The organism is Pseudomonas sp. PL-6, from assembly GCF_054110165.1.
In genome coordinates, this window is the sequence record NZ_CM134189.1 from 2,338,236 (window position 1) to 2,388,525 (window position 50,290).

The window sequence follows — 50,290 nt, forward strand, 5'->3', positions numbered from 1 at the left end:
TGGGTCTGCGAGCAGGGCATCACCGGCACGTCATAGTGCTTGAGCCGCTCGCGCAGCTTGGCGGTCTGGGTATGCAGGTGATCGCGCTCGATACTGCTGGCCTTGAGATGCTCGACACTGGCCAGGCAGCCGGCGGTGATCGCCGGCGGCAGCGAAGTGGTGAAGATGAAACCCACGGCGAAGGAACGCACGGCATCGACGATCACCTGGTCCGAGGCGATGTAGCCGCCGATCACGCCGATGGCCTTGGCCATGGTGCCCTGGATGATGTCGACCTGATCGGCCACGCCCAGCTCGGCGGCGATACCGGCGCCGCGCGGGCCGTACATGCCGACGGCGTGCACTTCGTCGAGGTAGGTCAGGGCGTTGTAGCGCTTGGCGACCGCGACGATCTCGGCGATGGGGGCGATGTCGCCGTCCATCGAGTAGACCGACTCGAACACCACGATCTTCGGCTGGCCCTGCGGGTAGCTGGCGAGGATCTGCTCGAGGTGCGCGACATCGTTGTGGCGGAAGATCTTGCGCTCGTTGGGCGTCGAGCGGATGCCGTTGACGATGGAGGCATGGTTCAGCTCATCGCTGATCACCACGCAGTCGGGGATGCGCCGCAGCAGGCACTGGAGGGTGGCATCGTTGGAGCCGAAGCCGGTGGGAAAGACCAGCGCCGCTTCCTTGTCGTGCCAGTCGGCCAGGCTCGCCTCCAGGCTGGCGTACAGCTCGTGCGAGCCGCCGATATTGCGCGAGCCGCCGGAGCCGGCGCCGTAGGTCTCCAGCGCGTCGTGCATCTGCTCGCGCACGGCGGGGTGTTGCGACATGCCGAGGTAGTCGTTGCTGCACCAGACCACCACCGGTTCCTGCTCGCGACCGTCCAGCTTGGCCAGGGGATACTGGCCGCAGATGCGGCTGAGGGTGGTGAAGGTGCGGTACTGGTTGGAGGACTTCAATGTCTCCAGTTGTTCCCGAAGAAGTGCTTGGTACATCCGTTTATCTCCTTAGCGAGTTGATGACACGTCTCTGTGTGGTTCCTCATCAAGCAAGAGCCCTGGCTCGGGCATTCGCGGCCAGGTCGGGGTATTCTTCTCGGGATTTATAGGGGTTACAATTTGACTGTTTATCCTAGTACTGGAGGTAACCGGATGAGCGCGCCCCGCACAGCTGAACGCACCCGGGTAGAGCTGGCCGAATTCCTGCGTAGTCGCCGCGAACGCATTTCGCCGGAGGAGGTGGGCCTGCCCGCCGGTAGTCGGCGGCGCACGCCCGGGCTGCGCCGCGAGGAGGTCGCAGCCCTGGCCGGGGTGGGGTTGTCCTGGTACACCTGGCTGGAACAAGGACGGGACATCAGCGTGTCCGCGACCTTCCTCGACAACCTCTCGCGCACGCTCAAGCTGGATGCCACCGAGCGCCGCCACCTGTTCCTGCTCGCTCACCAGCGTCTGCCGCCAGAGCCGGGCAAGACCTGGTGCACGGTGCCTGCGCTGATTCACCGGCTGATGGCCGACCTGCCGTCACGTCCGGCCTACGTACTCAACCTGCGCTGGGACGTATTGGCCTGGAACGCCGCAGCGGATCGGGTGTTCGGCTTCTCCGCGCTGCCGGCGGACCGCCGAAACCTGCTGTGGATGCTGTTCACCAGCCCGGCCATGTGCGAGCTATTCGACCCTTGGGATGAGCAGGCGCTGCAGATCCTCTCCAGCTTCCGCCGCGACTTCGTGCGGGCGACCCAGGATCCGGATATCGCTGCGCTGGTGAGGACCTGGAGAAGGCCTCGCCGGACTTCAGGGACTGGTGGCGGCAGCAGGATATCCACGGCCCGTGCCAGGGGATACGCCACCTGCACATCGAAGCGGTTGGCCAGGTGGTGTTCGAACACACCACGCTGACCATCGACGAGGATCGCCACCTGCGGCTGGTCTACTACGCGGCCAAGGAGGGCAAGCCGCAGAGCCGATCCTTCGAGCAGTGGCTGCAGCAGGAGCCGGCGCTGGTCTAGGCCCCGGCGCTTGTTGCTCAACCAATCGACGGCCCGCGCTGGCGACCCAGTTGCCAGGAGACGCTGTTGCCCTGGATCACCGCCGACACGCTTTGCCCGAGCCGCTGCTCGATCACCGGCTTCCAGGGCACCAGGCTGAAGCCGATGCCATCGTCGAGCAGGGCATAACGGCCGCTGGCCAGCTGCACGCTGCGCCGGTAGATCCCGCTGACGCGCTGGCCCTCGACCGCCAGGCGGTACTGCAGGCCCGTCTGCGCCGAGATCTCGCGCGCCGCCGCAGTCAGCTCCCGGCTGCGCAGGGTGGCCAGCAGGTTGCGTGCGAGCACCACGCGTTGGCCCTGGCGTTCGGCCAGGCCCTGTTCCACCAGAAAGTCCGCGCGCTGCCGCAGCGCTTCGCGCACCTCCTTGCCGAAGCCCGTGTCGACCAGCTCGCGGTTGCCGCCGATCAGCTGTTGGTCCAGCCAGGTCGCGCCGACGGCGCGCACCTGCTGCTCAAGGGGCAGCGGCGTGCGCAGTTCGACGGCGACGTCGCCCAGGCGGCGGGCGTCATGCTGCCGGCCTTGCTCGGGCAGATCGGCCGGCACCCGCCAGACGCTCTCGTCCAGCCGCTCGACGATTCCGGCCCGGCGCAGGGCTTCGAGGCGGCGCACATGGCGTTCAACCAATGCCTCGGGATCCTGTCCTTCGACTGCCTGTGATCGTGCCAGGGCCGCGTGATAATCGGTGCGATAAAGGCCGTCCGCAGCCAACGCCGCAATCGAGCGATCCACCGTGCGCGGCTCGCCCAAACTGCGTGTTTCCACCACGCCGCCGATGGGGTAGTCGGCCAGCTCCGCACGGGCAGGCAGGGCCAGGTAGTGGGCCTTGCCGTCGAGCCCGTCGACAACCAAATAGCCACGGTCGTTTAGCTCGTCGGCCAGCCCCTTGGCCATGATCCGACCGACCACTTCGGGACCATCCTTGCCCGGCTCGAAGACCGCCAGCTCGCGCTGCACGCTACCCATGGCCCGCTGCATCGTGCGCACGATGTCGCCACGCTCGCCCATGGCGCGCAAGGTCGCCTCGGCGTCCTCCCGCAGGATCCATTGTCCTGGCCGAACCTCACGAGCCAGCTCAAGCCTCTGCAGCTGCTGCAGGCGGCCGATCAGCAGCTGCCGACGTGGATGGTTGGCGAGCGATTTCAGGCTGAGCACGCCGGCTTGGCGTTCGCGCAATAGGGTGCGGTCCAGGCTGGTAAAGCGCTCCTGCTGCACCTCGCGCTGCAGACTCCGCTGGATCTCCAGTTCGGTACGCGGGCCGAGCCATTCGGTGGCCAGCTCCGAGGCGCGGTTGCGCATGCCCTCGGCGATGTAGTCGCGGGCGATCACCAGGTCCTTGCCGGTGTCGTCCTTGCCGCGCAGGACGATGTGGGTGTGCGGGTTGTCGGTGTTCCAGTGGTCGACCGCCACCCAGTCGAGGCGCGTACCGAGGTCGGCCTCCATCCGGCTCATCAGGTGGCGGGTATAGGTGCGTAGGTCGTCGAGCTGCTCGGCATCCTCGGGCGAGACGATGAAGCGAAACTGGTGGCGGTCGTCCCGGCCGTGTTCCTCGAACGCGTTGAGGTCGGCCTGGTCGGTCAATGGCCCGTAGGCCTTGCCTGGATCACCCTCGCGACTGACGCCGTCGCGTTCGATGTAGCGCAGGTGGCTGAGCGTCGAGCGCTTGCCGGCCCGGCGCAGGTTCACCAGGCGCGTCTTGATGGTGACGCGGCGGGCGTTGGACGGCAGTTGCTGCGCGCTGAAACGAGCGGCGACATGCCCGCGGCCGAGGCGGGCGCCAGGCTGGTGGCCCGCCTTGCGCGGCTTGCCTGTGCCGGCTTTGTTGGCCTGGCGCAGCGCCTGGTTGATGAAGGGTTGGCCGCGTTGCTGCGGCTTGCCCGGCTGCGGGCGAAAGCACAATTCGTCGTCCGGACGGCTTCCTTTGCTCATGTTTTGACTCCTCCAAGTTGGTCGCAGTACGGCGTATCAGGCACGCTCCCAGACAGTTGCTGCTGTGGGGCGAACACGATTTCGGCACCTGGCGACACCAGCGCGGTGTCGCCGCTAACCCCCGTGCAGACTGCTTTCCAGGCCAACGAAGTGCCGCCCCCTTTTATCTTGCCCTCCGCTTTTTCCGTGCCTTTGCGCTGCTGAGTTGGGTAATCAGGAGAGGCGGGACGCCGACGTCCAAAGCCCCTGGCCGGCAGGCGAGGGCAGAAGTACCTGCAGCCTGGCGGCGCGCGAGTGCGCACACCGAGCGCACGCAGTCGGATGGCGGATCGACACGGAGAAGGCCTGTTCATCGACGCGACTCCAGCCACAAGGGCTGCGCCCGACCGATCACCGCGTCGGCGGATACCGGGCCGAAGTAGCGGCTGTCGAACGACGCCGGGTTGCTGTTGCTGAGCAGGAGCAGCTCATCTCTAACCAGGCGCCGACAGGCCTGCCAGGTTGGCAGCGCGCGGCCCTGTCGATCCCACCTCAAGCGCCTGGCCACAAGGACGCCATCAATGCGCACCTGATTGCCCACCACGCATACCTGCTGCGGCGCCATCGCCGCCACGGTCTTTAGCAACGGCACGTTCGCCGGCAGGTAGCCGCGCTGCGACGCCAGCGACATTGCCTCTGGCGGCAGGCGAACCAACACCAGGTCGCCAGACGCCAACGAGTTGGCTGGCGAAATGCGGTACCAACCGACGGACACGCTGTCGGAGGCGTTGTAGACCAGCCATGGTGGCGACGTTGTGAGTGCTGCCCAACCCAGGGCAAACAAGCTGCCGGCTAGCAGCGCCAGTGGCCACCTCGCGCCGCGAGCACCCAAGGTCATGAAGTAGCCTCCGGAAACTGTCGCTCCAGCACTTCGCGCAGCATCTCCGCCATCGTCACGCCGCGGTCGAAGGCCGCCAGCTTGATGCGCGTGCGCAGCGCTGGCGTCACGTCCAGCGTCAGCCGGGCGCTATAGCGCTCGACCTTGCCGTTGTCGATTCCAGCGCCCTGGCGTATCCAGGCTTCGGCCTGCGGGTCGGCCGAGGGGCGTGCGCCGATACCGATGCGCTTGCCGCTCATGGCGACCACCTCAGCAGCTCGTCGACCAGGCTGCTGACCTCGCGCGCGGCGGCGCTGTCCGGCGCCAGTTCACGCGCGAGACGACCGGCTGCCACGCTCTCGGCGAAGACGATGCGCTGGCGTACTTCCGCCTGCAGCGCCGGTAGCGGTTGGTCGGCCAAGGCGCCGCGCGCTTCGCGGCCGATCACCGTGGTGCTGACGCGGCGGTTGATGGCAAATGCCGCGCGCAGCGTTGGCCTGAACACCTGCGCCTCGCGGATCAGGTTGACCATCTCCGCGCTGGCCCACAGGTCGTAGGGGCTGGGCTGCACCGGGATCAATACGCGATCCGCCGCCAGCAACGCCGAGCGGGCGAGGGCGGCGATGCGCGGTGGCCCGTCGATGATCACATGATCGGCACGACGAGCCAGCTCCGGGGCTTCCTGGTGCAGCGTCTCGCGCGCCAGGCCGACGGCGCTGAACAGCCTGGGCAAGCCCTGCTGGCTGCGCCGCTGCGTCCAGTCCAGTGCTGAGCCCTGCGGGTCGGCATCGAGCAGGATGACGTTCTGCCCGCGCAGGGCCAGTTCACCGGCGATATGGGTGGCCAGGGTGGTCTTGCCCACCCCGCCTTTCTGGTTGAGCAGGGCGACGATCATGGCTGTTGCTCCCCGGCCAAATCACCCCGTTCGGCACCTGTCCACAATCGGGCGCTGCCCCAATAACAAGTTAGAGCTTTTAAGTTAGTAATGTTAGAGAGGGCTGGAAGCAGCGCCAGCCGTGGCCTGCAGCGGAGTTCGTGCGCCTGAAGGCACGTGCGCCGCGCTCCTGATAGCACGGGCCGGCGTGCGCCTGAAAGCACGTCGGGATTCACAGCTTTTCCCGAAGATATCCCCGTGCCGTCTACGGCACGCGCCGGAAGGCCAGCAGTTCGGTCGAGCGGGACAGACGCACGACTTCCAGGCGATACCCGGGCAGCGATTGGCGAGCCGCCAGCGCACGCAGGTCGAGGGCGAAGTCCGAGTAGCGCGCCGAGCTGCCCGACTTGCGGTACAGGTGGCGAAAGTCGAACTGCCAGCCGTCCTTCTGCTTGCCGCCATGCTTGCGCACCAGGCGATACAGCCAGCGCTCTATGCCGCCGGTGAGACGGAAATAGGCCGGGTCGATGGTCAGTACCAGGGCCTGGTCCAGCACCCCGCTGTAGAACCAGTCCGGCAGGATCAGCTCGATGCCCAGTGGCCGGCCATCCGCCGCGGCCAGCTCCTTCCACTCGTTGATCCAGGAGAAACGGTGCAGGCGCCGGCCAGTGGTCTCGCGGATCGAGGTGGCCACGCTGGTCGACTGCAGCCGATCCAGCGCCGCCTTCAGGCGCTGGTAGTCGCGCAGCGAGGTGCCACGGCCGATGAAGCGCAGGATCTGGTAGGGCGTCGCACGCATCAGGCGCGAAGTGGGGATGCCCGCATCGCGTGCTTCGACCAGCTGGCTGGCCGCCCAGATCAGGATGTCGGCATCCCAGATCGTGGCGATGCCATGCTCCAGCGTGCCCTCCACGCGTACCGTCACTTCGCCCGAGCGAAAGTCGATCGGCACAGTACGCCGCGACTTGGCCAGCGAGAAGAACGGATGCGCCATCAGGTCCTGGGCGTCGCGCGGCGCCATGTCGCCCGGCAGCGCGCGGAACAGATCCAGCTGGCCGCTCTGGGCAGGCAAGTCGTGAGGGTTGCGGCTCATGGACAAGGGCTTCACTGCTCATCACGCTGCGCTCCCGGGTGGCGGTCGAGGTACTCGGGATCGAAGGTGGTCTCGAAGCTGCGCTCACCGGCCCAGGCTTCAAGATCGGTGAGCGCATACATCACCCGCCGGCCGAACTTGTGGAAGCGCGGCCCGCCGCCGATCACCCGCTGCTTCTCCAGCGTGCGTGGCGAAAGCCGCAGGAAGGCAGCGGCTTCGCTGTTGGTGAGGTAGCGAGGGGCAGGGCAGGCCTGTGGCGCTTGCGCCTCAATAGCGCCCTCCACGGGCCGCATGGCATGCGCCGTCGGCCCGGCCTTGCGGTGCAGCGACGAATCGAGATCGATGCGGCGCGGCTGACGGGAAAGATCGATTGAGTGCGACATGGTGTGTCCTCCGTTGACGTGGGAGGTGCACCGTGCGGCAGCCGTCGCGCTCGATCATGCCGGGTTGGGTCTGGGCGAATGCGCAGGCAGGAGGGGCGAGGATTGATACCGGGAAGGTCTGGACGCTGACCGGGTACGCCCATCTACGCGAGTGACCGGCCACGGTGCCCAAGCACGCCAAGCTCCGCGCGCGCAGCCATACGGATTTACCGGGCACGGCTTTCCACAAAACCGGAAAACCGCATCGGCGGATTTCCGTAGATCCGTAAAAGCGCAGATCCGCTTCCCCACCAATCCGTAAATCCGTGGATACGGATCGACGGATTTGGGCAAAACCGTAAGACCGTAACGGTCTCAATCAACTGGCAGCATAACGTGGTTGCTCCAGGCTGATCGCCGGGTGCGCGTCCCCGTGCATCAGCCTTCCGGGTGGGGCGCGCGGGTGGCCGGCAGGGCAGGGGCGCAAAAAACAAGGCACCGGGTCGCCCCGGTGCCTTCCGCTGGTCTAGCGATTCCAGAACACGTGTACCTGCTCGAAGCCTGTCTCCAGGGTGAACAGGTCGCCGCTGTACTCCATGTCGCGGGCCATGGCGCGGTAGTCGATATACATGGCCAAGTGCGGCGGAATGCTGCTGGTCTCCTCGGTCAGCTCCTGAGCGTAGTCGGCCAACGAGCTGTAGCAGCCGCAGTAATCTTCCTCGGCCGCCTTGCGCGCTTGCTCCAGGCCGTTGAAATGGTTGAGCAGGGCGCCGCCGAGCGCGGGGTACTCCTCGATAAAGCAGGCGATCTCGTGGGCGTTTTCGAGGCCATCGTACTCACCGAGACGGTAGCCGTCGAAGCCCTCGAAGTCGTGGATGGCGTACTCCCCCGCACCCTCGACCGGCGAGGCCGCCAGCATGGCGTCGACCTGTTCCCGGATATCGTCCATCTCCAAGGTGGCGTCGATCCAGACGCCATGCAGATGACCGGCGTTGTAGGCGGCCAGGTCGGCAACATAGATCCTGATTTCTTCGCTCATGGCTTTCGCTCCTTCGTCTTCAGGGTTCTGCGCTTGCGCTGCGCATGAACCCCTGCCGACTAGGGCGACTAAGGCGGTCGTGAAAAAATCAGGAAAAATCGCGGAGGCTCCACCCAGCGCAGCGGCCGGGTGGAAACCGTCTATTTTTCTTGATTTTGAGGGGGCAAGAACCCCTGCCTTGGAAAGGGGAGAACGTCACCACGGGTGGTGACAGCAACGTGCTTCGTCAGTTAGCAACTGGCCGGAACCAGCAGAAGCAGCCACACGCAGGCTCCAAGCTGCCTCAAAATCGTGGTCGGTCCGTGATTATTATCGCCGCTTCTAAAATCGGGAAGGACTGAAGTCAGCCGAAAATGCCGAGCTACTTCAGAGCATCCATAGGTGCAACACCGTACCGGAATGGTCAGGTGTTGCACTCAGTTTTCGCGATCGCCAAGTCCGCAGAATTAAAATCTCAAAATCATCTGCATCTTCCTACGTATTCGTAGCGTTTCAAAATCGGCAATCGAGTCGACCAGCCAAGACTGGCAGTTTAATATTAAACTTTCTATCCGTTAGCATGACGCCATTGATGACCATTTTTATCTCTGTAGCAGCATCCTAATGTAATTAGGAAGCGTCCTGTTTCATCGAAAATCCACATTGTCCTTAGCGAGCTATTGTCATTTAGCCACGACTCCTCAACCTGCTCTTGATTAAGTTTTCTCTCAGGTATGTTCTCGCTTTCTAACCAAACCATTCCTTCGGGGGCATGCGGGCCAGGATGCGCAAGCCCAAAGCGATCCTCAACTTTGTATTTGCCATAAAGAGCAACTATTTCACCGACCAGTTCGGCGTCCATGTCGGATACAGGCTGTTGCGGTAGTTGAGATTCCCTCGCATAAGTCAGTGGCGTAAGTTTGCCATTATTTATTTTCCAAGACCTCGCTGTAGCATCCTTGAATTCGCGATCTACATTTTTTTGGTTGTATATCTTGGTTTCTATTTTTCCGACTTCCGGACGAAAAGTCTCACCAAGAAACTCGTCGTTTGCCACGGCAAAATGTGAATGGAGAAGCGTTACAGCAAAGCGACTAGTTTGATGTTTTTCTGAGAGGAGTTTGCCTAGTGCATTAAGGAAACTCTCATCATTCCCTGCTAGCTTGCTATTAACATGTTTCACGTTCGGCATTTCAGCCCATGCGGCAGAGCTGAGCGCGATGCGTTTGTTGGCCATTTTTGTCTTCCCCGGATGAATTTTGAGATAAAAATTCTAGTTAGTATTTTTTTCTAAGCAAAATTATTAGAGTCAACTTGTTATATTATTTTAGAATTGCTTATATTGCATTTCCTAATTAGCAATGAGCCTCAGTCGAGCGAGTCACGCGCAGGGGGCGGTGCGCAGATGGCGGCCGCCACGAGCAGTCGAGCATGGAGCACGCGCAGATCAAAAAAAGCACGCCCTCTGCTCGCAAAAGTCTCCCAAAGCCCCCCGCCTGTGGTATATAAAGTGGCGCACAAAAAAGCCCAGCTAATGCCGGGCTTTTTGCTCCGTCGAATGGAGTCGCACAACGGAATCTATACGAGAGGCAATTGAACAGCAGCCTCAGGGTCATCGACTGAGTTATTGCTCTCAATCTGACGTTCTTCCTCCAATTTCGCAGCTAGAGTACTGGCAAACTCTTCCACTTGTGCTGAAAGATCATTTGCCGGATTGAAAACCATACCTCCTACCTTGTGGGTAGCGTCAAAGAAACCAGGCATGGAGTCCACATACCAAATTGGCACCACTGAGTTTTCGCCGAAACGCTGCCGGAACTGATCCGACTCAAATTTCGTCCAAATCTTTCTTGGGTAGTCCTTGCTATGCAAGACAACTACAAATTTAGACTCACTCCTATAGATAGGTGCCAAGTACTCCTCTACATCATTAGCAAGAATTCTATGCTGCTCATGCTTGTCATAGAAGACGTTTATTTCTCGCGACATGAGCTCATTGAAAAGCGCTTCAGCCAATGTGCGATCCTCTCCCGCAAACGACAAGGCAAAGTCGTACTGGCTATCGAAGTCTATGCTGAAGTAACCGACTTGCCTTGCAAATTTCGACCAAATCAAGTGCCGAATAAAGTATAAAAATTTTGGATCCTCGCTCGTAAGTAGCGCAGTTTTTGGCTCAAAATGGATAAGCTCACCAATACTTGTATTAGAGCTGATTAGGGTGTTGAGGTGCCCCTTATCAATAACCTGATTAACGCTGCCCTTTAATTCCGGATTCGCTGCTACAGCTTCTACTGTGTCAAGTGCACCCTCGTTCGATTGGGACAACCATCTAAGTAGGTGGAGGTACGGTGCTCTTCCCTCGCGACGCAGCTTGTTGCCTGTGGCAAAGTCTCGAGCGAGAGGGAAGAACCTAGGGGAAAGTTCGGCGATTACTGCCTCACGAATGCAGGGCAAGCTAACTTTGATTTCCTTCGTGGTGCTACCAGCGTGAGTTGCTATCAGGCCTTCCTGAATACATGCTTCGTGGCATAGGACTTGAGCCATAGCGAAGCTCCCTTCCGCCTCAGCAGCAATCTCTTCAGCGATAGCCAGCGAGCAGTTCAAGGCCCGCTCACCCAATTCAATCATCTGCCGGATTCGTTCTACGTTGGTCCGTGCCACCCTTACAACTTCAATCCGATGAAGAACGTCCGGAGCGTATTCAACAAGCGTTTGGCCTGCTCGATTGATCCCGATCAGAATGACTTTGCTACTTTCCTCTTCCTCATCAGCAAGCGTTTTGACGAAATCGGTGAGCTTCTGTTTGGCTTCATTTGGCAGCCTATGGAAGTCGTCCACGACCACCACACCTATACTCTTAATGCTCGGGAGCTCTTGAATGAGCTCAGCATCTGCCGGCTTTCGTGCAGATAGAAATAAGCACGAACTTGCCATCCCCGCGTCTTCGACTGCCTTTTTGACACATGATGTTTTCCCGATCCCAGACGGCCCCTCAATAATCATGCATCGGCCAGGCGTGTTCAGCGCAACCAGCACCCGGCCATATTCCGCTGGAGCAACAAATGTATGGGTGGGGACGCCTGACTTCTTGTAAATCTCATCGATGCGGGGCATTTGTGTCCTTATCCTTAGGCATGTTCTGGGTCCAAGTCTCGTGGAAATGGCTAGCAGCAGTGGAAACTACGGATTTGCCCTCTGCCTGTCCACTGCCTCTGCGCTAGTCTGGGCGTAATGGTGGAGACCAGTATGTGTGGGCGATGCGTAAGCCCAACAGGCAGGGCAATTGGGGAGTAGCGCCCGCGAGCTGGGCCGCTAGGTACGTAGATTTAACGTGTCCCTCTCCAGCATGGTGCCCATGGTCAGGATCGGCGCCGAATGCAAAGCGGAATTACTCTGTACACGCTGGGGGATGATCTCCTTCTGGCCGTTCTCGGCCTGTTCTGGGGTACCCGCGTCATAGGGCGTTCCAAGAAATTGAAGACATGTGACGGTTAGCGCGAGCCGGCAGGCCGGCTCGCGAACATCCGCTTTACAGCTCCAAGGAAAGGGGTTTAGCCGGCTGGCCGCAGCACTTGGGTGAGCATATGCGCTGGTGGACGCGGCTGAGGAAGCCCACTTCGAAGGCTCTCCGTTCTATCGCACATGACAGTAAATCGCGCTCGGCGATCATGACTGCCCAGAGCCAACCGCTGCGGGCGTTGTCGAGCCAGGTCTGGGCCAGCTTTACGCCCTGGTTGAATGCCTCCCTGCAGTCAGCGGCCCAGATGATTTCTACACCTGGGTGGCCATCATGAGAAGGAAGACAGGTCATTACACCCTTGCTCATCTGGCACCTCCTCGTACTTCGGAGAGGGCTCGTCGATAGAGCACCACCATCTCGTCGAGTAGATCCAAGGCTGAATATGCAGCGATCCGTACGCGCAGATCTGCTGGCTGCAGCCCATCAGGTTCAGCCAGTTGATCCAGCAGATTGCCGAGCATGACGCCGCGCAGTTCAGCCGCAGCTTCAGAGGGGTGGGGAGAGCGTTCGGATTCATGCAGCGGGCTTCGCTGCAGCGGAAAAGGTACAACGCAGGATTCGAACTCAGCCATGGCGCACCTCCAGATCAGAGGTGGACAGCAAGACCAGAAGCCCAAGGCGGAGCTCTCGGGTAAAAAGGGGGTAGCGCATTTTCCTTATGCTCCTCAGACGATTAAGGAGCCGCCTACCGCCGTTGCTACACGGTAATGGAGGCGGACCGTGCGGGGGTAGCAAACCGGCGTCCGAGGGAACCGGCCAGGCAAAAGCCTGCCCCACACGGCCCACCATAGAAGTTAAGCAACCAAGCACATGAAATGCTGGCCGCCTAAGCTATGGCGCTACCGCGCCTCGAACGATTCAGGTTGCTACACCCGGTCGTGGGATTTACCACGACGGGCGCACTCTAGCCCGAGGGTTTTCGGATGGCAACCTACTGTGGCGTAGTCGGGTTTCTAGTTTCGTGCGGCCGCCCCACAGGTCACCTGGTTGGGTAGGTGAGGGAGTACCCCGCTTGTGGTTTTCGGCTTACGCGTCGGCCAACTCGCAGCGGAGGCCGAACTTTTACTGCAGCTAAGTACGCAGCGTCACTGGGTGTTGTCGCACGCACTCTGCTGACCTTGGCATTGGAAAGGCAGCTATTAGTAGGGGCTCTTCTTAGGATTGTTGCGCAGACGCTGAGCTGTGATTTTTCAACTGCGCTGTAACGCCAGCTCGTCTCGTCGATCTAGTTGAATGCCGGCACGCAAAAGACCTTTGCCCGGCTAACCCAGATCACCCGAGGATACGCACATGACGATGAAATCCACCGCAGCTACTGGTGCTGCTATCGCTTTCGCTGCTGCGGCCATGTTTGCAGGCATGTCCGGCACTGTTGTGGCGGCTGAAGAGGCCAAGGTGCATTGCTACGGCGTCACATCCTGCAAAGGCCAGAACGACTGCAAGACCGCCGAAAATAGCTGTAAAGGCCAGGGCGCTTGCAAGGGCCACGGCTTCAAGGTCATGACCAAGGCCGAGTGCGATGCGGCAGGCGGTACTGTCGGCGAGTAAGTGAGCTGGGGCGACCGCTGTGCGGTGGCCCCGCATCACCAGGCAAGGAGTCAGCGATGAATGCTCAACGCGGCAATCTGGGTTTTGGCTTGGGCCTGCGCAGTACCTATTACCAAGCCATTCTTGAGCAACAGCCGGCCATCGACTGGTTCGAGATCGTCTCGGAAAACTACCTGGTAGCGGGTGGCAAGGCTCTCTACTTTCTCGATGCCATCGGCGAGCAGTACCCGCTGGTGATGCACGGCGTGTCGCTGTCGATTGGCGGCCCGCATGAACTCGACCGCGACTACCTGCGCCAGCTCAAGCACCTTGCCGCGCGGGTGCGGCCGGCGTGGATCTCCGATCACCTGTGTTGGAGCCGGGGCAATGCCCACCAGCTGCATGACCTGCTGCCGCTGCCCTACACCGAGGAGAGCCTGCAGCATGTAGCGGCACGGGTGCGCCAGGTGCAGGACGTGATCGAGCGGCCGCTGGTGCTGGAAAACGTCTCTAGTTACCTGCGCTGCGCCGATGACCAGTTCAGCGAGTGGCAGTTTCTCAGCGCCCTGTGCGAGCTCAGCGGCTGTGAGCTGCTGCTGGACGTCAACAATGTCTATGTCAGCGCACGCAACCACGGGTTCGACGCCTGGACCTTTATCAGCAGCCTGCCCAAGCAGCGCATCCGTCAGCTGCACCTGGCGGGCCACAGCGATTACGGCAGCTACCTGATCGACACCCACGATAAGCCGGTCAGCGACCCGGTGTGGCAGCTCTATAAACGCACCCTGCAGCAACTGGGGCCGGTGTCCACGCTGTTGGAGCGGGATGATCATTATCCCGACCTGGATGTGCTGCTCGACGAGCTGAACACCGCGCGTCGGCTTGCCGCTCAAGGGCTGCAAGGAACGCCGCGATGCGCCTGAGTGACTGGCAGGCGCAGGTACAGGCCTACCTGCTGAACCCCGACTCCCAGCCCAACCCGGAGTTGCGGACTAGCCTGCTGGGAAGCGCCGCGCTGAGTGCCGAACAGGGGCTGGCGATATACCACAACGCCTACCGAGCGCGCCTGCTGGAGGCCTTGCGCGGTGATTATCCGGCGGTGCATGGCTGGCTTGGCGACGAGGAGTTCGATGCCCTGGCCCTGGCCTATCTCAATGCGCACCCCTCGCAGCATTTCAGTCTGCGTTGGCTCGGTGCGAAGCTGGCGGCGTTTATCGATGGATACCTGATCCCCGCGCAGGCCACTCCGCTCAGCGAGTTGGCGCGTCTGGAATGGGCCTTTACCCTGGCGTTCGATGCGCCGGAAGGCCAGCCCCTTAGCCTGGCGCAGATNCTTCTGATCAGCCGGTTTTGCTCTGGAGGGAGCTCGTTTAACAGCCTTGGACGCCGGGCGTGGGGACGTGGCTTCTGCCGGCTTCATCGAGGTTGGTGCAGGAGGGTTCTGAGTCCGTCGTTGAGGGGCGGGGCGGCTTGTAGTGGCTGACGGGCTCTTGGCAACCCGGGGCCTTGCAGGCGACAGTGCCGTGTCCTGCAAGTGACGTCCCAGCTCGTCGTTCAGCGCGACCTGGGCGAGGTCTTTTTCCAGCCCCAGCACTTGCAGTACTGCCATGTAGGCACCGAGGGTCACGCCTGCACTGCCTTGCTCAAGAGACCTGAGTGTCGGCAAAGACATGCCGGCCCGCTCAGCCATTTGCTTGGCAGTGATCTTGCGCCGCTTGCGCGCGAGCATCAGGCGCTCGCCCAATTCCTCAAGTAGCCGGCTAGATGCCGGCAGTAGTGGGGCGGTTCGTTTTGCCATGGAAAAATATTCTTTCATAAAGGAAGAGAAGGTGAAAGGATAATAGCATCTATGCTCTCTTGATTCGTGAGTGCTAGCGTAAAAATAGATCTATTCCTTCACTTTTATATTAAAAGTGAAGGAATATTTTTATATATTAGCCTTCGGTTGAGTCAGGGAGGCTTCCGGCCGGCTATCAGGACTGCCGCGAACAGATTCGCTGGTGAATGCGGCTTAGGAACCCCACCTCGAAGGCGTGCCTCTCTAAAGCGCAAGGCAGCAGATCACGCTCGGCGATCATGATCGCCCATAGCCAGCCGCTGCGGGCGTTGTCGAGCCAACTCTGAGCTAGCTTCACGCCCCGGGCGGCGCGCACCGGCATGACCGAGCAGGTGTTCGCCGACACCATGAAGGAGCCGGAGGCTGGCTTCGACTACTTCGCCCTCGAGAACGTCGCGCTCCTGCTGGTCTGGCTCGGCTCCGAGGCCTCCGCCGGCGTCACCGGACGCATGTTCGAGGTCGAGGGCGGCAAGCTGTCCATCGCCGATGGCTGGCGCCGCGGCCCGCAGGTGGACAAGGGCGGGCGCTGGCTATCCGAGGAGGTCGGCCTGGCTGTGGCGCAACTGGTCCAGCAGGCCGTGCCGGCGCAGAAGGTCTACGGCAGCTAGTCCTCGCCCGGGCCCGGCCGGTCAGCCGGCCAGGGCCGGCACCGGTTGCTGCTGGTACCAGGGGCGCTGCACCCGTTGCACCAGGCTGTTGATCTGCGGCACCAGCAGGTTGGCGGCCAGTACCGCGAAGCACAGGCCGTCGGCGTACAGGCCGAACTCACGAATCAACTCGGTCAGCACGCCGATGGTGGCACCGAACAGGATGCGCCCGGTGCGGCTGTCGGGACTGGTCACCGGGTCGGTAGCAATGAAGAAGGCGGTGAACAGGCAGCCGCCGAGGCTCAGGCTGTACAGGCTTTCCTGCAGGCTGTGGCCGGCGGCCATGCACAGCAAGGCCTGGCTGCCGAGCATCGCCAGTGGAATCTCGATGCGGATCACTCGCAGCGCCGCCAGGATCAGGCCGCCTACCACATAGCCGTAGCCGGACAGATTGGGGGTGATCGGGTTGAACTCGTCGAGGGCCAGTTGGGTGGCGCCGGCGAAGGAGTCGAGGTTGAGTCGCGGCGCCAGGTGCAGTTGCTGCATCAGTACTTCACGGGCGTCCAGGCCGAGGGTCCAGGCGCCCTGGTTGGCGGGCGCCGGGTGGAGTTGCTGATAGAAGCAGATGGCGATGATCCCCAGGCCCACCATGGCCGGGTTGAGGCGGTTGCGGCCGAGGCCGCCACTGGCGTGCTTGCACAGGGCGAGGCCGGCGAAGCAGGCCAGCGCCATCATCCACAGCGGCACCAGCAGCGGCAGGGCGCGCGCCAGGATCAGGCCGAACACCAGCCAGCTCAGGTCGCTCAGGCCCTGAGCCACATCCTGTCCGCGCAGGCGCAGCAGGCCGGCTTCGAAGGCAAAGGCGAGGATCACGCACCAGAAGGTCTGGATCCAGACCACGGTGCCGAATTGCCAGGCATACAGGATGGTGCCAGGCAGCAGGCACAGGCTGACCAGCAGCATCAGGGTGCTGAGTCGCTGCGGGGTTGGGGACTTGACCAGGCTCATCGGCGCATCTCCATCTTGCTCTGGCGAAAGCTGTCGCGTAGCGGCAGGTTGCTCGGGCAGGTGCTACTGCAGCTGCCGCATTCGATGCAGGCATCGAGGCGCAGCGCCTGCAGGCTGGCGTGATCCTGGTTTTGCGCGGCGTTGTAGAGGTCCAGTGGCCTGAGCGACATCGGGCAGACGTCCACGCAGCGCGTGCAGCGGATGCAGCTGGCTGCGGGCTTCGCCGCCGGCAGGTAGCGCTCGGCTGCGAAGATCAGGCAGCTACTGGTCTTGCTGATGACCGCGCTGGGGTCCGGCAGCGGCTGGCCCATCATCGGACCGCCGACCTGGGTCAGCTGGCCGTCGGCACAGGCGCCGGCCACTGCGCGCAGGGCGGTGACCGGATAGCCGATCGGCACCTCGACGTTGCCGGGGCGCTTGCAGTCGCCGGTCAGGGTCAGTACGCGCGAGACCAGCGGCTCGCCGTGCAGCGCGGCGCGGCCGAGGGCATAGAGAGTGGCTACATTCAGCGCCAGCACGCCGATCTCGGCGGGCCGCGCGCCGGGGGCCAGGTTGCGGCCGCTGAGGCTCTTGATCATCAGCGGCTGGCCGCCGGCCGGGTAACGCGTCGGCAGCGGACGGATCTGCACCGAGGTGCGCGCCTGAATGGCGGCCTCGCGCAGCGCTGCCATCGCCTCGGGTTTGTTGGTCTCGACGCCAAAGCGGGTCTGGCTGATGCCGAGCAGGTGAGCCAGGTAGTCGGCGCTCTCGATCAGCGCCTGGGCGCGTTCGCGCATGAGGCGGTCGTCGCAGGTCAGGAAGGGTTCGCACTCGGCGCCGTTGATCAGCAGCAGGTCGGGCTGCTCGGCGCCGGCCAGCTTCAGCGCGGTGGGGAAACCCGCGCCGCCCAGGCCGACGATGCCCATCTGCAGCGCCCGCTCGACCAGGGCCTCGACGCTTTGCGGCGGCGCCAGCGGGGGCCGCTCGGCCCATGCATCCAGGCCATCGGCGCGCAGCGTCACCGCCAGCACCGGTTCGGCTGAGTCGGCGGCGAAGGCCGGACCGATTCGCTGCACGGTGCCGGAGGTGCTGGCATGAACCCAGGGGGTGTTGGCATCGCCGCGGCCGATCACCTCGCCCTTGCGCACGTACTGGCCTGGCTCGACGCAGGGCTGGGCGCAGCGGCGACCGCGCTCGAGCGGGATGGTCAGCAGCAGGTGGTCGGCCGGCAGCCGGACGATCGGCGTGGCGTTGGACAACTGTTTGTAGCCCTTGAGTTTGATGCCGCCGCGCCAGCTGTGCGAGGGCGGCGCGGCGATACCGATCAGGCGGCGCCAGAAGGACAGCTGTTGCGCCTGACGCGGGGTACGGACGCTGACTGGCATGCGCTCGATGCTCTGAAACGAATGACTGGACATTTCCGTCCTCCAATTCTTGGGCATGAAACATCCCCTGCGCAGTTCGGCACATGAGAGGGGCTTGCTCCAGGGGGGTGGGGAAAACGAGGCGGGACGCTCGAACACTCACTAGTTGAGTCAGAGCGCGAAATGGGCCTGTTGTTCGTTTTTTGAGCAGTTTTGCCGACCGGCGGTAGCCCGATCTCGGTCGCCGTGGACCACCCAGCCAGCACCAGTCCTGGCGGTGAATCGTTTCGGGTCGGGGGCTGGTTCAGCGCTTGCGCAACGGCCTGGCCAAGGTCAACGCGATCCACACCGAATACTTTCAGGCGCCCTACCCGAATCGGGCCGCCATGGTCATAGCGGGATTGGCCCGTGAGGAAATGCTGGTGGAGTTGGTGGTATACGCCAGTGCCTGACGCGGTAAACCCGCTTCACATTGACCGATGGCTGGCCCTGCTGCTCATGCTGCCGACGCAACAGGCCCCAGACCCGGCGATAGCCATAGCTGGGCAACGCGCCCACGGCCAGCTTGATCTGCTCGACCAGGGCCGCATCGTTGAGCGTCCGGCGACGACGCGGCTGCGGCTCCGGAACAGAGTTCGGAAGGTGACTTTCTTATGGGAAACAACTTGGTCAGCAGCATCGACCGGTTCGTCAGTTGCTAAGGGAGTGTTCTGCCTGGCTTCTTCCATTGCTGATTCGACGGAAGAGCCACGGCGTTTTGAAGCTATCACCGATGTGCACGATGCATTTATGACCATGCCAGAGTCTGCATGGGAGCAGGCTCTAACGAAAGGCCAGATCGCGCAGGAACAAGGTGATTGGAGGGAACATGATGAGTAGTACCGACATCAGCAGCAAGATGAGGAAGAACGGCAAGCTGCCACGGATTACGTCGAAGTAGGGCCGTCGAAATATCGCTATAGCGGTGAAGATGTCGCAGCCGAAAGGCGGTGTGGCCGAGCCGATGGCCGCCTGCAAGGTGATGATGGTGCCAACCAGCACCGGATCAAGGCCGGACATGCGCACCGCCGGGGCGAAGATCGGCACGAGGATCAGCATTACCACAATCGGGTCGACGAACATGCAACCGATAAAGAAGGCGATCGAAATGATGATCAGCAGTTCGGTCGGCGAAGCCTGCATCAAACCAATACCGCTGAGGATCTGCTGGGGGATCTGAGCGAAGGATATCACCCAGGAGAAGGCCGAGCCGGCGGCCACCAGGATAAACACCACGGCGGTGATCAGCCCGGTGGACATTGCAATGCTCGACAGATCACTGAGCTTGACCCGGCGAAAAATCAACACCTCCAGAATCAGCGCATAGAGCACTGACACCGCAGCTGCCTCGGTAGGGCTGAAGACCCCGGTGTAGATGCCACCGATGGTCATCACTGGCAGCAGCAGTGGCAGGAAGGCACGACGGCATGTGCGCAGCCGCTCATGCCAGCTAAATTTCTCGCTGCGGGGAATGCCTGCCAGCCGCGCGTAGAAGTAGCAGTAACCAGCCAGCAGCACCATCAGCAGTAAGCCAGGGCCAATGCCGGCGATGAACAGTTCGGCCACCGATGTACCCGAGACCACGCCGTAGATGATCATGCCGATGCTCGGCGGAATCAGCAGGGCGATATCCGAGGCGTTGATGATCAGTGCCATGGCGAAGCTGTCCTTGTACCCCTGTTGCAGCATCTTCGGCCGCATGATGCTGCCCACCCCGACCACCGTCGCCTGGGTCGAGCCGGACAAGGCACCGAACATCGCGCAGCTCAGAGCAGTGGTGACTGCCATGCCGCCCCGCACGTGGCCGACGAAAGCCATGGCGACATCCAGCAGTCTATTGGCCGTGGCCCCGCGAGTAATGATGTCGGCGGCAAGGATGAACATCGGTACTGCCACCAGGGCTGACGGACGGATGCCGGCGATCATCTGCTGGATTAGGAACTCCGGCCCCATGTTGAAGAAAAACAGGAAGCCGGCCGCTGCGGCCGCCAACAGGGTTGTCATCATGGGGAAGCCCGCCAGCAGCAGGACCAGCATGATCAGCAGAAGAGCAGTAGTCATATCCATGCTGTGCGTACTCAGGCTTGCGGGGGGAGGGGGACGTCGACATGCCGCGGCGGTGCTTCGCGGCAGCCGAGCAGTACCAGCAACTGAATGAAGGCGTGGCGCAGGAACTGCAGGCCACTCATACCCAAGCCCAGTGGAATGACCAGGTAGATGTAATGCAGCGGCAACTGTAACGCCGATGAGGCGCGGCCAACGCGCGCGGCTGATTGCACGTAGCCAATGGATGCCCAGGTCAGCCACATCAGCAGGGCGGCGGTAAGCAGATTGATCAGCAGGAGGCTGGCGGCGGCAGGCTTGCCAGTCAACTGCTCGACGAAGGCGCTCATGCTGATGTGGCGGTTGTGCCGCGCGGCATAGCTGCAACCGATGAAGGTGACGAAGATGATCAGGAACTGATTGAGTTCCTCGGAGAAGTACAGGCTCTGGTTGAACAAGTAACGGCCAAATACATTGCCGACCGAGTTCAGCGCCATCAGCAGGATCGCGCTGGCGAGGATAAACGCCTCAAGCTTTTCCAGCAGCCAGTCCAGTTTATGTAGCCAAGCCATTGCCACCTCCAGCCTGCTGCCATGGCGACAGGCATTTTTTTTGTTGTGGAGGCCAGACAGTACATCTGTGAAAAAACCATGTCAATTCAATATTTGAATCAGTACATGTGTGCTATTTCATGGTGCATGAACTGCTTTGTGCGTCATTTCAGAACACGAAATGCATGGGGGGAGGGATCTCCTCCATCAGCCCATTCAGCGTGGCCAGTCCTGCCTGAACGCGCGAGCGGCTCTGTTCGGCGCCCAGGCTGATGCGCACGAACGGGTTGTTGCGATCGGCGGTGGCCAGGAACGGCTCCGCCGGAAAGATCATCACGCCTTCTTGGCGTGCCCGGCGGACGAATTTTTCCGGTTGCCAGTGCGCCGGCAGTTCGGCCCATATATGCATGCCGTTGGGATGGGCCTTGTAGCGGCAGGCGGTGAGCAGTTCGCAGGCCATCTGCTGGCGTGCCGCAAACTCCTGCTGCTGAAAGGTGATCATGCGGTCGAGGGTGCCGTCCTGCATCCACCAGCTGGCGATCTCGAAGGGCATCAGGGTGGCCATCCAAGTAGTACTGCGAAGTCGGCCTATGGCTTGCTGCACTAGGTGTGGCGGGGTGATCAGGTAGCCGGCGCGCATGCCAGGCAAGGTCACCTTGGTCAGGCTGGTGGCGTAGAAGCTGCGCTCCGGAATAAGCGCCGACAGTGGCGGGCTGCGGTCCGGTTGCAGCGCGCCGTAAACGTCGTCCTCCACCACTGTCAAGTCGTAGCGCCGGGCCAGCTCGGCGATCGCCTGACGTCGTTCCAGGCTCATGGTGTTGTTGTTGGGGTTGTTCATGGTCGGGGTGCAGAACAGCACCCGCGCGCTCCCCTGTCGGCAGGCGGTTTCCAGCGCATCGGGCAGAATGCCCTGGTCGTCTGTGGCCAGGCCTTTGAGATTGAAGTGCAGGGTTTGCGCCAAGGCCAGTAGCAGCATGCCCGTCTCGTGTTCGCAGAGTACCGTGTCACCTGGCTTGAGTATCGTCGTCATGGCAATAGTCAGGGCGTGCGCGGTGCCATTGCAGAACAACATGTGATCGGGGTTGGCCGGCATTCTCTGCTGGGCTAGCCAGGCGCAGACCACGTCACGGTGCAGGGTCAGGCCTTGGGTCGGGTGGAAGGATGTTATGAAATCATCGCGGCCCTCGCGGGACAGGCGTTCGAGGCCCTCGCGGTAGAGCTTGACATGGCGGGCCGTGCATACCGGATGGGCGGTGGACAGGTCGATGCCCCGGCTGGGGTCATCGTGTTCGTCGGTGGACAGGTAGTCCGATTCGTGGCTGACGTGGCGGCTGCGCACGAAGGTGCCGCTGCCCACCTGGGCGTAGACGACACCCTGCTTTTCGGCATGTGCGTAGGCATTGCTTACCGTCTGCACGCTAACCCCCAGGACCTCGGCCAGCTCTCGGTGGGTCGGCAGCTTGCTGCCGGGCTGCAATGCGCCAGCATTTATCGCTTCACTGAGGGCGTTGCCGATGGCCAGGTATTTGGGCTGGCCAGAGCGGATGAAGGGCTTCAGGTCTATTGTCATAGTTCAATAAAGTCCTTGACGAAAAGTGTACTGATAATAAATATGTGATCCATGCGGATTGACCTGCATTTGATGCGGTCACTCTAGCAGGTTTCAGTACATTGCATAACCGCCCGGATGGTGCGGGCGGTTGGATAGAGACCTGAACGCCGTCGCGTTCATTTTCGAGATGCTGTCATGAGTGAAATCGCTTTGAATTTCAGCCGTGAAGAGTATGCCCAGCGTTTGATCAAGGTGCGTGCCGCCATGGCTGAGCGGGGGGTCACGACGCTGATCGTGCATGATCCATCCAACATGGCCTGGCTTACCGGTTATGACGGCTGGTCTTTCTACACTCCGCAATGCGTGGTGATTGGCCAGCACGGCAACCCGCTATGGTACGGCCGTGGCATCGATGCCAATGGCGCGCGTCGCACCGTCTACATGTCGGAGGAGGATATCGCCTCCTACAGCGACCGCTACGTGATGAACCCACCGCATCACGCCCTCGACTACCTGTGCCAGGAAATACTGTCGGCACGAGGCTGGACCAGCGGCACGATCGGCGTGGAGATGGACAACTACTACTACAGCGCCACTTCGCACCAGGCGCTGCAACGTGGTCTGCCGCAGGCACAGTTGGTCGATGCCACTGGCTTGGTCAACTGGTGTCGAGCGGTCAAGTCGCCGCTGGAAATCGAGTACATGCGTGTGGCCGCGCGCATCGTCGAGAACATGCATCGGGCGATCATCGAAATGGTCGAACCGGGTCTGCCGAAGAACGTGCTGGTAGGTGAAATCTATCGGGTTGCCTGTGTCGGTCACGAGGGTAAGTTCGGCGACTACCCAGCTATCGTGCCCATGTTGCCTTCAGGCAAGGACGCTTCGGCGCCGCACCTGACCTGGGACGATCGCCCGTTCAAGAAGGGGGAAGGTACCTTCTTCGAGATTGCCGGCTGCCACAAACGCTACCACTGCCCGCTGTCGCGCACTCTTTACTTGGGCGAACCGTCAGCCGCTTTTCGCAAGGCCGAGGAGGCGATCAACGCTGGCCTGGAGGCGGGTCTGGCGGTCGCCAAACCGGGCAATACCTGCGGTGACATCGCCAGGGAGTTGAACAGCACCCTGCGCCGTTACGGTTACGATCGCGGAGATAACCGTTGCGGATATCCAATCGGTCTGAGTTATCCGCCGGATTGGGGCGAGCGCACCATGAGCCTGCGTGAGAGCGACACCACGGTGCTGCAACCTGGCATGACCTTCCACTTTATGCCGGGCCTTTGGCTGGATGATTGGGGCCTGGAGACCACCGAGAGCATCCTGATTACCGAGAGCGGGGTGGAAACCCTTTGCGACTTCCCGCGACAGTTATTCGTGAAGGCCTGAGATGAGTAGCGCAACCATGAATATTTCATCCGAAGCGGAACTGCAGGCAAACACGCGGTCGAGCGTTGCCGAGGTTCGTGCCACCACCCTCAGTGCCACGGTCGATTTCGAGCGAGACGGTGTGCAGCACGGCTTCCTCAAGCTGCCGTACTCCCATGACCAGTCGGCCTGGGGCTGCATCATGATCCCCATCAGCGTGGTGAAGAACGGCGTGGGTCCTACCGCGCTGCTCACCGGCGGCAACCACGGCGACGAATACGAGGGCATCACCGCGTTGCTCAAGCTGGCTGGAGAGCTGCGGGCAGAGGACGTCCAGGGGCGGGTGATCATCGTCCCGGCGATGAACTACCCGGCCGTGCAGAACGGCAGCCGTACCTCGCCGATCGACAAAGGCAACATGAACCGCTCTTTCCCCGGCAACCCTACAGGGAGCATGACCGAGCGTATCGCCGATTACTTTCAGCGGCACCTGATTCCGTTGTGTGACTATGCCTTGGATATACATTCCGGTGGCAAGACCCTGGACATCCTGCCGTTCGCCGCAGCCCACCGACTACCGGACGCACAGCAGGAGGCCAAGTGCATCGAAGGTGCACGCCTGTTCGGTACTGCCGCCAGCATGATTCTCTTCGAGCTGGATGCAGCTTCGTTGTACGACACGGCGGTGGAGTCCCAGGGCAAGGTGTTCGTCACCACCGAACTGCGTGGCGGCGGCACCAGCACCCCCGAAACCATGGCCCTGGCCGATCGTGGTGTGCGCAACTTCCTAAAGTTTGCCGGGATTCTCGCTGGCGAGTTGGAGCTTGCCGACGAGCCGCGGCTGCAACTGGATATGCCCGATGCCAGTTGCTACGTGCAGAGCACCCATCGCGGCATTCTCGAACTCACCCGTAGCCTGGGCGATCGCCTCAAGCGAGGCGACCTCGTTGCGCGGGTACATGCGTTCGAGCGCACCGGCACGCCGGCCGTGGAATATCGTGCGGAACGGGATGGGCTCCTGGTTGCCCGGCGTTTTCCCGCACTGGTGGACATCGGCGACACCCTGGCGGTAATCGCCGACATCGTCGAAAGCTAGAGGCCGGCAGGTCCGGTCGCAACCAAATGACAATAACAGTAAGCGGAGACCTCACCATGAGCACCCTAAGCACACTGAAGAAAGTGGTCCTGACTGCAGCGATGGGGCTGACCCTGATTGGCCAGGCGAGCCTGGCGGCTGCAGAGGAATGGAAGTTTGCCCTTGAGGAAATCAGCGGCAGCGTGCAGGACGCCTACGCTCAGAAGTTCAAGCAACTGATCGAGGAAAAGAGCGGTGGCAAGATCAGCGTTACTGTCTATCCATACGGTGCGCTGGGCGAGTCGGAAGATCTCACGGAGCTTGTGGCTAACGGTGTCCTGCAGTTCACCCATGGCTCGACCGGCATTCTTGGTTCCACCGCTCCAGGCATGCAGGTGTTCTCGGTGCCCTACCTATTATCCCAGGACAATGCGGTGAACCTCAAGCTGCTGACCGAGAGCCCAACAATCTACGGGCCTGTTGCCGACAAGCTGAAGACCCGCAACCTGCGTTTGCTGAGCATGTACCCGGAAGGCGATATGGTCTGGACCACCAACAAGGTGGTGCGCAAGCCGGCCGATTTCGCCAACGTGAAGATGCGGGTTATGGCCTCACCGATGCTGGTGGAGACCTATAAGTCGTTCGGTGCTGTCCCCACTCCGCTGCCTTATTCCGAGGTTTATGGGGCTCTGCAGCTGAAGATGATCGATGGCCAGGAGAACCCGGTTTTCGCCATCGAGGAAATGAAGTTCTATGAGGTCAACGATGTCATGACCTGGTCGGGACACCAACAGTTCACGGTTGCCGTCCTGTCCAGCGAGTCCTGGTACCAGGGGCTGCCTGCGGAGCAGCGTGCACTTATCGACGAGACTGTGGAGGAGTTGGCGCCTTACATCTTCGAGACTCAGGCCAAGTACAACGATGAGCGTCTGGAAAAGATCAAACAGGCCAAACCGGGTATCCAGCTGGTGCGTCTGACCGAAGACGAGCAAGCGGCTTTCCGCGCAGCCAGTCAACCTATGCGCGAGAAGCTGGTGCAACTAGCCGGCCCCGAAGCCGGCTCTGTGCTCAAGGCCCTGGAGCAGGAAATCATGGAGCTGGAAAAGCAGTAACCCCTGTTGCCGGCGGGCCACTCCGCCGGTTTTTTTGCAGTGTTGCTCTGTTCGGGGCGGGCCAACGTTCTGGGCAGGCATGCAGGATGGGTTAGGCGCAACGAGAGCCATGCTGCAGATCGATCCCAGCAACACTTATGCCGAGCAACCTCGCCCCTGTGGCGGGGTGCGGCCTTTTTCGCCGTGGAGCCGTTTATGCGTCTGGACAGCTATGACCTGAAGATTCTGCGCATCCTGCAGTGCAATGGGCGGATCACCAAGTCCAGCTTGGCCGAAGCCATCAACCTATCTATCAGCCCCTGCTGGGAGCGGGTCAAACGTCTCGAGGAGGCCGGAATCATTCGCGGCTACGGTGCTCAGCTGAATACCGAGATTCTGCTCAAACGTGCCTCGGTGATGGTCGAGATCAGCCTTAAACAGCACAACCGTGAAGCCTTCCAGCGTTTTGAAAATGCCATGCAGGAATGTCCTGAAGTCACCGAGTGCTACGCCACTGGTGGTGGCATCGACTATATCGTCAAGGTCATGGCGCGCGACATCGACCAGTACCAGCGCCTTATCGACCGCTGGCTGATGACCGATTTGGGCATCGAGCGTTACTTCACTTACATCGTGACCAAGACCATCAAACACAGTGAACCTCCGCTGATGCTAGACGGTGAAGAAGAAGCCTAGCCGGCATTTCTGTAAGCCACCCTGTCCCCCCTTGATGCTGCCGTTTCGTGCCTGGCCCGTGGTGCAGAAAAAAACATCAGCACGCCACCGGCAAAGAAAAAAAACAGCCCACCCGCCCCCTTTGAAGAGAAAAAATCGCTGACTGGCAAACCCTAAAGTGGAAGCCGTAAACACGCACCACGCCTTGCGCCGCGAACCCGCTGCGCAAAGCAAGTAGAGGGGATACCGTCCATGCACATGCTTAAAGATCCACGCCTGGTTCGCCAGTTGGCCTACGTCAACGGTAAATGGGTTGCCGGTCACGAGGGGCGCGATGAAGCGGTCATCGATCCAGCCAGCGAAGAAACAATCGGGCGCTGCACCCAGCTGGACGCGAACCAGATAGAGCACGCCATCGATTCGGCGCAAGCCGCCTTGCCGGCCTGGCGTGCGCTGTCGGTGGACGCACGTGGCGTGATACTCGGTAAATGGCACGATCTGCTGTTGGAGAACAAAGAAGACCTGGCCAGGCTGATGACCCTCGAGCAGGGCAAGCCGCTGGATGAGGCCCGTGGCGAGATCGACTACGCCGCGTCCTTCATTCGCTGGTTCGCCGAGGAGGCGCGGCGCGCTTACGGCGAGACCATCCCCAGCCACATTCGCGACGCCCAACTGGGCAGCGTACGCGAGCCGATCGGCGTTGCCGCGCTGATCACGCCGTGGAACTTTCCCTGCGCGATGATTACCCGCAAGGCCGCCGCGGCCCTTGCTGTAGGCTGCACTGTGCTGGTCAAGCCGGCTGGCGAGACGCCGTTCTCCGCTTTGGCCCTGGCCGAGCTCGCGGAGCGTGCCGGCTTCCCCGCCGGAGTTTTCAACGTCATTACTGGCGAGCCGGAGATGGTCTCCCAGGTGCTCTGTGCCAGCGACAAGGTCAAGGCACTGTCCTTTACCGGCTCGACCCGGGTCGGTCGCCTGTTGCTGCAGCAGGCTGCGGCCACGGTGAAGAAGTGCTCGATGGAGCTGGGCGGCAACGCGCCTTTCATCGTCCTTCCAGACATGGACGTGGAGCAGGCTGCCCAGGCGGCGATCGACGCCAAGTTCCAGACCACTGGCCAGGACTGTCTTGCGGCCAATCGCATCTTCGTTCATCGCTCACTGTATGAACCGTTTCTGGCGGCCTTCGCCCGGCGCATGGGCGAGCTGACAGTGGGCAACGGTCTGGTCCGCGGGGTCAATCAGGGGCCGCTGATCAACGCCAAGGCGGTGGCCAAGGCCCAGGAACTGGTAGACGACGCAGTGACCAAGGGCGCGCGCCTGCTAGTCGGTGACCAGGGCCAGGCGCCGGGCCGCAACTTTTTCATGCCGACCCTGCTGGCCGATGTGACCGCGGATATGCGTGTGTATCGGGAAGAAAACTTCGCCCCTGTGGCCGGCGTGCTGGCCTGGGACGACCTGGAGCAACTGATCGCCCAGGCCAATGACACCGAATACGGTCTGGCTGCCTACGTCTACGGTCACGACATGCGACCGGTCTGGCGGCTGTTGCGCGGCCTCGAGTTCGGCATGGTCAGCGTCAACTCGGTAAAGATGACCGGCCCGCCCGTGCCATTCGGTGGCGTCAAGCAGTCCGGCCTCGGCCGTGAGGGCTCACGCCATGGCCTCGATGAGTACAGCCAGATCAAGTACTACTGCCTGGGTGGTCTGCCCAGTGCAAGCGGCAGTTGAGATCTGCGCGGGCGTCATGCGCGATGCGCCACCTGGCCAGCGCTCGCTACGTTTCCAATAACTGAAACCTACTGAATACGCGGTCTTCGCCGGAAAACCGCAACGGCACCAACCACAAACGAATTCCATGAGGGCACTGCCATGACCATCGACACCCAGAAGATCATCGAGATCGACCGCCAGAACGTGTTTCACGCCTCCACCCATCTCAAGCAACATGCCCATGGCGAGAGCCCGGCGCGGATCATCACCGGCGCCCAGGGCATCCGTATCCAGGATTCGTTGGGCAACCAGTTCATCGACGGCTTCGCTGGCCTGTACTGCGTGAACATCGGCTATGGCCGCAACGAGATGGCCGAGGCGATCTATGAGCAGGCCAAGCAGCTGGCCTACTACCACACCTACGTCGGCCACACCACCGAGGGCATGGCCACCCTGTCCGAGCGTATCGTCGCGCTCGCCGGCCAGGGAATGAGCAAGGTCTACTACGGCATGTCCGGTTCGGACGCCAACGAAACCCAGCTCAAGCTGGTCTGGTACTACAACAACATCCTCGGCCGTAAGGAGAAGAAGAAGGTCATCTCCCGCGACCGTGGCTATCACGGTTCGAGTATCGCCTCCGGTTCCATGACCGGCCTGCCGGTGTTCCACGCTCACTTCGACCTGCCGCTCGAACGCATCAAGCACACCGTGGCGCCGGTCTACTATCGTCGTCCCGACGACGCCATGAGCGAACTGGAATTCTCCCGCTACTGTGCGCAGCAACTCGAGGAGATGATCCTCGCCGAAGGCCCGGATACGGTCGCGGCGATGATCGGTGAACCGGTGCTCGGTACCGGCGGCATCGTGCCGCCTCCGCAGGGTTACTGGACGGAGATCCGCAAGGTGCTGGACAAGTACGACATCCTGCTGATCGCCGACGAGGTGGTCTGTGGCTTTGGCCGCCTGGGTGTCGACTTCGGTTCGCAATACTACGAGATGAAACCGGACCTGATCACCGTGGCCAAGGGGCTGACCTCGGCCTACCAGCCGCTGTCCGGGGTGATAGTCGGTGAGCGCGTTTGGCAAGTACTGGAGCAGGGCACCGATACCTACGGAGCCATCGGCCACGGCTACACCTATTCCGGGCACCCCATGGGCATTGCGGCGGCCATCGCCAACCTGGATATCATCGAGCGAGAGAACCTCACTGGCAATGCCCGGGATACCGGGGCCTACCTACAGCAGCGCATGCAGCAGACTTTCGCTGAGCACCCGCTGGTCGGCGAGGTTCGTGGCATCGGCTTGCTCGCCGCTCTGGAGTTCTCCAGCGATCGTAGCAAGCGCCAACACTTCGACCCCAACCTCAAGGTCGGTCCGATGGTTTCCGCAGCCTGCCTGGAAGAGGGACTGATCGCTCGTGCCATGCCGCACGGTGACATCCTCGGCTTCGCTCCGCCGCTGGTGGTCACCCGTGGCGAGGTGGACGACATCGTTGCCCGTGCCGAGCGTGCGGTGAACAAGGTCACCGACAAGCTGATCAGTAGCGGCGCCTGGCAGGCCAAATAAGGCAACTAGGTAACGTGGCGGGGATACATGGGAGTCTCCCGCCGCTTTGGTTTAAAGCGCTTCTCTGGGGATTGGTATGCAACAACAACTGAGCCTGCAGGATATCTACCGGGCCCGCCGGCGTATCGCCGGGCTGGCCCTGCGTACACCCTTGGTGCGCTCCGAAGCCTTGTCGCGGCGCTGGGACTGCGAAGTCTGGCTAAAGCTGGACTGCCTGCAGCCTACCGGCTCTTTCAAGCTGCGTGGCGCGCTCAATGCACTGCTCGGTCTTGAGCCCATGCAGCGGGAACGTGGCGTGGTGACCATGTCCACCGGCAATTTCGGCCGCGCCCTTGCCTATGCTGGGCAGCACCTGGGCATCCCGGTCACGGTATGCATTTCGCACCTGGTGCCAAACAACAAGGTCGAGGCGCTGCGACAGAGCGGCGCCGAACTGGTAATCCATGGCGACTGCCAGGATGACGCCGATCGCGAGGCACGCCGCCTGCGTGATGAACAGGGGCTGGCCTATGTTCCGCCTTTCGACGATCCGCTGGTGATCGCAGGTCAGGGCACCTGTGGCCTGGAAATCATGGAAGAGCAGCCGGACATCGACCTGGTGTTCGCTGGTCTCTCAGGCGGCGGCCTTATCGCCGGCCTCGGCCTGGCGGTCAAGAGCGTCAATCCTGCCGCCGAGGTGGTTGGCGTGAGCATGCGCGAGGGGGCGGCGATGCTCGCCAGTCTCGCCGCCGGCCATCCGCTGCAAGTGCCGGAGGTGCACTCGCTGGCCGATAGCCTGGGAGGCGGTATCGGATTGGACAACGCCTGGACCTTGGCCATGACCCAGCGCTACATGGATCGCGGTTACAAGGTCGACGAGGCACAGATTGCCCGCGCCATGCTGCATTTCCTACATGAAGAAAAGATGCTGGTGGAGGGCGCCGCTGCCGTAGGTGTTGCCGCCGTCGAACAGCATCGCCTGGAGCTGTCGGGGCGGCGTGTGGCCTTTGTGGTCAGCGGCCAGAACCTGTCGAATGAAACCTTTGCCGAGGCCTGCCGCCTGGCTGGAGAGCGTCCCTATGCACATCTATAAGCGCAAGCAGATCGCAGAGCGGGTCAAGCTCGATGCGACTGCCCTGGAGGCGGTCGAGGCCGGCTTCGCTGCCCTTGGTCGTGGCGAGGTGGAGATGCCGCCGATCCTCAGCATGAACATCGCCGAGAGCAACGGTGAGGTCGATGTGAAGACCGCACATATCCGTGGCTGGCCGCGTTTCGCCATCAAGATCAGCCCTGGATTCTTCGACAACCCCAAACTGGGCTTGCCCAGCCTCAATGGCCTGATGCTGCTGTTCTCGGCCAAGACCGGGCTGGTCGAGGCGGTGTTGTTCGACGAGGGCTACCTGACCGACATCCGTACCGCCTTGGCCGGCGCCATCGCCGCCAAGCACCTGGCCCGCGCCGATGCGCACAGCGTCGCGGTGATTGGCGCCGGCCTGCAGGCCGAACTGCAGGTCGCGGCCCTGCGCTTGGTTCGGGATATCCATGAAGTACATGTATACGCCCGCGACCACACCAAGGCCGAGGCCTATGCCACTCATATGCGTGCCCATCACGGCCTGCCGGTGACCGTGCACACCAGTGCCGCCAGCGCCTGCGCCGAGGCCGACATCGTGGTCACCACTACCCCGGCACGCGAACCGGTGCTGCGCTGGAGCGACCTGCCAAGGGGTATCCACGTCACCGCCATGGGTTCGGACAACCCGCACAAGAACGAGCTGGAGCCCACCATCCTGGCCAGTGCCGACCTTGTGGTGGTCGACCGCCTCAGCCAGTCGCAGGCTCTTGGCGAGCTGCATCATGCCCCGGCGCTGCAGCGTGAGGTATTCGAACTAGGCAGCCTGATTGCCGCGGGCCGCTCCCTGCGCAGCAGTGCCGAACAGATCAGTGTGTGCGACCTGACAGGTACGGGTGTGCAGGATACCGCAATCGCCAACTATGCTGCGCGTCTACTCGAGGGAGTCTGAAATGAGCCTCTCTTTCGCCGACTTCCAGAGTCTGCAACGGATCTTCCCCTTCCAGCGCACAACGGATGACGGACATGTGCGCATCGGCCTGGTGCAGCTGGCCAGTGACTTCACCCTGGAGAACGAATGGCGTCAACTGCTCGGCGAGCGGGTCGAGTTGTACAGTACGCGCACCCCCTGCAGCCCTACCGTGACCACTGAAGGGCTGCGCGGTTTGGCGCAGAATCTTGCCCAGTCCAGCTCCCTGTTGGTTCCAGGGCTGGCGCTGGATGTGCTGGCGTTCGGCTGTACCTCCGGCAGTATGCTGATCGGCGAGCAGCAGGTGACTCGCCTGCTTAGTCAGGCTCATCCCGGGGTACCAGTAAGCAATCCCTGGAGCGCGGTCAAAGCCGCCTTGCGCGGCCTCGATGCGCGGCGCATTGCCGTGCTGACACCCTATATCGGTGAAGTGAACTACCCACTTCACCAGGGGTTGCAGCAGGCCGGTCACGAAGTGGTGGCCTTCGGCACCTTCGCCGTGCTGGATGACGCCGAGATTCCGCGTATCCCGGCTGCTGCAATCAAGGCGGCGGCACTGGAGCTGCTCGCCGGTCAACGAGTCGATGCGCTGTTTCTCGCCTGTACCAACCTACGTACCTTGAGCCTGCTTGATGCACTGGAAAAGCGTCTCGGTTTGCCGGTCATCTCAAGTAACCAGGCGCTGTTCTGGCATGCCCTGCAACTGGCAGGCTGCGTACACCGACCGCCGGGCTTTGGCAGCTTGCTGGTAGACAGCTGGGGGCCGCGCTGAGAGGGGAGTTTGTAGCCGCTCATTGGATGGCCTTGAAGGAATACCGGGATGCGTGACAGACAGAAGGGTTTGCTGCTCACTACGCTGGGCATGTTGGTAATCTCTCCAGATGCCCTGGTGCTGCGCTGGTTGGCCGGTGATGCCATGCAGATCCTGGCCTGGCGCGGCCTGCTGATGGCGCTCGGGCTCAGCTTGCTGTTGACCTGGCGCTATCGTACTGAGCTGCCTGGGGCATTTCACCGGTGTGGCTGGACCGGCCTTGGCTGTGCGCTTTGTTACTGCTTCAGTACCCTGTGTTTTGTGCATGCTATGGGATTGGCCGGGGCGGCCAGTACGTTGCTGATCTTCAGTCTGTCGCCTCTGATTGCTGCCGCCTTGGCCTGGGTTTGGCTGGGCGAGCGCCTGGCCTTGCACACTCTGATGGCTATTATGGTGTGCCTGGGTGGCGTGCTGTTGATCGTCGTGGATGAGTCACCGGGCAGCAGCCTGAGCGGAAATCTTCTGGCCCTGGTGGCAGCCACTTTGCTGGCTGGCAATTTCACTCTGGCACGCAGCCAGCCGGCGGTGGACATGAGCCCTGCATTGATCCCCGGAGCGCTGCTGGTGTCGCTACTAGGTTTCGTCTTTGGTGGTACTCCGGACTTTGCCGTGCAGCAGTGGCTGGTGCTGGCAGTGATGGCCGGAGTGCTGCTGCCGCTGGCGTTTATGCTGATACAGCTGGGGCCGCGTTGGATCAGTGCCACTGAAGTGGGCCTGTTACTGCTTCTGGAAGTAGTACTGGGACCCTTGTGGGTCTGGTGGCTGCTCGACGAGGCTCCAAGCGGTCAGGTTCTGCTGGGCGGCACCATCATTCTTCTGGCCTTGTGCGGCCACAGTCTGCTGGGCTGGCGGAGTGGCTCTCGGCCTTTGGCCGCCTGAATATTCAGACCAGGATTGAGTATGTCGCCCGGGACATCCGTTCCAGCTTCTCACCTTGGCGAGCGTGCTTGATTAGTGCCTTTCTGCGTTCAGTTACAGAGTATCGTGAACTCACCTCACGTACGTCTGAATATGCAGACAAAGCCTCCATAGTGAGCGATCTCCATTATCAGGTGCTTGGGCCGTCTCGAGCTACGCCAGATAATCTTCAGTTACTTTTATGTGCCGCATGGTATTCGCGAAAGGCCTGGTGGATGTTCTGGCGCAGCTGTTCGTCGTCCCAGGGCTTGGTGAGGAACTTGTAGATGGCGCCCTGGTTGATCGCATCGGTAACCGATTTGAGGTCGGTGTAGCCCGACAGCACGATGCGGATGGTGTTCGGGTATAGGTCCTTGACCCGACTGAGGAACTCGGTGCCGCTCATCTCCGGCATGCGCTGGTCGGAGAGGATCACCTGCACATCGTGCTTGGCGAGCAGCTCGAAGGCGTCCTGGGCGCGGGTGGCCATGAGGATTTTGTAGCCGTCGCGGCGCAGCAGGCGGGCGAGGGCTCGCAGGATGTTCTCCTCATCGTCGAGCAGCAGCAGGGTCTGCGCCTGCTCCTGCTCCTGTTCCTTGCCGGCCGGCTGGCCCGGCTCCAGGGTCAGCATGCGTGCGCGCAGGAAGTCCTGCAGCTCGGCGAAGGGCATCGGCTTGGCGAAGTAGTAGCCCTGGAACTCGTCGCAGTGGCTCTTCTTCAGGAAGGCGAACTGTGGCTCGGTTTCCACCCCTTCGGCGATCACCTTCAGGCGCAGGTGGTGGGCCATGGAGATGATGCCCTGGGTGATCGCCGCGTCGTGGAGGTCGCTGATGATTTCCTGGACGAAGGTGCGGTCAATCTTGACCTTGTCGATGGGCAGGCGCTTGAGGTAGTTGAGGCTGGAGAAGCCGGTGCCGAAATCGTCGATGGCGATCTTCACGCCTAGGCGCTTGAGCTGGTGCAGGGTGTCGATGGCCCGCTCGGCATTGTTCAGCAGCACGGTTTCGGTGATTTCCAGCTCCAGCAGTTCGGCATCCAGGCCATGCTTGCTGAGCATGGCGCTGATGCCGGCGACGAAGTTGCTGCGCTGAAAGTGCACCGGCGAGATGTTCACCGCCACGCTTGGCCCGGTCATGCCCTGTTCGCACAGTTCTTTGATCTGCCGGCAGGCGGTGTCCAGCACCCACTGGCTGAGCTGGATGATCTGCCCGGTGTCTTCGGCGATGGGCACGAACAGCGCCGGCGAGATGAAGCCCCTGCTCGGGTGTTCCCAGCGCAGCAGGGCCTCGAGGCCGACCACCCGGCCGCTGCGGCCGTCGACCTGGGGTTGGTAGTAGAGGGTGAAATCCTGGTTCTCGATGGCTTTCTGCAATTCGTTGCGCAGCACCACCCGCTCACCGACACGCTGGTTGAGGTCGTTGGTGAACCACTGGTAGTTGTTGCGTCCTTCCTGCTTGGCCTTGTACATGGCCAGGTCGGCCTGTTGGATCAACTGCATGGGCTGTTCCAGCAGCCCGTCGCTGAGGGTGATGCCGATGCTCGCGGTGACGTGCAGGTCGATGCCCTCGACGCGGTAGGGCCGAGCGATGTCGGCCAGCAGGCGCTCGGCCACCTGCAGCACGTCCTCCTCGCGCGCCAGGTCCGGCAGCAGCACGATGAACTCGTCGCCGCCCATGCGCGCCACCGTGTCGCCGGGGCGCACCTGGGCGCTCAGGCGCAGGGCCACTTCGGTCAGGATCTGGTCGCCGAAGTGGTGGCCGATGGAGTCGTTGATCGGCTTGAAGCCGTCGAGGTCGATGAACATCACCGCCAGGCTGCGCTGGTAGCGCCGGGAAATCTGGCAGCCCTGGCGTAGGCGGTCTTCCAGCAGGGTGCGGTTGGGCAGGCCGGTGAGCACGTCGTGGCTGGCGTTGAAACTCAGCTCGTCCTGGTAGCGCATCTCCTCGCTGATGTCGTTCTGCACGCCGACGAAGTGGGTCAGTTCGCCGCGCTCGTTGAGCACCGGCGAGATGTACAGGTCGTTCCAGAACGGGCTGCCGTCCTTGCGGTAGTTACGCAGCACCACATGAGCTTCGCTGGATTGCCTCAGGCCATGGCGGATGACGTCCAGCGCGGCCTGGTCGCGCTCGCCGCTCTGCAGCATGCGGCAGTTGTGGCCGATGACCTCGTGCGCGCCGTAGCCGGTGATGCGTTCGAAGGCCGGGTTGACGTAGATGATCGGGTGGTCGAACTCCTGCGCGTCGACTATTACCACGCCGTTGTAGCTGGCTTCCAGGCTGCGCTTGAGCAGGCGCAGCTGCTTCTCCGATTCCTTGCGTTCGCCGATGTCGCGCAGCGACAGCAAGCGCACCTGCTGGCCTTCCCAGTCGGTCTCGGAGAGCTGGATTTCCACCTCCAGTTCGTCGCCGGCTGGCGTCTGTAGGCTCCACTCGAAGAGGTCTTCGCTGATGTGCGGCAGGTCGAAGCGCAGCTGCAGCAGCTGCGCCTGGCTGGCGTCGAACAGCTGCTCGGCGGCCGGGTTGGCGTAGCGCAGGGCGCCTTCGCCGTCGACCACCAGCAGGGCGTCGCGGGTATCGTCGAGCAGCTTGCGAAACGACTGTTCGCGCCGCGTGGCTTCCTCGCGCGCCCGGTGTTTCTCGGTGACGTCGATGGCCAGCACCAGGCAGCAGGGTTGCTCGTCGAACTCGAAATCATGCACCAGCACCTCGGCCATGACCTCGTGGCCGGCCTTGTGCCGGTAGCGCCATAGCCCGGCCTGCGGGTCGGCAACCGGCACGTCGCGCAGGTTGGAGTTGAAGTAGGCGAGGAAGCGTTGCTGTTCTTCGCTGCTGCGGACGTCCAGCATGCCCATCGACAGGAGCTCTTTCTGCGAGTAGCCGAAGAAGCGCACTGCGGCCAGGTTGACGGCGCGAAAACGCAGGTTTTCCTTGTTGAACACCCACATCGGCTCGGGATTGGACTCGAACAGCAGGCGGTAGCGCTGCTCGCTTTCCGCCAGACGCGCGATGGCTTGGCCGCGGCCGATGGCGTAGCGGATGCTGCGCAGCAACTGGGTGCTGTCGAAGTCGCCCTTGATCAGGTAGTCCGCCGCCCCCAGGGCGATGGCGCTGGCGTCCAGGCGCGCGTCGCCATGGCCGGTGAGGATGATGATCGGTCGGCTGGCGCCGGCCTGGTGCGCCTGCTCGATCAGCTCCAGGCCCGATTCGGCGCCGAGTCGATAGTCCACCAGGTAGAGGTCGTGCTCCTGGGCGAGGATACTGGTCAGGCCCTGTTGGTAATCGGCGCACCAGTCCAGTTGCAGCGGCGTATCCGTCGCCTGGCGCAGCAAGTCGCGGGTGATTACGAAGTCATCTTCGTCGTCGTCGATCAGCAGCAGGCGCCAGTGGTTTTCGGTGTGGGTCATACGGGCTTGCCATCCACGGGGAGTTCGACAATTTCCAGCCAATAGCGGCCGAGGGTCTTCACCACCTCGATCAGGCCGGTATAGGTCACGGGTTTGGTGATGAACGAATTGCTCCCCATGTCATAGCTGCGCAGGATGTCTTCCTCGGACGACGAGGTGGTCAGCACCACCACCGGGATGCCGCGTAGCAGCGCGTCGGATTTGATCGCGTGCAGGGCCTCGCGGCCGTCCATGCGCGGCATGTTGAGGTCGAGCAGGATCAGGCCGGGCAGCGGGTAGCGTTCATCGTCGTCGTAGGGTGCGCGCCGCTGCAAGTAGTCGAGCAGCGCCTCGCCGTCATGCACGAAGTGTAGCGGGTTGCCGATGCGGCACTCGGCGAACGCCTCCCGCGTCATCAGGCAGTCGTCCTGGTCGTCGTCGGCGATCAGGATATGTACGGGGTGCAGTGCGTTCATCGTGTGGGTCCGTCCATTGGCGGGAAGGTGATGCGAAAGGTGCTGCCGACGCCGGGGGCGCTGCTGGCGGTGATGCTGGCGCCGTGGCGCTCGACGATCTTCTTGACGATGGCCAGGCCGATGCCGGTGCCGGCGTAGGCTTCGCGGCCGTGCAGGCGCTGGAAGGGGTTGAAGATGCGGTCCAGGTACTTCTCGTCGAAGCCGATGCCGTTGTCGGCGATGCACAGCACCCAGGCGTCGCCACTCGGATGTTCGGCATAGATGCGGATCAGCGGCTGCTGCCCGGCTTGCCGGAATTTCAAGGCATTGCTCAGCAGGTTCTGCAGCACCCGGTGCAACTGGCTGGCGTCGCCCCGCACCGGCGGCAGCGGCTCACGCTGAACCTGCGCGCCGCTCTGTTCCAGGGCGGTTTCCAGGTCCTGCAGCACCTCGTCGAGCAACTGGTCGAGTTCTAGCCGCTGTAGCGGCTGGCCGCGGGTGTTGACCCGCGAGTAGTCGAGCAGGTCGATGATCAGCGCCTGCATGCGCGCCGCCGCCGAGCTCATGCGCTGCAGATAGTCGCGGCCTTCGTCGTCGAGGCTATCGCTGCGCTTGACGAGGCGCTCGGAGAAGGCCTGGATCTTGCGCAGCGGTTCCTGCAGGTCGTGCGAGGCGACGAAGGCGAATTCCTCCAGCTCTCGGTTGCTGCGCGCCAGTTCGAGCAGGGTGCGTTGCAGCTGCTCCTGGGTCGCGTGGCGTTCGCTGACGTTCTGAAAGTACACCGCCAGGCCCTCGTCGGAAGGGTAGGCATGCAGCTCGAACCAACCCTGCAAGGGCTCGTATAAGCTCTCGAAGTGGCAAGCCTGGTTGTCGTGTCGTGCCTGACGGTAGCGCTGGCCGATCTCGCTGTCGTAGGAGCCGGGGAGGGCGTTCCACAGCGTCTGCCCCAGGGTTGCCGCGGCCCTTATGTTCAGTTGCCGCTCGGCCTCGGGGTTGATGTAGGTGAAGCGCCAGTCGTTATCGAGGGTAAAGAAGGCGTCGCTGATGCTTTCCAGGGTGGTCGCCAGGCGTTCGGCCAGGCGTTGCGCCTGCTTCAGCGCCTGCTTGCGCTCGCTGATGTCCTGCAGGGCGCCGGAGATGCGCACGATCCGCCCGTGCTCGTCGCGCACCGCCTGGCCGGCCACCTGCACGTACAGATGCTTGCCGTGGGCGTCGAGCATCTCCACGTCGAGGTCGAAGCCGATGCCCTGCTCGATGCAGTCCTCGACCGCCTTGGTCACCCGCTCGCGATAGGCCGGCAGGTAGAGCTGCAGGCATTCGCTCAGGTCGGGCAGGGTGCCGACCGGGAACCCTAGCAGGCTGTGCATCTCCTCCGACCAGACCACCTGGCGGCTGGGCAGCTCGATCGACCAGCCGCCGAGTTTGGCGATGTGGCCGGCCAAGCTCAGCAGCAGGTTGTTCTGGCGTACCTGCTCGGCCACCATACGTTGCAGGCTGATGTCGCGGGCGGCACAGTAGATTACCTGGTCGTCGGCCAGTGCCACGCTGAGTTGCAGCCAGAGCTGCTGGCCCCTGGCGTCGTGCACGCGGATCTCCAGGTCCTTGACCACGGCGCCGCGCTGCAGCTGTTCGATGGCGTTCTCCACCAGGCGGCGATCCTCGGGATGGATCAGCTCCAGGTAAGGCTGGCCGATCAGCGTGCTCGCTGTATGCCGCAGGGTGCTGGCGAAGGCCGGGTTGACCTGGATGAACTGGCCTTGCTGGCCGATCATGCAGAACATTTCCAGCGACAGGTTGAAGAACTGGTTGCGTTCGCGCAGCGCCTGGTCGGCCTGACGCAGTGCGGTGATGTCGCGCAGTACGATGACCCAGCCGCCGTTGTCGGCGCCGCCACTCATCGGCCGGGCGTCGTAGAGCAGGGTGCGCGGGCGTTCGCCATGCAGGAGGAGTTCGCCGTGCACGGCCTCGTCGTCCGCCGTCGGCAGCGGCCATTGGCTGGGCTGCAGCGGCAGTACCTGGGCCAGCGGCTGGCCGCTGAGGTCCTGCTCGCCCTGCTGCAACAGCGCCTGGGCCGCTGGGTTGAGGAAGCTCAGGCGGCCCTGTGCATCCACCGCCAACAGGCCCTCGGCCATGCTGTCGGTGATCGCCGAGGTGAAATCCAGTTGCTGCTGCAAGCGCTGGTCGCCGGCCAGCACCTCATTGAACAGGCGGCTGTTTTCCAGCACCGACACGGCCATCTGGGCGAACTGCTGGGCAATCACCTGGTCGTCCTCTTCGAACTCCCCTTCGTATCTGTCCGACAGCTGCAACAGGCCGAGGTTGCGCCCGTCCTTGTCGATCAGCGGCACGGCCAGCCAGCCGCGCATCGGCAGGTGCTTCCCGGCATGCTCGCCGAAATCGCGCCAGCGCGGGTGGCGTTCCAGCTCGGCCTGACTCAGGCGCAGCGGCTGGTTGTCCTGGCAGATCAGAGTGCAGATACCGCTGCCGTCCGGGCGGGTCATGTAGTTGCGCCAGGCGGCATATTTATCTGATAGGGACACGCCGCTGATCGACTGGGCCCAGTCGTCGCCGCGGGGCAGGCTGATCACCGCCTGGTGTGCGCCGACGACCAGGCGCACCTGTTCCACCAGGTAGTCGATCAGTATCTGGTGGTCGAGCAGCTTGGCGCTGGCGATGGCCGCCGAACTCAGGCCGCGCAGCTGTTCGGCCTTGTGTTCGGCGTGTTCCAGGGCCTGCTGCAGGGCCGCGGTCATGTGCTCGCGTTCGCTGATGTCCTTGGCGATGGCGAAAATGCCGACGATCTGCCCGTCGACCATGATCGGCAGGTTGGTCATGTCCAGCGCCAGCTGCTGCCCGTCCGGGCCGAGAATATGGGTCTCGTAGCGTTGCGGGATGCCGGTGCAGGCGGCGGCGAAATGCTGCTCGGTGCGCGCGCGATCGGACTTGGCGATCATCCCGGAGAAGTGTTCGCCGACGATCAGTGCCTCGCCGATGCCGGTCAGTTGCACGCCGGCGCCGTTGAGGCTGAGAAAGCGGCCCTGCAGGTCGAGGGAGAACACCGGGTCCGGGTTGAAGGTGAACAGCGAGCGAAAACGCTGCTCGCTCTCCTGCAGGCGTTGGCGGTCGCGGCTGCGGGTGATGGCGATGGCTGCCAGCTGCGCGGCATTGGCCAGTTGCTGGATCTGCTCGTCGTCCGGCGCGCTGGGGCGGCGCTGGTAGATGGCGAAGGTGCCGAGCACCTTACCCTGGTGGGATATCAGCGGGAACGACCAGCAGGCCCTGAGCCCGTGCGGGCGGGCCAGTTCACGGTAGTCGCGCCACAGAGGGTCGCGTTCGATGTCCTCGACCACCACCAGTTGCTTACGGAAGGCGGCGGTGCCGCAACTGCCGGCGTTCGGGCCGATGGCGACGCCGTCGATGGCGCGATTGTAGGCCTCCGGCAGGCTGGGTGCGGCGCCAGTGTGCAGGTGCTGGCCGTTGTCGTCGAGCAGCAGCACCGAGCACAACGCCTCGGGCTGCTGGATTTCCACCATCTGGCAGATCGCCTCTAGCACTTCGCGCAGCGGGCGGTCGGTGGAAATCATGCTGAGGATGTCGCGCTGACTTTCAGCATAGGCCTCGTTCTGCACCAGCGCGGTGATGTCGTGGGCCACGGCGAACAGGGTCTGCTCCTCCGGCGACCAGTCGGCCGACCAGAGCACGTGCAGCACCTGGCCGTCGCGGTGGCGGTAGCGGTTGCGGAAGGTGCGGGTCGGCCGCCCGGACATGATGGCGGCGGCCTCCGCCTCGGTCGCTTGGCGGTCCTCGGGCAGCACCAGCTCCAGATAGCGGCGGCCGATCAGCTCTTCGGGCTTGTAGCCGAACAGCTTCTCGCAGGACGGGCTGATCTCGCGGAAGCGGCCTTCGCCGTCGACCGAGCAGAGCACGTCGAGGGTGAACTGCATGATGCGCTGGTTGAGCTTCTGCGCGCGCGTCTGCCCGGCCAGGCTGAACTGCAACTGGTCGTTGAGCTGCGCCAGGTGCTGCGAGCGTTCGTTGGCCAGCCAGGCCAGGCGCTGGCTGAGCATCAGCAGGAAGCTCAGAGTAAGGCCGAACAGCAATACCACGGTTGCCAGGAAGCGCGAGCTACCCAGAGCTTCCGCACTGGGAACATAGCTGTGCAGTACCCAGGTCTGGCCGTGGTGCAGCTGTACCAGGCGTTCGCTGATGGGGGTGTCGAATAAGGTCGCTCGACCTTGGTTCGAGTCGAAGAGCAGTGATTGTTCCTCGAATAACCTGACAGCCAGTCCTTCTGGCTTGCTATCAATCAGTGTTCTCAGGCTGCCGGTAATATTGACGCTGGCGACTACCAGCCAGGGCGGCTGTCCGGGGAGGTGCAGCGGGCTGGCGATCAGTGTGCCAAAAATCCCGTGTTCGTACCGCACCGCCTTGCTCATGTGGGGGCTATTATCCTCCAGCACATGTTGCAGCCAGCCTTGATGCTCAGGGTTGCGTAGGAAGCGTCCCAACCATGTGGAGTGCTCTACCTTGCGGGCATGCACCCAACGTGTCTGGAAACGCTCGTCAAGTACGGCCACCACCCCTAATTGTGGGAAGTCTCGTAGATAGCTGTTGGTTTCCTGCTGCCAGAAGCGCGGCGATGGCAACTGGCCGAGTATCTGCCAGCGTTCCGTCAGGCGCTGCATCAGGGCCAGGTGGTGTTCCAGTTCGCCGGTAGTCGCGTCCTGTGCTTTAGCGAGCAGCAGGTCGGCTTCGCGACCCAGGCTATCGATAGCCTGCGCACTCAGGAGGTACCAGGCGCTACTGGTCAGCAACGCACTGAGCATGCCAGCCGCTAGGGTGATCCGATCGAGCTGTCCACGCATCTCTGCTGGCAGCCTGCTCAGCAGCAATATGGCGATGCTCAATGTCAGGATGAAGAGGTTGGCGAGGTGAGAGGAGGAGTATTTGAAGCCAAGCCTGAGGGCCGGCCAGTTGTCTAGGCTTTCCGAGCTTTGCAGCCAGACTGCAAACATGATCCCCACCATACCGATCAGTCGAGCGGCCCGCCTGGACAGAGTCGAACCCAAGCACAGGCAGATTGTTGGGATGGCTACGAGCAAGATAAGAGCCAGGCCGCTGCGCATACGCAGGAAGCCGCTGAGCCATGATTGGCCATTGTCGGCACCGCCGGCCAGTTGGTTGTGTGCGAGGGTGTAAAGGGCGACACCTCCCAGGAGTGCGGAGAACAGAGCCAATAGTTGTGTGGCCTGGCGGGTGGCTGCCAGCAACAGGCTACCCATCAGCACTGCCATCAGCGCGCTATCTGGCAGTAGCACTACCTTATGTGGGGTGGGCTGTTCGATAGTGCTGAACCCCAACAGGCCGGCCACGCCCATGCCTATCAGGGCGAAGGCCAGCACGTGCAGGTAGGCTTCGGCGATCAGGTAGCGGGTCTTCATGCCTATTCCTGTAGGTTCTGCGGGCCGAGCAGGCGTAACACTTCTTCCACCGTGGTCAGGCCCTGGGCGATCTTCTCGCGGGCGTCGTCGAGCAGGGTGGTCATGCCCTGTTCGCGGGCGATCGCCTGCAGTTGCATGGCGCCGGCGCCCTGGGCGATGGCGTCGCGCAGGCGGTCGCTCATGGTCAGCACCTCGTGGATGCCGACGCGGCCCTTGTAGCCCTGGTGGCACTGGTTGCAGCCCTTGCCCTGGAAAAAGCGCATGCCGGGCTCGAGAAACTCCGCACCGAGGCTCTGCAGGCGCTCGCGTGGCGGCTGTACCGGCTCGCGGCACAGGCTGCAGATACGCCGCACCAGGCGCTGGGCGATGATCGCCTCCAGCGCCGAGGCCAGCACATAGGGCTTGAGGCCCAGGTCGAAGAGACGGGCGATGGTCGCCGCCGCCGAGTTGGTGTGCAGGGTGGAGAACACCAGGTGGCCGGTCAGCGCGGCGTGGAAGGCCACCTCAGCAGTTTCGCCGTCGCGGATTTCGCCGAGCAGGATCACGTCCGGGTCTTGGCGCAGGATGGCGCGCAGCACGCTGGCGAAGTTCAGGCCGATACGCTCGCGCACCGGCACCTGGCCGGCCAGGTCGACGTGGAATTCCACCGGGTCCTCGATAGTGACGTAGTTCTTCTCCGGCGAGGCCTCGTGCTGCAGCAGGGCGAACAGGGTAGTGGTCTTGCCGCTGCCGGTGGGACCGGTAGCGAGGATGATGCCCTGCGGCTTGCCCACCACATGCAGCAGGCGTCGCAGGTTGTGCGGCGACAGGCCGAGGTCTTCCAGCGACTGCGCCGCCGACTGGCGTTCGAGCACGCGCATCACCACCTTCTCGCCGTTGATGGTAGGCAGGGTGGAGATGCGCAGGTCGACGATGCGCATCGGCGTCTTCACCGTGATGCGACCGTCCTGCGGGCGGCGCCGTTCGGTGATGTCCAGCTCGGCCATAACCTTGATCCGCGACACCAGCGACATCAGCAGCGCGCTGGGAATCTGGATCGTGTCCTGCAGTACGCCGTCGATGCGGTAGCGCACCACCACGTGCTTGGTGCGCGGGTGAATGTGGATGTCGCTGGCGCCCAGGCGCAGCGCTTCGATTATCACCGCGTTGACCAGGCGAATGGCCGGCGGGTCTTCCGAGCTGCCGAGCAGCTGTTCGAGGCTCTCGCTGCCGCTGTCGTCGTCGAGGACGATCTCGATGCCTTCGTAGGGGTCGCTGCTGCCCACCACGGTGGTCAGGTCGTCCAGCTGGTTGCCGGGGGCGCCGAACAGTTCGTGCAGCTGGTTCTGCAGCTGGTCCAGGCGACACAGCAGCGGGTGGATGCTCAGTCCGGTCATGAAGCCCAGTTCGTCGATCAGGCCCTGGTCCAGCGGGTCGGCCATGGCCAGGCGCAGGCGCTTGTCCACCACGCGCAGCGGCAGCACCAGCTGGCGGGTGCAGATGGCCTGCGGCACCAGAGCCAGCAGCGGGGCGTCGACCTGGAACTCGCGCAGGTCGACTTCTTCGAACATCAGGTCCTTGCGCAGCAGTTCGTAGACCTTCTCGCCGTCCAGCCATTCGTGCTGCATCAGCTGGCGCAGCACCGGGGTCTTGTGGGTCTGCATCTCCTTGTGCAGCAGCTGGATCTGCTGGGCGTTGAGCAGGCCCTTCTTGTGCAGGACTATGGCCAGCTGGCTGCGGTTGGTGACGCTGAGCTTGGCCAGGGTCTCCAGGTCGCGGTGCTGCTTCTGGTTCTCCTGCTCCAGGCTGCGGTTGCGCTGCTGCAGGCTGTACTGCTCCAGGGCCAGGGCGATGGTCAGGCGCAGGTCGTCGTCGTTCCACGGCTTGAGGATGAAGCGGTACACCGCGCCGCCCTTGATCGAGCCCATCACCGCTTCGGTGTTGGCATGCCCGGTGAGCATGATGCGGATGGTCTCGGGCCAGCGCTCGCGTACCTGGGCGAGCAGCTCGCTGCCGTTCATCTGTGGCATCATGAAGTCGCTGATGATCAGGTGCACCGGCTGGTTGGCGAGGATTTTCAGGGCCTCGACGCCATTGCGGGCGAAGTGCAGCTCGTAATTCTCGCGCTGGAACACCCGACGCAGCGCGGCGAGGATGCCCGGTTCGTCGTCCACCAGCAGCAGCCGATAGGGCGCTGCCGGCCCCTGCTCCGGCGGCTCGGCGCTCGGCTCCTGGCCGACGAACAGCGATGAATAGCGTTTGCCCACGGCGACTCCTCAAAGGCTCAGAAAACGCAGGGTGACCCGGGTGCCGGCGCCAGGCTTGCTGCGCACCAGGATCTCGCCCTGGTGCGCGGCCATGATGTCGCGCGCCACGGTCAGACCCAGGCCGGTGCCCGAACCGACCGGGCGCGTGGTGAAGAAGGGGTCGAACAGGCGCGCCTGGTCTTCGGCGGCAATGCCGCAGCCATTGTCTTCCACCAGCACCTCCGCCGCGCCCTTTTCGCCCAGGCGGCTGGTGACGCGGATGCGCCCCTGCCCGGCAATGGCCTTGGCGGCGTTGTCCAGCACGTTGTACAGCGCCTGGGAAATCTTCGCCGGGTAGCCGGCCAGCTCGGGCAGTTCGGCCAGCTTCAGTTCTATGTCGAGCGCCTGGCTGCTCTCGGCCTGCAGCAGGTGACAGGTGCTTGCGATCAGGGCATTGAGGTCGCAGGGGACGAAATCGTCCTGGTCGATATTGGCGAAGGTCTTGAGGTCGGCGACGATGGCGGCGATGCGCTGGGTACCAGCTTCCGACTCCTGCAGCAGGGCGCGGAAATCCTCGAGGATCAGCCCGGTGGCGTGCTCGCCGGGCAGCTTTTCGCCGAGTTCGCCGAGGTAGTCGCCGGCCACCCGCAGGTTGCTGGCGATGAAGCCTATGGGGTTGTTGATCTCGTGGGCGACGCCGGCGGCGAGCTGGCCGACGGCGCGCAGCCGGGCGCTTTCGTAGAGCTGTTGCTGGGTCTGTTCGATGACCTTGACCTGCTCCTCGACGCGTCGTTGCAGCTGCGCGGAGAGCGCCTTGTAGCGTGTCTCGGAGGCCTGCAGGGCGGCATGCTGGCGCTGCAACTCGGCGAAGCTGGCTTCGCTGGCATCGTGGTGCAGGTTGGCGGCCAGGCGGTACTTGCCGACGTAGAACAGCACGAACTCCAGCAGGCGCGCGGCGGCCGCCTGCAGTTGCGGCTGGGTTGGGCAGCTGAGCCAGCCGAGGGTTTCCAGGTTGAACTCCACCGCCTCGGCGCCGGGCCTGGATTGTTCGTCCAGTTGCAGGGCGTGACCGCTCAGCGCCTGCAGCAGGTGCAGCAGTTGCTGCTGGCGCTCGTCCGGTAGCAGTTCGGCCAGGCGCGGATCGTCTTCGAAGCTACGCATTGGCATCCCCCTGCGCCGCGCTGAGCAGGCGCACGAAGCTGGTCGCGTCGATGCCCTCGGTCTCGGCCAGGCGGTATTCGCGGTCGAGCTGCGGGTAGAGGCGGACGAGCAATTGGCGGAAGCTCTCGACCACACCCTGGCCGTGGAGCGCCGAGGCCATGCTCAGCGGCGCCCACGGCGTCTGCGCCCAGCGCGCCTGTAGCTCGGCCTCGGCCACCGCGTCGGCCACGTCGCGCTTGTTGAACTGCACCACCAGCGGCAGCTGTTCGATGTCCATGCCCAGCTTCTGCAGGTTGTCGGCCAGGTTGTCGAAGGCGTTGGCGTTGTTGTCCTGCTGCGCCGGCTGCGAGTCGGCGACGAAGATTACCCCGTCGGCGCGTGACAGCACGGCCTTGCGCGTGCTGTCGTGCTGCACCTGGCCGGGCACGGTGTAGAGCTTCAGGCGGAGGTCAAGGCCGGCGGCGCCGCGCAGGCCAATGGGCAGCACGTCGAAGAACAGGGTGCGGTCGTCGCGGGTCTCCAGCACCATTAGCTCGCCCTTGCGCTGCGGCCGCAGCAGGGTGTGCAGCTGCATCAGGTTGGTGGTCTTGCCGCTCAGCGCCGGGCCGTAATAGACCACCTTGAGGCTGAGCTTGCGCAAGTGCGGCTGGTAGTCAGCCATGGCCCGGCTCGTCGCCGTCGAGCAGCACGGCGCCCTGTTCGTCGCGGCGCACGCGGGTGATGCCCGGGTGCTCGGCCTCGAGGCGGCGCAGCTCCTGTTCCTGGCGCTGCAGTGTGCTCTGCTGGCTGCGCACCTGAGCCAGCAGGCGCTGGTTCTCGTCGCGCAGCAGGTAGAGGTCGATGGCCGCCTTCAGCGCGGTCTCGATCTCGTAGTCCTCCCAGGGCTTGGACAGGAAGCGGTAGATCTCCGCGCGGTTGATCGCCTGCATCATCGACTGCCGGTCGCCATGGGCGCTGAGCACCATGCGCATGGCGTTGGGCTGGCGCTGCTTGGCGAACTGCAGGTAGGTGATGCCGTCCAGGTTGGGCATCTTGTAGTCGGACACGATCACCGCGTAGTCGTGCTCGGTGAGGGCCTGCAGGGCCTGCTGGCCGTCGCTGAAGGCGTGCACCTCCCAGCGATGCGGACGCAGCACCCGCTGCAGCGCGCTGAGGATGTGCGGTTCGTCGTCCACCAGTTGGATCTTGATCATCACCCGTCTCCCGGTTGAGCCCCGTCGGGCTTGCGCACGAACAGGGTGTAGCGCCCCCCTTCGGAGGCCTCGAAGGCGATCAGTTTGTCGATCAGCGCCCGCGTCAGCGGCTTGCCCGCGTTGAGCAGGAGCATGCCGTTTTCGGCGTGCAGGTTGCGCGCCAGCAGCATGCCCGGCTCCAGGCGCCGGGTGTCCACCGCGAGGATGCTGGCGTCGGCCAGCACCAGATCCGGCGCCAGGCTGGTGCACAGGTCGATGAAGGCGTCGCACAGCTCGGGGTCGTAGAGGCGCCCGGCGTATTTCTTGATCAGCAGCAGCGCTTCGTCGCGGTTGAGTCGGCGCTCCAGCACCAGGCCGCGCTGCAGCTCGATGAAGTCCACCGCCAGCTTGAGCAGGCGCGCGCCGAAGGGAATGGCGACGCCTTCCAGGCGGTCGGGAAAGCCGTTGCCGTCCCAGCGCTCCTGGTGGTGGCGGATCAGGCGGCCGGCGTCCTGCACCGGCTCCAGGGTCATCAGCAGGCTTTCGCCGACCACCGGGTACTGGCGGTAGCGCGCGCGCTCCTCCTTGTACAGGGTATCGGAGGGGCGGCCGAGCAGCTGGTCGTCCCAGGTCAGCTTACCGATGTTGTACAGCGCGGCGGCCATGGCCAGGTCGTTGCTGCTGCGCTCGTCGAGCCGGTGGTGCTCGGCGTAGGCCTTGACCAGGGCGATCACTTGGGTGTTGGTCTGGCGCTCCTTGCTCAGGCGCTGGCCCACCAGGTTGGCGAACACCTCGGTGGCGGTGACGTAGCTCTTGCGCAGCTCGGCATAGGCCAGGTCGAGCATGTCGGCGGTCTGCTCCAGCTCGGCGGTGCGGTCGCGCACGCGCTGTTCGAGGCTGGCGTTGAGTTCCTGCAGGCGCTCGTTCTGTTCGCGGGTAAGGGCCTCCAGGCGCAGGCGCTCGCGCTCGGAATGCTGGAAGGCCAGTGTCTGGCGGATGATCAGGCGCAGCTCGTCGTCGTCCCAGGGCTTGCTGATGTAGCGGTAGATCTGCCCCTCGTTGATCGCCTTGACCGTGGTGGTGATGTCCGCGTAGCCAGTGAGCAGGATGCGCAGACACTGCGGCCAGCGTTGCTGCACCTCGGCCAGCAGCGTGGCGCCGTCCATGCCGGGCATGCGCGCGTCGGAGATCACCAGGTCCACCGGCTGCTGCTCGAGCAGGGCCAGTGCCGCCTCGCCGCTGCCGGCGGTGAGCAGGCGATAGGGTTCGTTGCGCAGCACGCGGCGCAGGCTGTTGAGGATATTGTCCTCGTCGTCCACCAACAGCAGGGTGGCGAGCGAGGCGGGCATGGCGCTGGTCATGCTGGCGGTGCGTCCTGTTGCGGCACGGGGGCGGGCTGGCGCATGGGTAGCCAGACCCGGAAGCGTGTGCCGAGTCCCGGTGTGCTGTCGACCTCGATGCGGCCGTTGTGTTTCTGCACGATGCTGTAAGACAGCGCCAGACCCAGCCCCGTGCCTTTGCCCACCGGCTTGGTGGTGAAGAAGGGCTCGAAAATGCGGTTCAGGGTCTTGGCGTCGATACCCTTGCCGGTGTCCTCCACCTCGATCCAGGCCCAGCCGTCGCCGCCGCCGGTGCGCAGGGTGATGCGACCGAACTGCTCGATGGCGTGGGCAGCGTTAACCAGCAGGTTCATCACCACCTGGTTGATCTGCGAGGGGATGCACTCCACCTCCGCCAGCACGCCATACTCCTTGATCACTTCGGCCTTGTACTTGAGCTCGTTGTTGACCACGTTGAGCGTGGTGTCGAGGCCGCGGTGGAGGTCGGCGGGGCGGAACTCCTCCTCCTCGATATGGGAGAAGTCCTTGAGCGCGCTGATAATCCGCTTGACCCGGTCGATGCCGTCTTCCGACTCGTTGACCAGGGCTTCGACGTCACCGCGGATGTAGTCGTACTCCAGGTTGCGCTTGAGCTGGCGCAGCTCGTCCAGATCGGCGGCGCTGTCCACCGCATCGGCGATCTTCAGCAGGTCGCGGACGTAGCCGTCGAGGGTCTTGAGGTTGGAGAACACGTAGCCGATGGGGTTGTTGATCTCGTGTGCCACCCCGGCGGCCAGCTGGCCGATGGCCGCCAGTTTCTCCGACTGCAGCAACTGGCTGTTGGCGGTTTCCAGCTTGCGCAGCAGTTGTTCCTGTTCGCTCTGCTTGCGGCTGAGCGCGTTCAATGCTGCCTCCAGGTGCTCGCTGGTCTTGGCGATGGCGCTGGTGTCGTACATCACCAGGCCGAAATGGCGTTCGCCGTTCGCCGCCTCGAAGGGAAAGAATAGGGTGCTCTGCAGTTGTCGTTCGTGTTCTTCGCAGTCGCCGCTGAGCTTGACCAGTGGCAGGTTGTCCAGCCAGTGGCTGTAGACGTGCTTGGCGCGCTCACGGGCCAGTTCGACCACCTTGACGAAGTGCTCGCCGTTGGCTTCGGGGAAGACCTCGACGAAGTCGCGGCCCTGCGCCTGTGGCAGGTTCTTGCCGCTACGCTGACTGATGAAGCTGTTCCAGTGACGGATGCGCAGCTGGTCGTCCAGCACGATGATGCCCAGGTCGATCTGGTCGATAAAGGCATCGAGGAGGTTGACTGGATAGCTGTCCATTTCCTGCTCCAGTAGCGAGGAGTTAACGTGGGACACTCGAACGCTGGCGCGCTATTTTTATGGCGTCATAATGCCGGCTTTGATGGCGAAAGGCTAGCCAGGGCCGTCCCAGGCACACCAGGAGGTTAGACCATGGCAATGGATACCGAGCGACTGACCGTGCGTTATCGGTTGGCGTTTGCTGGACAGGCGGCGCTGGAGCTGCAGGTTCGCCTGGGCGAGGCGTGTGCCCCGACGCAGAGCGCTCCAGAGTGGACGCGCCTGGGCTTCCAGCAATGCCCGCATTGCCCGCTCAAGACAGAGACTCAGCGCGACTGCCCTTTCGCCCTGGCGTTGCAGCAGCCGGTGCGCCTACTGGCCGGGCACGCCTCGTTCGAGGCGGTCGAGGTGCAGGTGCAGCACCGCGGTCGCGAGATGCGTCAGCACACCACCCTGCAGCGC

General features: G+C 63.0%; 41 protein-coding genes and 5 pseudogenes (1 of these 46 running past the window's edge). 17 read left to right on the plus strand and 29 right to left on the minus strand.

Annotation, left to right across the window (positions count from 1 at the left end; all coding sequences use genetic code 11):
- Positions 1-980: the 5' portion of a 5-aminolevulinate synthase gene (hemA, locus tag ACW9UL_RS10895; RefSeq protein WP_457790802.1), read on the minus strand. It extends 253 nt beyond the left edge of the window; 980 of the gene's 1,233 nt are visible here — the first part of the coding sequence; the start codon lies at positions 978-980; its stop codon lies beyond the left edge, outside the window.
- 156 nt (positions 981-1,136) lie between these two features.
- Here hemA and ACW9UL_RS10900 point away from each other — a divergent pair.
- Positions 1,137-1,990, plus strand: a pseudogene (locus ACW9UL_RS10900) (helix-turn-helix transcriptional regulator).
- Between the two features lie 17 nt (positions 1,991-2,007).
- Here the strand turns inward: ACW9UL_RS10900 and ACW9UL_RS10905 are convergent.
- The 11 genes from ACW9UL_RS10905 to ACW9UL_RS10955 all read right to left on the minus strand — a co-directional run bounded on the left by ACW9UL_RS10905 (position 2,008) and on the right by ACW9UL_RS10955 (position 12,252).
- Positions 2,008-3,957: a DUF3363 domain-containing protein gene (locus ACW9UL_RS10905; protein ID WP_457790804.1), complete on the minus strand. Its 1,950-nt coding sequence runs from the start codon at positions 3,955-3,957 to the stop codon at positions 2,008-2,010.
- Between the two features lie 349 nt (positions 3,958-4,306).
- Positions 4,307-4,834, minus strand: coding sequence for a S26 family signal peptidase (locus ACW9UL_RS10910; protein ID WP_457790806.1), 528 nt, complete (start codon positions 4,832-4,834; stop codon positions 4,307-4,309).
- Positions 4,831-5,073: a hypothetical protein gene (locus ACW9UL_RS10915; RefSeq protein ID WP_457790807.1), complete on the minus strand. Its 243-nt coding sequence runs from the start codon at positions 5,071-5,073 to the stop codon at positions 4,831-4,833. Before ACW9UL_RS10915 ends, ACW9UL_RS10910 begins: the two co-directional genes overlap by 4 nt.
- Positions 5,070-5,708 (minus strand): ParA family partition ATPase, encoded by a 639-nt coding sequence (gene parA, locus ACW9UL_RS10920; RefSeq protein ID WP_074915915.1) that lies wholly within the window; start codon positions 5,706-5,708, stop codon positions 5,070-5,072. The genes ACW9UL_RS10915 and parA overlap by 4 nt, the downstream gene beginning before the upstream one ends.
- 244 nt (positions 5,709-5,952) lie before the next feature.
- The gene (locus ACW9UL_RS10925; RefSeq protein ID WP_457790809.1) at positions 5,953-6,780 is read right to left on the minus strand and encodes a replication initiator protein A; all 828 of its coding nucleotides are present in this window, start codon (positions 6,778-6,780) and stop codon (positions 5,953-5,955) included.
- Positions 6,781-6,791: 11 nt separating this feature from the next.
- The gene (locus ACW9UL_RS10930) at positions 6,792-7,163 is read right to left on the minus strand and encodes a helix-turn-helix domain-containing protein (RefSeq protein WP_457790811.1); all 372 of its coding nucleotides are present in this window, start codon (positions 7,161-7,163) and stop codon (positions 6,792-6,794) included.
- Positions 7,164-7,668: 505 nt separating this feature from the next.
- A complete protein-coding gene (locus ACW9UL_RS10935; protein WP_457790813.1) occupies positions 7,669-8,181 on the minus strand; it encodes an antirestriction protein ArdA in 513 nt (170 codons plus the stop codon).
- Between the two features lie 547 nt (positions 8,182-8,728).
- On the minus strand, positions 8,729-9,397 hold the full coding sequence (locus tag ACW9UL_RS10940) for a hypothetical protein (RefSeq protein ID WP_457790815.1): 669 nt from the start codon (positions 9,395-9,397) through the stop codon (positions 8,729-8,731).
- Positions 9,398-9,738: 341 nt separating this feature from the next.
- Entirely contained in the window at positions 9,739-11,274 is a 1,536-nt protein-coding gene (locus ACW9UL_RS10945; protein ID WP_457790817.1) for a TIR domain-containing protein, read from the minus strand.
- Positions 11,275-11,689: 415 nt separating this feature from the next.
- Positions 11,690-11,986 carry a LasR-specific antiactivator QslA gene (locus ACW9UL_RS10950; RefSeq protein WP_457790818.1) on the minus strand — a complete coding sequence of 99 codons (297 nt, stop codon included), beginning with the start codon at positions 11,984-11,986 and terminating at the stop codon, positions 11,690-11,692.
- Positions 11,983-12,252, minus strand: coding sequence for a hypothetical protein (locus tag ACW9UL_RS10955; protein ID WP_125921317.1), 270 nt, complete (start codon positions 12,250-12,252; stop codon positions 11,983-11,985). The genes ACW9UL_RS10950 and ACW9UL_RS10955 overlap by 4 nt, the downstream gene beginning before the upstream one ends.
- A 718-nt stretch (positions 12,253-12,970) precedes the next feature.
- Between ACW9UL_RS10955 and bufA2 the strand changes: the two genes are divergently transcribed.
- Genes bufA2 through ACW9UL_RS10970 form a run of 3 tightly spaced genes read left to right on the plus strand, consistent with a single transcriptional unit; the run spans position 12,971 to position 14,690 of the window.
- Positions 12,971-13,228, plus strand: coding sequence for a BufA2 family periplasmic bufferin-type metallophore (gene bufA2, locus ACW9UL_RS10960; RefSeq protein WP_457790820.1), 258 nt, complete (start codon positions 12,971-12,973; stop codon positions 13,226-13,228).
- A 56-nt stretch (positions 13,229-13,284) separates the two neighbouring features.
- Positions 13,285-14,130 (plus strand): MNIO family bufferin maturase, encoded by an 846-nt coding sequence (gene bufB, locus ACW9UL_RS10965; protein ID WP_457790822.1) that lies wholly within the window; start codon positions 13,285-13,287, stop codon positions 14,128-14,130.
- Positions 14,121-14,690, plus strand: coding sequence for an HvfC/BufC family peptide modification chaperone (locus tag ACW9UL_RS10970; protein WP_457790824.1), 570 nt, complete (start codon positions 14,121-14,123; stop codon positions 14,688-14,690). Before bufB ends, ACW9UL_RS10970 begins: the two co-directional genes overlap by 10 nt.
- 32 nt (positions 14,691-14,722) lie before the next feature.
- Here ACW9UL_RS10970 and ACW9UL_RS10975 read toward each other — a convergent pair.
- A pseudogene (locus tag ACW9UL_RS10975) lies at positions 14,723-15,005 on the minus strand (helix-turn-helix domain-containing protein); the annotation flags it as partial.
- Between the two features lie 175 nt (positions 15,006-15,180).
- A pseudogene (locus ACW9UL_RS10980) lies at positions 15,181-15,348 on the minus strand (LasR-specific antiactivator QslA); the annotation flags it as partial.
- A gap of 16 nt (positions 15,349-15,364) precedes the next feature.
- On the opposite strand from ACW9UL_RS10980, the gene ACW9UL_RS10985 reads away from it, so the two are divergent.
- Positions 15,365-15,652: an SDR family oxidoreductase gene (locus ACW9UL_RS10985; protein WP_457790826.1), complete on the plus strand. Its 288-nt coding sequence runs from the start codon at positions 15,365-15,367 to the stop codon at positions 15,650-15,652.
- 21 nt (positions 15,653-15,673) lie between these two features.
- On the opposite strand, the gene ACW9UL_RS10990 is transcribed toward ACW9UL_RS10985, so the two are convergent.
- Positions 15,674-16,639, minus strand: a complete 966-nt coding sequence (locus tag ACW9UL_RS10990) for an RnfABCDGE type electron transport complex subunit D (protein WP_457790828.1) — start codon at positions 16,637-16,639, stop codon at positions 15,674-15,676.
- Positions 16,636-18,036, minus strand: a complete 1,401-nt coding sequence (gene rsxC, locus ACW9UL_RS10995; protein WP_457790830.1) for an electron transport complex subunit RsxC — start codon at positions 18,034-18,036, stop codon at positions 16,636-16,638. The genes ACW9UL_RS10990 and rsxC overlap by 4 nt, the downstream gene beginning before the upstream one ends.
- Before the next feature lie 260 nt (positions 18,037-18,296).
- Between rsxC and ACW9UL_RS11000 the strand changes: the two are divergent.
- Positions 18,297-18,434 (plus strand): annotated as a pseudogene (locus ACW9UL_RS11000) (RidA family protein); the annotation flags it as partial.
- Here ACW9UL_RS11000 and ACW9UL_RS11005 read toward each other — a convergent pair.
- From ACW9UL_RS11005 to ehuR, 4 genes and pseudogenes are all read right to left on the minus strand, one after another.
- Positions 18,433-18,594, minus strand: a pseudogene (locus ACW9UL_RS11005) (IS3 family transposase); the annotation flags it as partial. The pseudogenes ACW9UL_RS11000 and ACW9UL_RS11005 overlap by 2 nt on opposite strands.
- Before the next feature lie 210 nt (positions 18,595-18,804).
- Positions 18,805-20,082 carry a TRAP transporter large permease gene (locus ACW9UL_RS11010; protein ID WP_036992045.1) on the minus strand — a complete coding sequence of 426 codons (1,278 nt, stop codon included), beginning with the start codon at positions 20,080-20,082 and terminating at the stop codon, positions 18,805-18,807.
- A 17-nt stretch (positions 20,083-20,099) separates the two neighbouring features.
- Positions 20,100-20,636 (minus strand): TRAP transporter small permease, encoded by a 537-nt coding sequence (locus ACW9UL_RS11015; protein ID WP_397486230.1) that lies wholly within the window; start codon positions 20,634-20,636, stop codon positions 20,100-20,102.
- Positions 20,637-20,784: 148 nt separating this feature from the next.
- The gene (gene ehuR, locus ACW9UL_RS11020; RefSeq protein WP_397498777.1) at positions 20,785-22,185 is read right to left on the minus strand and encodes a MocR-like ectoine utilization transcription factor EhuR; all 1,401 of its coding nucleotides are present in this window, start codon (positions 22,183-22,185) and stop codon (positions 20,785-20,787) included.
- 177 nt (positions 22,186-22,362) lie between these two features.
- On the opposite strand from ehuR, the gene doeA reads away from it, so the two are divergent.
- From doeA to ACW9UL_RS11070, 10 genes are all read left to right on the plus strand, one after another.
- Positions 22,363-23,550, plus strand: a complete 1,188-nt coding sequence (gene doeA / locus ACW9UL_RS11025) for an ectoine hydrolase DoeA (RefSeq protein ID WP_397498778.1) — start codon at positions 22,363-22,365, stop codon at positions 23,548-23,550.
- Between the two features lie 16 nt (positions 23,551-23,566).
- Positions 23,567-24,625, plus strand: coding sequence for a N(2)-acetyl-L-2,4-diaminobutanoate deacetylase DoeB (gene doeB / locus ACW9UL_RS11030; RefSeq protein ID WP_397484984.1), 1,059 nt, complete (start codon positions 23,567-23,569; stop codon positions 24,623-24,625).
- Between the two features lie 56 nt (positions 24,626-24,681).
- Complete coding sequence (locus ACW9UL_RS11035; RefSeq protein ID WP_397498779.1) at positions 24,682-25,716, plus strand: TRAP transporter substrate-binding protein; 1,035 nt, start codon at positions 24,682-24,684, stop codon at positions 25,714-25,716.
- A 195-nt stretch (positions 25,717-25,911) separates the two neighbouring features.
- Positions 25,912-26,391 carry an Lrp/AsnC family transcriptional regulator gene (locus tag ACW9UL_RS11040; protein WP_397498780.1) on the plus strand — a complete coding sequence of 160 codons (480 nt, stop codon included), beginning with the start codon at positions 25,912-25,914 and terminating at the stop codon, positions 26,389-26,391.
- A gap of 231 nt (positions 26,392-26,622) precedes the next feature.
- Positions 26,623-28,095 (plus strand): NAD-dependent succinate-semialdehyde dehydrogenase, encoded by a 1,473-nt coding sequence (locus ACW9UL_RS11045; protein WP_397498781.1) that lies wholly within the window; start codon positions 26,623-26,625, stop codon positions 28,093-28,095.
- Positions 28,096-28,236: 141 nt separating this feature from the next.
- Positions 28,237-29,643 (plus strand): aspartate aminotransferase family protein, encoded by a 1,407-nt coding sequence (locus tag ACW9UL_RS11050; RefSeq protein ID WP_397498782.1) that lies wholly within the window; start codon positions 28,237-28,239, stop codon positions 29,641-29,643.
- Positions 29,644-29,719: 76 nt separating this feature from the next.
- Positions 29,720-30,715 (plus strand): hydroxyectoine utilization dehydratase EutB, encoded by a 996-nt coding sequence (gene eutB / locus ACW9UL_RS11055; protein WP_397498783.1) that lies wholly within the window; start codon positions 29,720-29,722, stop codon positions 30,713-30,715.
- Positions 30,702-31,646, plus strand: coding sequence for a cyclodeaminase (locus ACW9UL_RS11060; RefSeq protein WP_397498784.1), 945 nt, complete (start codon positions 30,702-30,704; stop codon positions 31,644-31,646). Before eutB ends, ACW9UL_RS11060 begins: the two co-directional genes overlap by 14 nt.
- Position 31,647: 1 nt before the next feature.
- A complete protein-coding gene (locus tag ACW9UL_RS11065; protein WP_397498785.1) occupies positions 31,648-32,436 on the plus strand; it encodes a maleate cis-trans isomerase family protein in 789 nt (262 codons plus the stop codon).
- Positions 32,437-32,484: 48 nt separating this feature from the next.
- Positions 32,485-33,354 carry a DMT family transporter gene (locus ACW9UL_RS11070; protein ID WP_397498786.1) on the plus strand — a complete coding sequence of 290 codons (870 nt, stop codon included), beginning with the start codon at positions 32,485-32,487 and terminating at the stop codon, positions 33,352-33,354.
- A gap of 208 nt (positions 33,355-33,562) precedes the next feature.
- On the opposite strand, the gene ACW9UL_RS11075 is transcribed toward ACW9UL_RS11070, so the two are convergent.
- Genes ACW9UL_RS11075 through ACW9UL_RS11115 form a run of 9 tightly spaced genes read right to left on the minus strand, consistent with a single transcriptional unit; the run spans position 33,563 to position 49,849 of the window.
- Positions 33,563-36,775 (minus strand): EAL domain-containing protein, encoded by a 3,213-nt coding sequence (locus ACW9UL_RS11075; protein WP_457790835.1) that lies wholly within the window; start codon positions 36,773-36,775, stop codon positions 33,563-33,565.
- Complete coding sequence (locus ACW9UL_RS11080) at positions 36,772-37,230, minus strand: response regulator (RefSeq protein ID WP_457790837.1); 459 nt, start codon at positions 37,228-37,230, stop codon at positions 36,772-36,774. Before ACW9UL_RS11080 ends, ACW9UL_RS11075 begins: the two co-directional genes overlap by 4 nt.
- Positions 37,227-42,650, minus strand: coding sequence for a PAS domain S-box protein (locus ACW9UL_RS11085; protein WP_457790839.1), 5,424 nt, complete (start codon positions 42,648-42,650; stop codon positions 37,227-37,229). The genes ACW9UL_RS11080 and ACW9UL_RS11085 overlap by 4 nt, the downstream gene beginning before the upstream one ends.
- Positions 42,651-42,652: 2 nt before the next feature.
- Positions 42,653-44,896 (minus strand): ATPase, T2SS/T4P/T4SS family, encoded by a 2,244-nt coding sequence (locus tag ACW9UL_RS11090; protein WP_457790841.1) that lies wholly within the window; start codon positions 44,894-44,896, stop codon positions 42,653-42,655.
- Between the two features lie 9 nt (positions 44,897-44,905).
- Positions 44,906-46,036, minus strand: coding sequence for a sensor histidine kinase (locus ACW9UL_RS11095; RefSeq protein ID WP_457790843.1), 1,131 nt, complete (start codon positions 46,034-46,036; stop codon positions 44,906-44,908).
- Positions 46,029-46,697 carry a GTP-binding protein gene (locus ACW9UL_RS11100; RefSeq protein ID WP_457790845.1) on the minus strand — a complete coding sequence of 223 codons (669 nt, stop codon included), beginning with the start codon at positions 46,695-46,697 and terminating at the stop codon, positions 46,029-46,031. The genes ACW9UL_RS11095 and ACW9UL_RS11100 overlap by 8 nt, the downstream gene beginning before the upstream one ends.
- Positions 46,690-47,229, minus strand: coding sequence for a response regulator (locus tag ACW9UL_RS11105; protein ID WP_457790847.1), 540 nt, complete (start codon positions 47,227-47,229; stop codon positions 46,690-46,692). The genes ACW9UL_RS11100 and ACW9UL_RS11105 overlap by 8 nt, the downstream gene beginning before the upstream one ends.
- The gene (nosR, locus tag ACW9UL_RS11110) at positions 47,229-48,557 is read right to left on the minus strand and encodes a response regulator c-di-GMP phosphodiesterase, NosR family (RefSeq protein WP_457790848.1); all 1,329 of its coding nucleotides are present in this window, start codon (positions 48,555-48,557) and stop codon (positions 47,229-47,231) included. Before nosR ends, ACW9UL_RS11105 begins: the two co-directional genes overlap by 1 nt.
- 8 nt (positions 48,558-48,565) lie before the next feature.
- Complete coding sequence (locus tag ACW9UL_RS11115) at positions 48,566-49,849, minus strand: ATP-binding protein (RefSeq protein WP_457790850.1); 1,284 nt, start codon at positions 49,847-49,849, stop codon at positions 48,566-48,568.
- A 132-nt stretch (positions 49,850-49,981) separates the two neighbouring features.
- On the opposite strand from ACW9UL_RS11115, the gene ACW9UL_RS11120 reads away from it, so the two are divergent.
- On the plus strand, positions 49,982-50,290 hold a 309-nt coding region (locus ACW9UL_RS11120; RefSeq protein ID WP_457790852.1), incomplete at its 3' end, for a DUF6901 family protein.

Coding starts and splice junctions, on each gene's coding strand:
- ACW9UL_RS10940 (WP_457790815.1), bottom strand. CDS start 9,397: ATGGCCAACAAACGCATCGCGCTCAGCTCTGCCGCATGGGCTGAAATG.
- ACW9UL_RS11115 (WP_457790850.1), bottom strand. CDS start 49,849: ATGGACAGCTATCCAGTCAACCTCCTCGATGCCTTTATCGACCAGATC.
- bufB (WP_457790822.1), top strand. CDS start 13,285: ATGAATGCTCAACGCGGCAATCTGGGTTTTGGCTTGGGCCTGCGCAGT.
- ACW9UL_RS11050 (WP_397498782.1), top strand. CDS start 28,237: ATGACCATCGACACCCAGAAGATCATCGAGATCGACCGCCAGAACGTG.
- doeA (WP_397498778.1), top strand. CDS start 22,363: ATGAGTGAAATCGCTTTGAATTTCAGCCGTGAAGAGTATGCCCAGCGT.
- ACW9UL_RS10955 (WP_125921317.1), bottom strand. CDS start 12,252: ATGGCTGAGTTCGAATCCTGCGTTGTACCTTTTCCGCTGCAGCGAAGC.
- ACW9UL_RS11105 (WP_457790847.1), bottom strand. CDS start 47,229: ATGATCAAGATCCAACTGGTGGACGACGAACCGCACATCCTCAGCGCG.
- ACW9UL_RS11100 (WP_457790845.1), bottom strand. CDS start 46,697: ATGGCTGACTACCAGCCGCACTTGCGCAAGCTCAGCCTCAAGGTGGTC.
- ACW9UL_RS10925 (WP_457790809.1), bottom strand. CDS start 6,780: ATGAGCCGCAACCCTCACGACTTGCCTGCCCAGAGCGGCCAGCTGGAT.
- ACW9UL_RS11075 (WP_457790835.1), bottom strand. CDS start 36,775: ATGACCCACACCGAAAACCACTGGCGCCTGCTGCTGATCGACGACGAC.
- ACW9UL_RS11035 (WP_397498779.1), top strand. CDS start 24,682: ATGAGCACCCTAAGCACACTGAAGAAAGTGGTCCTGACTGCAGCGATG.
- ACW9UL_RS11095 (WP_457790843.1), bottom strand. CDS start 46,036: ATGCGTAGCTTCGAAGACGATCCGCGCCTGGCCGAACTGCTACCGGAC.
- doeB (WP_397484984.1), top strand. CDS start 23,567: ATGAATATTTCATCCGAAGCGGAACTGCAGGCAAACACGCGGTCGAGC.
- ACW9UL_RS11065 (WP_397498785.1), top strand. CDS start 31,648: ATGAGCCTCTCTTTCGCCGACTTCCAGAGTCTGCAACGGATCTTCCCC.
- ACW9UL_RS11080 (WP_457790837.1), bottom strand. CDS start 37,230: ATGAACGCACTGCACCCCGTACATATCCTGATCGCCGACGACGACCAG.
- ACW9UL_RS10985 (WP_457790826.1), top strand. CDS start 15,365: ATGACCGAGCAGGTGTTCGCCGACACCATGAAGGAGCCGGAGGCTGGC.
- ACW9UL_RS10935 (WP_457790813.1), bottom strand. CDS start 8,181: ATGAGCGAAGAAATCAGGATCTATGTTGCCGACCTGGCCGCCTACAAC.
- ehuR (WP_397498777.1), bottom strand. CDS start 22,185: ATGACAATAGACCTGAAGCCCTTCATCCGCTCTGGCCAGCCCAAATAC.
- ACW9UL_RS10930 (WP_457790811.1), bottom strand. CDS start 7,163: ATGTCGCACTCAATCGATCTTTCCCGTCAGCCGCGCCGCATCGATCTC.
- ACW9UL_RS10910 (WP_457790806.1), bottom strand. CDS start 4,834: ATGACCTTGGGTGCTCGCGGCGCGAGGTGGCCACTGGCGCTGCTAGCC.
- nosR (WP_457790848.1), bottom strand. CDS start 48,557: ATGCCCGCCTCGCTCGCCACCCTGCTGTTGGTGGACGACGAGGACAAT.
- ACW9UL_RS11015 (WP_397486230.1), bottom strand. CDS start 20,636: ATGGCTTGGCTACATAAACTGGACTGGCTGCTGGAAAAGCTTGAGGCG.
- ACW9UL_RS11070 (WP_397498786.1), top strand. CDS start 32,485: ATGCGTGACAGACAGAAGGGTTTGCTGCTCACTACGCTGGGCATGTTG.
- ACW9UL_RS11085 (WP_457790839.1), bottom strand. CDS start 42,650: ATGAAGACCCGCTACCTGATCGCCGAAGCCTACCTGCACGTGCTGGCC.
- eutB (WP_397498783.1), top strand. CDS start 29,720: ATGCAACAACAACTGAGCCTGCAGGATATCTACCGGGCCCGCCGGCGT.
- bufA2 (WP_457790820.1), top strand. CDS start 12,971: ATGACGATGAAATCCACCGCAGCTACTGGTGCTGCTATCGCTTTCGCT.
- rsxC (WP_457790830.1), bottom strand. CDS start 18,036: ATGTCCAGTCATTCGTTTCAGAGCATCGAGCGCATGCCAGTCAGCGTC.
- ACW9UL_RS11060 (WP_397498784.1), top strand. CDS start 30,702: ATGCACATCTATAAGCGCAAGCAGATCGCAGAGCGGGTCAAGCTCGAT.
- ACW9UL_RS10945 (WP_457790817.1), bottom strand. CDS start 11,274: ATGCCCCGCATCGATGAGATTTACAAGAAGTCAGGCGTCCCCACCCAT.
- ACW9UL_RS11045 (WP_397498781.1), top strand. CDS start 26,623: ATGCACATGCTTAAAGATCCACGCCTGGTTCGCCAGTTGGCCTACGTC.
- ACW9UL_RS10990 (WP_457790828.1), bottom strand. CDS start 16,639: ATGAGCCTGGTCAAGTCCCCAACCCCGCAGCGACTCAGCACCCTGATG.
- ACW9UL_RS10950 (WP_457790818.1), bottom strand. CDS start 11,986: ATGAGCAAGGGTGTAATGACCTGTCTTCCTTCTCATGATGGCCACCCA.
- ACW9UL_RS10915 (WP_457790807.1), bottom strand. CDS start 5,073: ATGAGCGGCAAGCGCATCGGTATCGGCGCACGCCCCTCGGCCGACCCG.
- parA (WP_074915915.1), bottom strand. CDS start 5,708: ATGATCGTCGCCCTGCTCAACCAGAAAGGCGGGGTGGGCAAGACCACC.
- ACW9UL_RS11040 (WP_397498780.1), top strand. CDS start 25,912: ATGCGTCTGGACAGCTATGACCTGAAGATTCTGCGCATCCTGCAGTGC.
- ACW9UL_RS10905 (WP_457790804.1), bottom strand. CDS start 3,957: ATGAGCAAAGGAAGCCGTCCGGACGACGAATTGTGCTTTCGCCCGCAG.
- ACW9UL_RS11010 (WP_036992045.1), bottom strand. CDS start 20,082: ATGACTACTGCTCTTCTGCTGATCATGCTGGTCCTGCTGCTGGCGGGC.